Origin of the sequence: Nocardia sp. NPDC004168, from assembly GCF_040610355.1 — a bacterium.
Classification (GTDB): Bacteria; Actinomycetota; Actinomycetes; order Mycobacteriales; family Mycobacteriaceae; genus Nocardia; species Nocardia sichangensis.
Genome location: NZ_JBEXME010000008.1, coordinates 55,254 through 110,295 on the forward strand (window position 1 = coordinate 55,254; position 55,042 = coordinate 110,295).

Here is a 55,042-nt window from a genome sequence, read left to right on the forward strand (position 1 = left end):
GCGAGCGCCGCCGCCGCGTCACCGGACTGCTCCGCGAGGAAGGCCATCGCCAGCCGGTGCAGATTCTCGTCACCGCCGGTGAGCGGCCTGCCCGCCAGGCTGCGCGGCATACGTAGCGCCGCGAAGGGCCGCTCGACCCGCACCGGGGCGCTGAAGAATTCTTCGTAACCGGCGAGCGCGGCCTCGGGCCGATAGGGCAACTCGACCGAGCGCAACCCGTATCGGTCGCCCACCAAGCGCTGAATGGTGCGATGCACGAACGCCAAGCCCAGGTCGGTGCCCTGGACGGGGGTGGGAAGTCCCGGCCGCACGCTGTAGCGCAGCGCGATCACGCCGCGATCCCCGTAGGGGTCCGGTTCCAGCGTCAGGCTCAGCGACCGCGCGTGCAGGAACAGGTACCGCGCCGTGCACTCGAGCACGTCGGCCAGCGACGGCGAATTCCGGATGGCCAGCGCCAGCGGGCCGAGCATGTCCAGATCCTGCCGCTGGGAGATCCGCAGACCCAGGTCGGGGCAGCGCAGCTGGTGCGCGGCCAGTTCCAGGACGGCCGCGACGCGCTCGTCCGGCACGAGCAGATCGTCGGCGTCCAAGGCGGCCACCGGCAGCCCGCACGCCGTGGCCAGCGCCTCCGCGTCGCCACCGAGTTCGGCCACGGTCGCGCGGAAACCGCGCAGCCCTGCGGATCGAATCACCGACATGTCGTCGAGGATCAAATAGTTGTCGCGCAAAGTCAAGATAGCGACCCCGTGAGGCTCGCACACTGGACACATGACGCAGACCGACACAGCACCGGAACACCTCGATGTCGTGATCGTCGGCGCGGGACTATCCGGTATCGGCGCTGCCTACCGCTTGCAGACCGAGTGCCGTGGCAAGACCTACACCATCCTCGAGGCCCGCGACACGCTGGGCGGCACCTGGGACCTGTTCCGCTACCCGGGCATCCGCTCGGACTCCGACATGTTCACCCTCGGCTACCCGTTCAAGCCGTGGCGGGACGCCAAGTCGATCGCGGACGGTCCGTCGATCCTGCGCTACATCACCGAGACCGCGACCGAGAACGGCATCGACCGGCACATCCGCTTCCGCACCAAGGTCCTCGCGGCCGATTGGGACAGCGGCGCCGCGCGCTGGACGCTGACGCTCGAGCAGCGCGACGCGACCGGCTCCACCGAGACGCGCACGCTGACCTGCGGCTTCCTCTACGCCTGCGCCGGGTACTACAACTACGACCAGCCGCACGCACCGGAATTCCCCGGCATCGCGTCGTTCGCCGGCGAGGTGGTGCACCCGCAGTTCTGGCCCGAGGACTTCGACTATCGCGGCAAGCGCGTCGTCGTGATCGGCAGCGGCGCGACCGCGGTCACCCTGGTCCCGGCGATGGCGGAGCAGGCGGAGCTGGTGACGATGCTGCAACGCTCGCCGACCTGGATCAGCGCCGTCCCGGGGCGGGACAAAGTGGCCGACAAGATCCGCGAGCTGCTACCGCCGCGGCCCGCGCATCGGCTGATCCGAACCAAGAACATCCTGTTCGGCATCGGCTTCTACCAGTACTGCCGTCGCAGGCCGGAGGCGGCGCGCAAGCTGCTCACCGGCCTCACCACGCGCATCCTGAAGGACGAACAGGCCGTCGCCGAGCACTTCACGCCCAGCTACAACCCCTGGGACCAGCGTCTGTGCGCGGTCCCGGACGCGGACTTCTTCAAAGCCATGAAGAAGGGCAAGGCCGAGGTCGTCACCGATCACATCGACAGCTTCGTGCCGGAGGGCATCCGGCTGAAGTCCGGCCGGGTGCTGGAGGCGGACGTCGTGATCACCGCGACCGGGCTGCGACTGCTCGCCTTCGGCGGCATCGCGCCCAGTGTCGACGGCGTGCGGGTCGACTTGTCCGAGCAGTTCGTCTGGCAGGGAGCCATGCTCACCGGCGTCCCCAACTTCGCCGTGTGCATCGGGTACACCAACGCGTCGTGGACGTTGCGCGCCGACCTCACCTCTCGGCTGGTCTGCAAGGTGCTCAACCACATGGACCGCAAGGGTTACGCCTCCGTGGTGCCAGAGCCACGGGGCACGCTCGAGGAGCACCCGCTGCTGGATCTGGCCTCCGGTTACGTCCAGCGCTCCATCGGCGACTTTCCCCGGCAAGGCGGCCGTCATCCGTGGAAGGTGCGCCAGAACTACCTGCTCGACTCGGCGACCACGCTGCGCACCGACTTGGACAAGACGCTCACCGCGACGCCGAAATCGGCCGTCCGGCGGCCGGTGCCTGTCGCCTGACCCGTCACGGAGGAGTGGGGTCAGCGCGCCCGGAGTACGACGATGCCCGGTGTCGACCGCACGTACTCGGCGAAGGGCGAGTCCACCACCTTGTCGTTGCCCGCGAGCGAGGACGCGTTGCGGAAGACCGGACCGGCGTCGGTCATGACGAAGATGCCGACGTGGGTGACGTCCAGGCCCGGTTGGTCGGCATAGGCGCCGATGTAGTCGCCGGTGCGCAGCCCGCTCACGACGTCCTGGCCGACGGCGGCGCTGGGAATGTAGGTGATCGCGCGATCGACCACGGGCAGCCCCGGAAGATAGGTGCCGCCGTCGGCTTTCGCGTTGAGGTGTTCGGTGACGGTCACCGCAGCGGTGCTCAACGTCGCCGTGATGTCGGTGGCCGCGACGTCGGGGACGTTCGACCAGTCGGTGAAGAAGTGCTTGCGCTGCTGGAAGTCCACGCGGCCGCCCGCGTAGCGCGTGCGGATCAGGTTCGTCGTGAACCGCTCGCGGTCGGTGGAGCGGGTGAGCGCCTCGACGTAATCGAGGAAGGTGAAGCAGTCCACCCGGCGCAAGTCGATGACCAGCTGTTCGGGCTGGGTCGCCGATCCGACGAGCATGTTCGCGCCGTAGGGCGTGCCGAGGAACCGGCGCGACAGCAGCTCGATCAGTTCCGCCTTGCTCGCCGCCGCGGGCGCCTGAGCGCGCAGCGACAGCAATTCGTCGAGCTTTCTCGCGGTGACGTCGTCGAGGCGCACGGCCTCCGGAGCGCCGAGCGCCACGGTCGGTGTGGACACCGCGGCGCAGACAAGGGCCACGAGGACGAGCAGTACACGAGCGATGGTGCGCAAGACGCCTCCAGCGGAGTGGGCCGGCCGATCCGTACACGACAGCGACACCAACGGTAGGTGATGAGGGTCGGCAAGACCTAGCGCTGTCCAAACACCCCTTCTGGTGGACTGAACGTCGGGTCACGAGGTGGTGGCCCCACGTCCCCACCGAAAGGGTTATCCGACATGACGAGAATCGTTCGAGCCACCTTCGCTCTGGGCGGTCTGCTCGCCGCGGGCGCGCTGCTGGTTCCGGCGACCGCCTCCGCGCAGCCGCAGCCGGGCGGACTGCTGGAGACGACGTGCAACTTCGCCCAGATCGATGCCGCCGTCCATGCCCAGTTCCCCGACGCCGCCGCCCGGCTCGACGCGCACCCGGACCGGAAGGCGAAACTCCAGGAACTCCTGAGTCTCCCGGTCGAGCAGCGCAAGCAGCGCGCCAAGGAATTCCTGGACAAGCACCCGGAGGCCAAGGCCAGGTTCGAGGAACGCCGCAACTCGCCGGAGGCGCAGCAGCACCGCGAGAAGCTGCGCGTCATCGCCGACACCTGCCACAACTACTGAGCACGCTGCGGGCGAGGTGTCGGACTCGCCCGCACCTCGCTACGCCCGCGCGCGGGGGAGGTCGACGGTGACCGCCAGACCGCCCTCCGGGCGGGCCGTCGCGTGAACGACGCCGCCGTGGGCCTGTGCGACCGAGCGCACGATCGACAAGCCGAGCCCGGCGCCGCGGGTATCGGAATCGGCCGAGCGTTCGGCGGTGGCGAGTCTGCGGAACGGTTCGAAGAGACTGTCGACTTCGAACGCGGGCACCGGGGGACCGCTGTTCGCCACGGTGAGCACCGCGCGCTGGCCTGCCGTCCTGGTCCGGATGCTCACCCAGCCGTTCTCGGGCAGGTTGTAGCGCACGGCGTTGTCGAGCAGATTGTGGACGAGGCGTTCCAGCAAGAGCGGATCTCCCTGCACGGGCGCGGTTTCGAGATCGGCGGTGATCTCGGCCCCTGGCCGTTCGGCTCTGGTCCCGACCGCGTCGGCGGCGAGGTCGGCGAGGTCGGCGCTGCGGTGTTCGGTCAGCCGCTGTTCGCTGGTGGCCAGCACCAGGAGGCCGTCGATGAGCCGTTCGTGACGGCGGTTGACCTCGAGGAGCGTGGCGCCGAGCCTGCGGGTGGACTCGGGAACCTCGGGGTCTTCCAACGCCACCTCGATCAGGGTCCGGTTGATGGTCAGCGGTGTGCGCAGTTCGTGGGAGGCGTTCGCCACGAATCGGCGCTGTCCGTCGAAGGCCCGGTCCAGGCGCTCCAGCATCGCGTCGAAGGTGTCGGCCAGATCCTTGATCTCGTCCTGCGGACCGTCGAGGGCGATGCGCTCGTGCAGGCTGGTGTCGGCCACGCGCCGCGCGGTCGCGGTGATCCGCTGCAAGGGATGCAGGGCACGTCCGGCCAGCAACCAGCCGAATCCACCCGCGGCGATCCCCACCGCGCCCAAAGAAACCAGCGACCACACCAGCATGGCGCGCAAAGTATCCCGCCGATTCCGCTGGGCTTGCTCGCCGAGCGCCTTGAACAGTTCCGCGGACACCGGAGCACGGTTGCGCTCCGCCCGCTCGAGGAGATACTCCCGCACCACTTGCTGCGCACCGCCGCCGGGCCGTCGCTCCAGCGACTGATTCAGGTAGAAGTACATCAACGCGATCAGTACCGCGCCGGCCAGGAAGAACGCCGTCGCGTACAGCAGCGTGAGCCGCAGCCGGATCGTGCGCCCGTTCATCGGATCCGGTATCCAACGCCGGGCTCGGTCTCGATCAGCCGCGGGTCGCCCAGCTTCCGCCGCACGTTCATGATCGTGTACCGCACCACGCCGGTGAACGGGTCGATGTGCTCGTCCCATGCCTTCTCCAGCAGCTGCTCGGCCGAGACGACGCCGCCGTCCGCGCGCAGCAGTTCGGCCAGCACCGCGAACTCCTTGCGCGACAGGGTGACCGGTTCACCGTTCCTGGTGACGGCGAACCGGTGCTGGTCGAGCCGGATACCGGACCGCTCCAGCACCGGGGGAGCGGCGCTGCGTGCCCGCCGCCCGAGCGCCTGGATCCGGGCGACCAGCTCGGCGAAGGCGAACGGCTTGGTCAGATAGTCGTCGGCGCCAAGCCCCAGACCGGCTACCCGCTCCGCCACCGCGCTCGCGGCCGTCAGCATCAGGATCCGGGCCGAGCCGCCGGACTCGATCAGCGTGCCGCACACCTCGTCGCCGGAGACGCCGGGCAGATCCCGGTCGAGTACCACCACGTCATAGTCGTGCACGCCGGTACGTTCCAGCGCCGCGGTGCCGTCGTACACCACGTCGACCGCCATGGCATGCCTGCGCAACCCGTCGGCGATCGCGTCGGCCAGCAATCTCTCGTCCTCGACAACAAGCACCCGCACCCCGCCATCGTGCCCTCTACCGCTGTTGGGTGAACGTTAGTCCGGCCCCGGCGGGCAGATCTGGGTAGGCTCGCGGACGAACCGGCGCACCCGACTCCCAGGAGAGACAAGCCATGGCAGGCGACTGGAACACCCAGATCATCGAGGAATTCCGCGCCAACCAAGGCAAGGTCGGCGGCCCCTTCGCCGGTCGCGAATTGCTGTTGCTGACCAGCACCGGCGCGAAGTCGGGTCGCCCGCGCACCAATCCGCTCGCGTTCGTTCGCGACGGCGACGACATCGTGGTGATCGCCTCCAAAGCGGGCGCTCCGACCAATCCCGACTGGTTCCACAACGTCCGGGCGAACCCGGAGGTCACGCTCGAGATCGGCACCGAGACCCTGGCGGCGACCGCGACTCCGGTCACCGAAGGCGCGGAGCGCGACCGTCTCTACGCCGCCATGGTCGAGGTGATGCCCGGCTTCGCCGAATACCAGGAGAAGACCGACCGGGTGATTCCCGTCGTCAAGCTGACGCCGCACTGAGCGGAGCTGGGGCGGCGCCGTTCCCGGTCGTGGCCGAACGGAAGCGTCAGCCTGCCGTGATTCCGGTGATCAGCGTTTGATCCGTGCCCGTACGGGTCGTGATGAACTGCGTGAAGGTGTTCGCCTCCTCGCCGGGGAACTGCTGCGTCAAGCGGACTTCCCACCGTGCCTGGCCGTCGGGTCCGTCCCCGGCCCGGGAAATCTGCACGCAGTATCGGGTGCCCGCAGGCACCTGGTTGATGCCGCGCTGGATCTGATCGGCGGGCGATACCGCCGCGTCGGGGGCGACCACCGCGCGAGCCCGGTACCCGGATCGTTCGGCGTAGTAGGCGTACTCGAAGGCGAAGATGGCGTCGGGGCCGTTGCCGGTGCCGCCCGGATCGGTGCCGGAGACGACGTCGGCGGTGCGTTTCTGCTCGCATCCCGGCGTGGCGATGGCCCACGGCGGCCTGACCCGTGAGGTGGACGTCGAGGTGGTCGGCGCGGGTCCGGCCGCGCGCGGCGGTGATGTCGCCGCCGCTGTGCGCGAATTCGCCTCGGAGCCATAGATCATGGCCAGGCCGATCGAGACGGTGGCGATCACGATGGCGAGCACGATCAAGACCGTCAGCGAGCGGTTGCCGCGTTGCTGTTCGGTGCGCCGCGGGTGGCGCACCGGGGTGCCGGGATGGATGCCGGATCGGTTGACGATGGCGGGCGCCGTGACGTGGCCGTCCTCGGGCTCGGCCCGCACCGGCTCGGTGGGTGCGCCGCGCTGCTGCGGGGCAACGGGTTGCGGCGGTCGCACCGCGGCGGGCGCGGGTTCGAGCCATTGCTCCCACTCGCCGAGGCGCAGCCGGGTGTCTTGCCGCTCCGGCGGGCGCGGTGGCTCCGGCGCCTCGTACTGCGGCTCACGACGACGAACCTGCTTGCGCCGGCCGGGTGAACGACGTCGTTTGGACGGCTTGCCTGCCGGAATGCGCAGCATCGGCAGACCCGTGTCGAACGGATTGGCCTGGCTCGCGCCCTGACTGGGATGCTCCCGGTCAGGGGGCGTCATCGTCGAATTCGCCCAGCACCGGTACGACCGCTGTCACGGCGGACGGTATGGTCACGCCGAGTTGTCCGTCGCGCGGCTTGTGCTCCTGGTCTTCGCCGCCCGGCGGCGGAGCGGGCGGTACCACCATGCCGCCGGTCGGGCCGGGATGAGCGGGATGGTCCGGGCTGCTCGCGGGCGCGGGTGGCGCGGAGTCGACGGCGGGCGGCGCGACCGCGGGCGCGGGCCTGCTCTCCGGTTTCGGCGCATCCGCTCGCGCGGCGGGCGACGAATTGCCGGGCGGGATCAGCGAACCCGGGCCGCTGGTCGACGACTTGTGCTCCGGCGATCCACCGAAGTCGAACAACTTCGAGGAATTCTTCGAGTCGTCGCCGGTCGTGCCGGAGTTGGTGGTGGAGCCCGGGTTGATCAGCTCCGGGATCGCCTTGTCCGCGGCCGCGGCGACGGTGTCGATGCCATGGATGCCGACTTCGGCGATCTTGTCGATGATGTGCGTGCCGATGTCGACGCCCGCGTTGATGGCCGTGGTGCCGAGGTCCACCCCCGCGGAGATGAGCTGCTGCTGCAATTGCAGTTGCGCGACCATGGCCGGGTCCATGGGCTGTGTGGTGGCGGGTGTCGTGGTGCCGGGCACGACTTGCCCGGTGCTACCGGGATAGACAGCTTGCCCCTGGCTGACGCCGGACGGCGTGGTGACCGTGAGCGGTCCCATCTCGTCGAGTTTCCTGGTGTGGTCATCCATTTCGGTGCGCGCGGCCGTCACGGTGGTGAGCGCGTCGCGCAGCGCCTGGGTGGCGCGGGTGATGACGGCGTCGGTCTCCGGTGCGGAGGTCGCGTTGTCCAGGATCTCCCGCGCGTCGCGCCGGAAGTCGGCGATGATCTGGTCGACGCGCCGCGCCGCGCGCCCGGAGGTGGCGTGCGCGTCGGCGAGAACGGACAGGTAGGCCGGACCTCGGTCGGAGATGTCGCCGATCTGGGTCTGCGTGGTGCGCATCGCGGGCACCGCGCTGTCGGCGGCCTGGGAGGCCCAGGTCGATTCCAGGGCGTGCAGCCCTTCGCGGTGCGGGCCTTCGGTGTCGGCCGCCTGGGCGGATGCGGCCGAGAGCGCCCCGGTCGCGGCCGCGCTCGGCACGCCGACACCGGTGCCGAGTGCGGAGCGCAGCGTCAGCAGTGGCTTGACCAGCGCGGCGACGATCGGCGGATCGACGCCAGGTTCGGTGCTCACCGGCCTGGTGGTCTCGGCGGCGGGCTGGGTGGTGTGGGTGCGTTTGCGCAGTCCCATCAGGCTTCTCATGCCGGTGCCTCTCCGGACCGCGTGATCGCGCTCGCCGTCGCGGCGTCGACATCCTGCGCGTTCTCGCTGTAACCGCGCAGCACTCGGCCGTATGCGCTGACCAGCTGTCCGGCCGTCGACAACGCTTCGGCGTGTTCGGACACGGCCGCGGAGAAGCGCGCCGCGAATTCCGCGCCGACGACGCCGAGATCGGCGGCCAGTCGTTCCGGATCCACCGCGCCGGAGGCGACCGTGGCCGCCGACGCCAATTGTTCGGACACCGCGTCCGCGATCGCGGTGTAGGCGGCCACCGCCGCCGGGTCGAGCCTGAGCGTATCCACTGTTCCCCTCCCGGATCCCAGTCTGTCGCTACCGCGCCATGATTCACCGCCAAGGGTACTGTGCCGAAGCCCCGCCATGCGCCTGTTCCTCGGTGGTCGGTTTCGCGCGTAGGCCACGCTTTCGCGTGTCCGACCGTCCGCGCGGCGTGGGCGGCATCTCGAAGCATCCGCGGGCGCGTCCTGGCGCGACGGCCGACCTCCCTGTTCACGAGCCCTCCTGTGTCCCTTGCCGATCCGGCCGGAGTGGCGTCCACCCGAGCGAACGCGTGCGTGTCGAGATTGTTATTCGGAACAACAAATTAGCTGTTGTGCGCTGCGTCACAGTCCAATATGTTGCTGTGAACAACATTTGTTCCACTCCGACCGGCCGGGGCATCGTCCCGGCCGGTGATGAAAGGCCCACTTATGCGTAAGGGCATCCTCAGCGCCGCCGCGCTGTCGTTCGCGCTCCTGGCCGCCACGCTCACCGCGTGCGGCGACTCCGGGGACTCCGGCGGCAAAACCCAGATCGGCGTGATCCTTCCGGACAGCAAGACCTCCGCCCGCTGGGAGACGGCGGACCGCAAGTACCTGCAACAGGCGTTCGAAGCCGCTGGCGTCAAGGCCGATATCCAGAACGCCCAGGGCGACAAGAACGCCTTCCAGACCATCGCCGACCAGATGATCACCAACGGCGTCTCGGTCCTGGTGATGACCAACCTGGACAGCGGCACCGGCAAAGCGGTGATCCAGAAGGCGAAGTCGCAGGGCGTCACCGTGATCGACTACGACCGGCTCACCTTGGGCGGCGGCGCGCAGTATTACGTCTCCTTCGACAATGTGAAGGTCGGCAGCTTGCTCGGTGCGGGAGTCGCGCAGTGCCTGACCGATCGCAACGCGGTGCGCCCGGTGGTCGCGTACCTGAACGGCGGACCGACCGACAACAACGCCGCCCTGCTGAAGACCGGCTACGACGGTGTGTTGAAGCCACGATTCGACGCGGGCCAGTACGTCAAGGGCCCCGATCAGGCTGTCCCGGAGTGGGACAACACGACAGCGGGCACCATCTTCGAGCAGATGCTCACCGGCAGGCCGGATATCGGAGGCGTCGTCGCGGCCAACGACGGATTGGCCAACGCCGCGATCGCGGTGCTGAAGAAGCAGAAGCTCAACGGTCAGGTGCCGGTCAGCGGGCAGGACGCCACGGTGCAGGGACTGCAGAACGTGCTGGCGGGCGACCAGTGTATGACCGTCTACAAGGCGATCCAGAAAGAGGCCGAAGCGACCGCGAAACTGGCGGTGGGCCTGGTGAAGGGGGAACCCGGCACGACCAACGGCACCGTGCGCGATCCGGAGTCGAACGCCGACGTGCCGTCGGTGCTGCTGGAACCGAAGGCCATCTACCCGCGCAACGTCAAGGACGTGGTGGCCGACGGTTATGTCACCAAGACCGAGTTGTGCACCGGCGAGTTCGCGAAACTCTGCGCGGACAACGGGATCTGATATCGCACGCCCCTTCCGCGGTTCGATGAGGGGATTGCGGAAGGGGCTCCATTCTTCGGAGGAGCCACCCCATGTCCGAACTGCCGGTCATCGAATTACGCGGATTAGAGAAAAGTTTCGGTCCGGTCCACGTCCTGCACGAGGTCACCTTCAGCGCCTTCCCCGGCGAAGTGACCGCACTTGTCGGCGACAACGGCGCGGGCAAGTCCACGCTGGTCAAATGCATCGGCGGTACCCATCCGATCGATGCGGGCGAGTTCCTCTTCGAGGGCGCGCCGGTGCAGGTGCACAGCCCGCGCGACGCGGCGGCGCTGGGCATCGAGATCGTCTACCAGGACCTCGCGCTCTGCGACAACCTCGACATCGTCCAGAACATGTTCCTCGGCCGGGAGCGCAAGCGCGGTCTCGTGCTCGACGAGTACGCGATGGAGGAACTGGCCGAGAAGACGTTGGCGAGCCTGTCGGTGCGCACCGTCAAGTCGGTCCGGCAGCAGGTCGCCAGCCTGTCCGGCGGCCAGCGCCAGACGGTGGCCATCGCGAAAGCCGTGCTGTGGAACAGCAAAGTGGTGATCCTGGACGAGCCGACGGCCGCGCTGGGCGTCGCGCAGACCCAGCAGGTGCTCGAACTGGTCCGCAAGCTCGCCGACCAGGGCCTGGCGGTGGTGCTGATCTCGCACAACATGAACGACGTCTTCGCGGTGTCCGACCGGATCGCCGCGCTCTATCTCGGCCGGATGGCCGCCCAGGTACGAACCTCCGACGTGACGCACGCGCAGGTCGTCGAATTGATCACGGCAGGCCGTAGCGGCGCGCTCGGCCTCGAGGCGAGCGGAGCGACCCGATGACCGCGGTGACCACCGAGCGGCGACCGGTGGGGGCGCCGGTGACCGACCTGATGAGCGACTACGTCGGCCGCGTGCGCGGCGGCGACATGGGGGCGTTGCCCTCGGTGATCGCGCTCGTCGTCCTGTCGGCCGTCTTCTGGGCGGCGCGCCCGGTCTTCATGTCCGAGGCCAATTTCGCCAATCTGTTCACCCAGGGCGCGGCGATCGCGGTGATCGCGATGGGGTTGATCTTCGTGCTGCTGCTGGGGGAGATCGACCTGTCGGCCGGGTTCACCAGCGGGGTCTGCGCCGCCGTGCTCGCGGTGCTGCTCACCGACGAAGGGTGGCCGTGGTATTCGGCGGTGCTGGTCTCGTTGCTCACCGGGATGGTGATCGGACTGGTGATCGGCACGGTCGTGGTGAAGATCGGGATCCCGTCGTTCGTGGTGACGCTGGCGGCATTCCTCGCGTTGCAAGGTGTGGCGCTGAAGATCATGGACAACGGCCGCAACATCTCCATCCGCGACGAGACGATCGTCGCCATCGCGAACAAGAACGTGCCGCCCTTGCTCGGCTGGGCGCTGTACGCGGCACTGGTCACGGGTTTCGCCCTCGTGCAATACCGGAAGTGGCGGGCGCGCACGAAACTCGGGCTCACCGGCACGACGGCGCGGGTGGTCGTGGTGCGAGTCGTGCTGCTGGCGCTCGTGGCCGGCGCGGCGGTGCTGGTGCTCAACGGCGAGCGCAGTCGCAATCCCGCGGTGCACTCGCTGACGGGGATGCCCATCGTGGTGCCGATGATCGCCGCGCTGTTGCTGCTGTGGACGTTCGTGCTGGACCGCACCGCGTTCGGGCGGCACGTCTACGCCGTCGGCGGCAACGCGGAGGCCGCCCGGCGCGCGGGCATCGCGGTGGATCGAGTGAAGATCACCGCCTTCGTGCTGTGTTCGACGATGGCGGCGGTGGGCGGACTGATCGCGGCCTCGCGCGCCAACTCCGTCGACCCGAACACCGGCGGCAGCGACGTGCTGCTCACCGCGGTCGGCGCGGCGGTGATCGGCGGCACCAGCCTCTTCGGCGGCCGCGGGCGGATGCTGGACGCGGTGCTCGGCGCCGCGGTGGTCGCCGTGATCAACAACGGCATGGGGCTGATGGGCTACAGCGCGGGCACGAAATTCGTTGTGACAGGATTTGTGCTGCTCTTGGCGGCCGGAGTGGACGCCCTCTCCCGTAAGCGTGCGCTCCCGCGGCGATGAATCCCAGCCCTGTGACGAAAGCCCGGTGAATGCGAGCAGCACCTTCGCCCGATGAGATCCGCACGCGCAACCTCGCCGCGCTGCTGCGGCACGTCCACCGTGACGGGGCGGTGTCGCGTGCCGCGCTCGCCGAGCGAATGGGATTGAATCGCAGCACGATTCTCGCGCTCACCACGGATCTGGCGGCGGCAGGCCTGGTCAGCGAGGAATTGCCGGGCCAGACCGGACGGGCGGGCAGGCCGTCGCTGGTGGTGCGTCCGCAGGCCGAGCGGGTCTACGTCGTCGCGCTGGACGTCGGCGCGGACCGGCTCGCCGCCGCACGCGTCGGGCTGGGCGGATCGGTGCTCGAGCGCACCGCGACCGCCCGTCCCGGCGGCGCGTTCGACCCGGACGACGTGATCGCCGCGCTCGCGGCGATGGCGCGGGAGATGATCGCGGCGGCCGCGCCGGACGCTCGGTGCGTCGGCGTCGGAGTCGCGTTCTGCGGCATGGTCCGCGAGGCGGACGGCGTCGTGCGGTACGGGCCGAATCTCGGCTGGGTGGACGTCGCGTTCGGCGCCGAGCTGACGCGAGAACTCGCACTCGGCCTCCGCGTCGCGGTCGGCAACAACGCCAACCTCGGCGCGCTGGCCGAACGCGAACGCGGTGTGGGCGAGGGCTTGGCGAACCTGATCTACCTGCACGGTGATGTCGGCATCGGCGGCGGCATCATCGTGAACGGCGAATTGCTCGGCGGGGAAGGCGGTTACGGCGGGGAAGTCGGGCACATGATCGTGAATCCCGGTGGGCGGCCGTGCGCCTGCGGTTCCCGCGGCTGCCTCGAGGCCGAAGCGGGTGAACTCGGGTTGATCGCGGCGGCGGGACGGACCGATCCGGCGGGACAGGCGGCGGTCGACGCGATCGTCGAGTCCGCCGCCCGTGGCGACGCGGTGGCCCGCGACGCGCTGCACCAGGTCGGTGAATGGCTCGGCTACGGCGTCGCCAATCTGGTGAACATCTTCAATCCGTCGATGGTGGTGTTCGGTGGCGTGCTGCGGGAGATCTATCTGGCCTCGGCGGCCCAGGTGCGCAGCCGCGTCGCGGTGAACGGCCTGCAAGCCGTCCGCGAGCGGGTCAGGTTGCGCACCAGCGCGCTGGCGGGCGACGCGACCTTGATCGGAGCCGCGGAACTGGCCTTCACCGACGTGCTCACCGATCCGTTGCAGACCTTGTCCCGCAAGCAGGCCGCGCGCGCTTGACGGGTTCAGGCGGCGCCCGCCGCGCTGAACTCCGACAGGTGGGCGGTGAGCAGTCGTACCCGCACCCGCTGTTCCTCGGTGGTTTCCTCGGGGTGGTGGATCTCTATGCTCAGCCGGTCGTCGAAGGTGCTGATGATGATGGTGCCGCTCGGTTGCTGGAGCCGGTGCCCGGTCTTGTCGGGCTTGCCGAGCATGATCGAGCGGAAGTCGGTGATCCGCAACTCGTCCGGCACCCTAGGCCTGCGCACTCGTCCCCAATTGGTGGCCAGCACGATTCCCGGTGCGCGCGGCGGGGGACCGGCGGCGATCTCGGGTATGTGCAGTGGGGTCTGCTGCACGATGCCGGTGTCCAGGCCGGCGCGCAGCGTGTCGCTGATGCCGCGGGCCAGTTCGACCAGTGTCGTGCCGGTCCGCGGCGCGGGGATGAAATTCGCGAAGCCGAGCACGTTGGTGCCTTCGGTCATCCCGATCGGCGGGGACACCCGGGTACGCAGGTCGACCGAGTAGGTGTAGGCCAGCTCGGTCAGCGGCAATCCGCGCAGCTCGGCCTCGGTGAGCAGGATCGCGGCCGAGGCGAGGCCGTTGATCGTGGTGTGCTCCCGGTGCCCGAGTTCGATCAGCGCGGTGGTCTGCTGTCGGGTCAGTCTGCAGCGCGCGGTGCGCGGGACGAGGTAATCGGGATCGTCCGGGCCGGAGTAGCTCCGAGCGACGCCCACCGGGCGGTGCGGCATGACCGGTGTGTCGATCTTCCGCACGCCGCGCTCGCGCAGCAGGTCCTCCACCGACCGCGGGAAGCTGTGCGGCGGCAGTTCGGCGGATCGCCTCTCGGTGCGGTCGGTGTAGCACGACCACAGCTCGCCGAACACGGCCAGCGAATGATAGGCATCCGCGACGCTGTGGTGGGTCACCAACGTGATTCCGGCGGTATCGCCGTCCCGCACCACGCACAGCGAGGAGAGCGCTCTGCGCTGGTCCAGCCTGGCTCCGGTGAGCAACCGCTCGGGATCGCCCGCGGCGACCGTCAGCTCCGGTGTGGCGCCGTGGGATTCGAGCAGCAGGTGGCCGCCGCGGCCGTCCGGCTCGAGGTGGGCGCCGAGGATGGGGCGGGAGCGAACCACGGCTTCGAACGCCGCCGACAGCGCGGCGAGATCCAACCGACCCGCGACCCGAATCGAGTAGCCGACGAGTACTTCGCTGTTGGCGAAGATCGCCTCGCTCGGCGCCAGCGGGCGGATGACGGTTGCTGCGGTCATGTCGCTTCCTTCACCTGAGCCTGTCCAGAGGCTAGCCCGAAGCCCGGACGCGCCAGGCTTTTTCGACAGCATCGTGTGTTTCCTGTATCGGGCGACCGTTGGCCGCTGTTTCGCGTCGTTGTCACAACGACACCTTGTTCGGGTCCGGTCGTCCGACCCCGCAGCTCGCGGTTAGCCAGCGGCCACTAGAGTGATACTCTAGAGTTCTGCTCTAGAGGAGGCTGCCATGACCGAACTCGTCACCTACCGGCTGGACGGCGGCGTCGCCACGATCACGCTGGACGACGGCAAGGCGAATGTGATGTCCGAGAACATGCTCGGCGCCATCGGCGCCGCCCTGGACCGGGCCGAGGCGGACCGGGCGGTCGTCCTGTTGACCGGCCGCGCGCGCGTTTTCTCCGCCGGCTACGACCTGGCGACGTTCTCCCGATCCGCCGACGACATCCGCCGCACCTTGCGTGCCGGCGGCAACCTGGTGCACCGGCTGCTCGGCTTCCCGTATCCCGTCGTGGCGGCATGCCCTGGGCATGCCATCGCCCAAGGCGCGTTCACGCTGCTGGCCACGGACGTACGGTTCGGCGTAGCGGGGGATTTCAAGCTGGGTCTCAACGAGGTCGCGATCGGGCTGACCATTCCGCACTACGGTGTGGAGCTGGCGCGGCACCGGCTCACCGCGCCTGGCTTCGACCGGGCGGCGAACACCGGGATCCTGGTCGCGCCCGAAGAAGCCAGAGAACTGGGCTTTCTCGACGTGCTCACCACCGATGCCGACGACCTGCGCACGCGCGCGACGGCCGAAGCGCACCGGTTGACCGGAATCGACTTCGCGGCGCACACGGGTACGAAGCTGCGTGTGCGCGCTCAGGTGCTCGCCGCGGTCCGTTCCGGCATCGATGCCGAGTTCGGCGGGTAGCTCGCCGTGCGCACCCGCGAGCGCATTCTGGCCGAAGCCACGGAACAGCTCCTGGCCAAGGGGTATGCGTCGTTCACGGTGGCCGGGGTGCGGGATCGGCTCGGTTTGTCCAGCGGCAGCATGTTCCACGCGTTCGGTTCGAAAGCCGAATTGGCCGCCGCGGTCTATATCTCCGGGATGCTCGACTACCAGCGGACCATGCTGGCGTGCCTCGATGCGCCGGATGTCGGCGCCGAGCAAGCGATCCGCGCGATGCTCGCGGCCCACCTCGGCTGGGTGGAAGACCATCGCGACCTGGCCCGGTTCCTGTTCGCCACCTTGCCGGACGAGGTGACCGGATTCGCGGAACCCGAACTCGCCCAGCACAATCGGGTCTTCTTCGATGCGCTGGCACGCCGGTATCGAGAGTTGCTCGGAACCGCGGAACCGGGTGGCGGCGGCTATCCGGTGGCCCATGCGATCTGCGCCGGACCGGCGCAGGAGTACTGCAGGCAATGGGTGCGCGGACGTGTCACGGCGCGACCGCGCACGCTGACGGCGATCTTTCAAGAGGCCGCCATCGCCGCCCTCGCCACGCTGACTCGCTAGGCGGCGGCCGCCGTAGGCCAACCGGCGCAGCGGGTTCGGGTGGCGATGCGGCGAACACCGCGATTCCCACGGCTTCGGCCGAGTGGCGCGTCCCGCCTCGGCGAGCCCGAGATGTCAGCCGTCGATGACACCGAACCGCCGGTCGGTCTCGCGTGCAGTCGGACCGCGCCGGGCGGCGGGGAGTCGGGCGCGTCGGGGCCCGGTCGATGAGCGGCGAATCGGTTGCGGAACGGCGACAGGTGATCAACAGTGGTTGTCGAGTTTCGGTGCTGCGACGGGAGGCCACCATGGACCGTACGGACGTCGTTGTCGTCGGTGCGGGATATGCCGGGCTGTGCGCGGCGCGGGCATTGCGAGCGGTAGGCCGGGATGTCGTCGTCCTGGAGGCGAGCGATCGCGTCGGCGGTCGCACCCGGACCGCGCGGGTCGGCGCCGGATGGGCCGTCGACCTCGGCGGCCAGTGGATCTCGGGCGCGCACACGCGATTCGCCGCGCTGGCCGAAGAGTACGGGGCCGCGACGTACCCACCGCCGGAAGGAGTCGACCTGCTGGTCGAGGGCGTGGTCCGGCGGCGCTTCACCGGAGCCCGCCCACCGCTTCCGACGTTCGTCCTCGTCGTGCTCGCCCAGGCGATGTGGCGGCTGGAACGGATGGCCGCACGGGTGGATCTCACGCGGCCATGGGCCGCGCCGGGCGCCGATCGGCTGGACGCGATGACGGCGGCCACCTGGTTGCGCCGGAATCTGCCGGAGCGGCGGGCGCGGAACCTGGCCGAGGTGATGATCGGCGAGGAGTTGTGCGTTGACGTCGGCAGCATCTCGATGCTCGGTCTGCTCACCACGATCCGTTCGGCGGGCGGCGTCGAGGCCGGGGTCGCCGCCGAGACGGTGAACCGCCTGTTCGTCGACGGCGCCGACGGGCCCGCGCTGGCCGTCGCCGCCGAACTGGGGGACGCGGTGCGTCTCGGTGTGCCGGTGACGCGTATCCGCAGGCGAGCGGATGGCGTTGTGGTGAGTGCCGACTCCGGTGACGTGCACGCCGAGCACGTGATCGTGGCGGTGCCGCCCACCCTCGCCGGACGTATCGCCTACGATCCGCCGCTGCCCGCCGCGCGCGACCAATTGACCCAGCGCATGCCGATGGGCTCGGTGCTGAAAGCGTTCGCGGTCTACGAGCGGCCGTTCTGGCGGGACGACCTGCTCACCGGCCAATCGCTGAACCTGCACGATCCGGTGCCGGTCACCTTCGACGCGACCCGGCCCGGCGGTCCTGGCGTACTCGGCGCGCTGGTGCCCGGCCGGGCCGCTCAGCGGCTCGCCGCCCTGCCCCCGGCCGAGCGTCGCGCCATGATCATCGGTTCGCTCGTCCGAGCCTTCGGGCACGCCGCCCGCGAGCCGATCGAGTGGCACGAGAAGGTATGGGCGGACGATCCGTACACGCGCGGCGGCTACGGGGCCTTCTTCCCCCCGGGCGTCCTGACCACCGCGGGCTCCGCGCTGCGCGACCCGGTCGGTGCGATCCACTGGGCCGGAAGCGAAACCGCGACGGAGTGGTCGGGCTACATCGAGGGAGCGATCCGCTCGGGCGAGCGCGCGGCCGCCGAAGTGCTCGCGTCCGATCGCTCCACGGCCACGGCGTGATTGCCGCGGTGTTGCTGGAACGCTGGCTCTGACCCAGCCGAGGGCTCACAATGGAGAGGTGTTCCAGCGGATCGTGGTGGGTTACGACGATTCACCCGGCGCCAGGGCCGCCTTGACGATGGCGCTCGAGTTGGCGACGGTGCACCACGCCACGCTCACGGTCGTCGCGGTCGAGGAGTACCTGCCGCACTACGGACCGGTGGTCGGCGAGATCGAGGACGAACGCTCGATCGGCGAGGTCACCTGCCGCCGCTGGCTCACCACGGCGGCCGAGACCGCCGAACAGCACGGCATAGCGGTGCGGGCCGAGGTGCGGGCGGGTCAGGCCGCGCGCGAACTGGCCACGGCCGCCGCCGATCACGATGCCGACCTGCTGGTGCTGGGGCGCACCGGGCACTCGGGCATCTGGGGACGGTTCATGGGCAGCACCGCGGAGAAGGCCGCCCGGCACGTCGGTTGCTCGGTTCTCGTCGCGCACGACGGCGACGCAGGGGCCGAGCGCCGGTGAGTGCGGCGGCAGTGGTGCCCGGCGGTGGCGCAGCCGCGGACGGTCGGGTAGAAGATCTGCGTGGCGGGTGAACTGACCGAGGAACCGACCGGCATCGCCGATCGCGCGGCCGGCCGCGCTCGCCGGTGGGAATTCTGGCGTACCCACGGCCCGGTATCGGTCGTCGTCGCCTTCGGCGGGGCGCTCGGCGCGCTCGCCCGCTACGGCCTGGCGCAGGGGTTGCCCGCTCGCCCCGGGCACTTTCCGCTGGCCACCTTCATCACGAATGTCGCGGGCTGTTTCGCGATCGGAGTGCTCATGGTCGCGGTAACCGAGATCTGGGCTGCTCATCGGTTGCTGCGTCCCTTTCTCGGAGTGGGTGTGCTGGGCGGGTTCACCACCTTCTCCACCTATGTCAACGAGATCCGCGCCCTACTGCGGCCCGGCACGATCGTCGTCGCGGCCGGTTACCTCGCGGGCACGCTGATCTGCGCCCTGTCGGCGACCCTCGCCGCCATGTGGCTCACCAGGGCGGGATACGAACGTCTGCGACGCGCGCGAAAGGCGGCTCGATGACGGTGTTGCTGGTCCTGGTGGGCGGCGCGATCGGCGCACCGCTGCGGTATCTCATCGATCGCGTGGTGCAGGATCGCCGCGACAGCCTGTTCCCGTGGGGCACCTTCGTGGTCAACCTGATCGGGTGTCTCGTCCTCGGCGCCCTCAGCGGAGCGGGATCGGCGCTGTCCTCGCCGCTTTTCCTGCTGCTCGGCACCGGGTTCTGCGGAGCGCTGACCACGTACAGCACGTTCAGCTACGAAACCGTGCGACTGGCCGAGCGGGCCGCGTATTTCTACGCGGCGATGAACGTGGTCGTCAGTGTCTCCGCGGGGTTGATCGCCACTGTGTCGACTTATGCGTTGGTGCACGCCCTGGTCGGGTGAGGCGTTCCGTCGATTACCTCCGCGACGTGATCCAGCTCACTCGGCTGCCCTGTCGCCCGCCGCTGGTGGTGGGTTAAGCTGACGGAACAGATGCAGATATGCGCATACATCAGATGTGGGAAGGGCTGGGTCGATGGGACACGAACACGGTCACGCGCACGGGCACGCGCTCTCCGGTCAGGCCGATCGCCGGTGGCTGACCATCGCGCTCGCCCTCATCGTCGGCTTCATGTCGATCGAGGTCGTGATCGGTCTGCTGGCCAACTCGCTGGCCCTGCTGTCCGACGCGGCGCACATGCTCACCGACGCCGCGTCCATTGTCCTCGCGCTCGTCGCGATCCGGCTCGCGGCGCGTCCGGCGAACGGCAAGTACACCTATGGCTACAAACGCGCCGAGATCCTCTCGGCGCAGGCCAACGGCGTCACGCTGCTCGTGCTGGCGGGCTGGCTCACCTACGAGGCCGTGCGCCGCCTGCTGGAGCCGCCCGAGGTAACCGGCGGGCTCGTGCTGGCGACCGCGCTGGCCGGTGTGGTGGTCAACATCGCGGCCACCTGGGCGATCAGCAAGGCCAACCGCGCCAGCCTCAACGTGGAAGGCGCCTTCCAGCATGTGCTCAACGACCTGTACGGGTTCATCGCCACCGCCGTGGCCGGCCTCGTCGTGCTGACCACCGGCTTCGCCAGGGCGGACGCTATCGCCACGCTCATCGTCGTCGCGCTGATGGTCAAGGCGGGGCTCGGGCTGGTACGCGAATCCGGCCGGATCTTCCTGGAGGCCGCTCCCGCGGGCGTCGATCCGGACGCGTTGGGGCGCGGGCTGGTGGGCATCGACGGCGTCGACGAGGTGCACGATCTGCACGTCTGGCAGATCACCTCCGGTGACATCGCGCTGTCGGCGCATGTGCTGGTCCGGCCGGGCGCCGACTGCCACGGCCTGCGCCAGCGGATCGAGCACCTGCTCGACCACGACTACGGCATCACCCACACCACGTTGCAGGTCGACCACTCCCATGCCGTCGCCTCCTCGCCCGCGGTGGACGCGCAGCGCCTGCTGCCGGTGCTGGAGGACCACTGCGACGACGCCCACGGCCCGGTGCACCGCGACCGTCCGTCGTCCGCGGCGAATGTCGTCTGACCCACCGACCGCCACGCGCACGGACGACGCGAACATCGGATGGCTCAGCGATCCAGGCGGGGGAACGGTCGTTCGGCCTCGATCAGGTAGGCCAGCTCCAGCAGGGTGCGCTCGTTGCCGCGGGTGGCGGCGAACTGTACGCCGATCGGCAGTCCCGCGTCGGTCAGGCCCGCCGGAACCGTGATCGCCGGCGTTCCCGTGATGTTGTTGATCGGCGTGAAGCAGACGTAGGCGCGCAACCGCTCGATGAGTTCGTCGAATGGCACGGTCGGGCTGAGATAGCCGAGCTCCGGCGTGGTGTGACCGAGCGTGGGGAGCAGCACCGCGTCGTAGGGTCCGAGCGCCCGCTCGTAGGTGGCCGCCGCCGCGCGGAGCCGGTAGAGCGTGAGCGGGGCGTGCAGTGCCCGGCGCAGGAACAAGGCGCGCAGGCCCACGGTCAGGTCGTCCACGCGGCGCGCGTCGAACCGGCGGTCGAGGAACCGGCCCGTCGTGGTGATCGCGGCCGCGAGCAGGCCCCAATAGTGCAGGAAGGCGCTCTCGATCGCGGCGTCGAACGGCAGCGGCACCGGCTCGACCGAATGGCCGGCTGATTCGAGTGTGCGCGCGACATTTTCGACGGCCGCCCGGGTGGGCCCGGCGGCCAGCGGCCCCGCGAGATTGTCGAGCACCAGCGCTACCCGCATGCGCCGGGTCGGGGGACCGTCGACGCGGCCGATCGGCCGGAGCGCGGGATTGCGCCAATACTGTTCGGCCGCAGCGGCGTACGCGGCCGTATCGCGCACCGTCCTGGTCAGCACACCTTCGCTGACGATGTCGACCGGCAGCGTGCGGGCCAGCCCGGACACCACGTGCCGCCCCCGCGTCGGCTTCAAGCCGACCAGCCCCGCGCACGCCGCCGGAATCCGGATCGAACCGCCGCCGTCGTTGCCGTGCGCGATCGGGACGACACCCGCCGCCACCAGCGCGGCCGCCCCGCCCGACGAGCCGCCCACGGAATGGCCGGTGTGCCACGGGTTGCGCGTGGGCGCGAGATGCGGGGTCTCGCTGCTGGCGTTGAAGCCGAATTCGGGCATGGCGCTCTTGCCGAGCACGGTGAGGCCGGTGCTGAGGAACTGCCGGGTGTAGCCGCTGTGCGCGCGGGCGGGCCGCGCGCGGAACGCGGCTGTGCCCTGATTGGTCGGCATGCCCGCGACGTCCGTGTTGTCCTTGACGAAACTGGGCACGCCGTAGAAGGCGCCGGTCCGCTCGGCGGGCAGCAGCGGCTCCGCGTAGCTCCGGTAGGCGACGGCCGCCAGCTGTTCCACCCGCTCGGCGCGCGCCACCGCGGCGGCGGCGAGTTCGCGCGGCGACACCGTACCGTCGCGCACCAGCGTGGCCAGGGCGACGGCGTCGTGATCACCGAGTGCGTCGTCGGCGAAGGCGTGGACGCGCGAGGGTAGCGGAAGATGAGCGTCGGCGGTCATGACCCGAATCTAATGTGTCCAGCAGGTAGATCGTCCAGAACAGAAAGGACAGCAGGTGGCCGCGACATACCCGGATCCGGTGCCACCGAAGGGCCGAGTCGGCTCGCTGTTGTTCGCTTTGCCGCCCGCGGGCCGACGGTGGAGCGTGGCGTTGCGTGCCGCGCTCGCGTTCGCCGCTCCCGCCACGATCATCACCGGTCTCGGCCATCCGGATGCGGCGGTGTTCGTCATGTTCGGCGCCTTCGCCGTGCTCTACGGCGAAGGGCGGCCGTTCCGGGTGCGCGGCCGGGTGGTCCTCGCCGCGGGCTCGGCGCTGCTGGCCGCCTGCGGTGTCGGTGCGGTGGTCGGCAGTCTGCTGGACACCGGGTTCGGGTCATCGCTGCTCATGGTCGTCGTGGTGTCGGCGATCGCGGTCGTGGCCGTGTTCGTCATCGATGCGCTGCGGCTCGGTCCGCCCGGTGCGCTGTTCTTCGCGCTCGTCTGCGCGGGCGCGATGAGAGCCGCCGAGGTCGGGACCTCCGTGCTGACATTGTTGTTCTGCACGGCCTGCGGTGTCGTCGCGTCGATCGTCGTCTCGATGGCCGGGGTGCTGCGAGATCGCCGCAAGCCCGAACGGGTGGCGGTCGGCGCGGCGGTCCGGGCGGTCGACGCCTATGTCGCGGCGCGGGAGGCCGGAACGCCCGCTATCGACCTGCGCCACCGGGCGGGAGCCGCGATGGCGGACGCGTGGGCCGCGGTCTACGACGCCGGCCTGCCCTCGGACCCAGGGGAAGCCGAGCTGCTGGCGACCTTGCAGGAGGCGCGGCGCAACCTCGCCGGGCACGCCCCCGACGACGACACCGACGATCTGCTGGTCGATCCGTTGGTCTCGTTCGCCCGCCCGGGCATCGGTTTCCGGCTGGAGCGTTCCCTGTCGTTCTCCTCGCACGCGGCGATCAGCGCGATGCGCGTCGCCGTGGGCTGCCTTGGCGCGGGTGCGCTGAGCGCGCTGCTCGGTCTGGAGCGGCCGCACTGGGCGGTGCTCAGCGCCCTGATCGTCTTGCAGACCGGACCGGATCGAGTGCGCGGACAGGTGCGGGCCATCCACAGGTTCGTCGGCACCATCGCGGGCCTCGGTCTGTTCGCGCTCATCTACCAGCTGGGGCCGACCGGTTACGCGCTGATCGCGCTGGTCGCCGCGCTGCAGTTCTGCATCGAACTGTTCGTGCCGCGCAATTACGCGCTGGCCGTCGTCTTCATCACGCCGGTCGCTCTGATCGCGGGTGGAGTCGCCACGACGGGCGGGCCGATCGCACCCGTGATCCGTGATCGGTTGTGGGAGACACTGCTCGGTGTCGCCGTCGCCGTGCTCGCGCTGCACGGCGTCGCACCCCACGGCCACCGGCGCACCTTTCGCCGGCTGGAACACCGGGTGCGCACCACCGCGCGCGCCCTGCTCGACCGGCTGCGCCGTAAGCCGATGGACGCCGAAGCGTGGGTGCTGGTCCAGCATCTGCAATTCGAGTTGGTCGGTGTGGTGCGCAGCGGCATCGACTCGGCGACCGACGATCCGGAGTGGACCCGCGAATACTGGCCGGAGCACACGGCACTGGCGCACTTCGGTCATGACCTGCTCGCCGCCTGCTGGGTGCTGCGGCCGGGCCAGCGGCTGGCGGACGTGGACGGCTGGGCGGCCCGCTTGGCCGCGGCCCGGTCGGAGCCGGGAGCGGCGTCCGGACCGCCTGCTAGCGTTCGGCGCATGCACGACAGCGTCACGGTCCGGATGGCCGCCCCGGCCGACAAGATCTGGGAACTGGTCAGCGACATCGAGAACACCGGGCGATTCAGTCCGGAGACGTTCGCCGCCGAATGGCTCGGCGGCGCGACAGGGCCCGCGGTCGGCGTGAAGTTCCGCGGCCATGTCAACCGCAACGGCTGGGGACTGAAATACGCGACGGTGTGCCGCATCGTCGCCTGCGAGCCGGGTCGCGAGTTCGCCTTCACCGTGCTGGGACCACAGGGCATGCCGATCAACACGTGGCGCTATGTTTTCCGGCCGGTGGACGGCGGCACCGAGGTCACCGAGTCGTTTCAGCTGCACAGCAATCCGGTGCTGCGGCTGTATTGGTTGCTGGCCGGGTGGGCGCGCGGCAAGACGAACGTCGAGGGAATGCGCGAGACCCTCAACCGGATCAAGGCCGTCGTCGAATGATCGGGACGCACGAGACCCGAGGCGGGAAAGCATGACCGCTCCCGTGCTCCTCGTGCTCGGCGCCGGTCCCGGCGTCGGGCTGTCGGTCGCCCGCCTGTTCGCAGCCGACGGCTTCACCGCCGTGCTGGCCTGCCGGTTGCCCGAAGACGCCGAGCCTCTGGCCCAACAGTTGCGGGAGCAGGGGTTCGACGCGGAGGGCATCGGCGTGGATCTGCGTGATCCCGCCGACGTGGCCCGAGTCGTCGCGGGGGTGGGTGAGCGGCACGGCCGCATCGACGTGCTGCACTTCAATCCCAGCGTCTTCCGTGAGGCCGATCCGTTGCGGCTGTCGGTCGCCGAGTTGCTCGAGGACCTCACCGTGGGCGCCGGGGCGCTGCTGCCCGCCGTGCAAGCGGCGCGTCCCTTCCTGTCCGAGGGCGCCCGCGTGCTGGTCACCGGCAGCGCGGCAGCGGACAAGCCCTGGCATCGGGCCGCTTCGCTCGGTGTCCAGAAGGCGGCGGTGCGCAACCTGGTGACCAGTGTGGACGCCACCCTCGCGCCCGAGGGCATCCGAGCGGTCGCGGTGCAGATCAACGGCGTTCTCGGCGAGGGAGCGTTCACCAGGGACCGGGTCGCCGGGGCGCTGTACGCGGCGGCCACCCGCCCCGCCGAGGGATGGACGCCACACGTCTCCTACGACGGCTGACCTACCTGGGCCGGATCGCCGTGAACTCGATGGGCAGGTGCGCGGGCCCGCGCAGATTGACGTGCTCCCGATACGGTGGCGGGTCGACCGTCAGCCTCGGTGACTCGACTCGTTGCGCGAACCGGGTCAACGCCACCCGCGCCTCCAGGCGGGCCAGGGGAGCGCCGACGCAGAAATGAGCCCCGAGGCCGAAGGCCAGATGGCGGTTTTCGCGCGCCGGGTCGTATCCGTCGGGGTCGCCGAACATCGCGGGGTCGCGGTGCGCGGCGGCGATCAGCAGCACAACCAGATCGCCGCGCTGAATGTCGGTGCCTCCGATGGTCAGATCGTCGGCGGCGATGCGCGGGATCAACTGGACCGGCGGGTCGAAGCGCAGCGTCTCCTCGACGACGCCGGCCGCGCGGTCCGGTTCCGCGCGGAGGGCGGCGAGTTCGTCCGGCCTGCGCAGCAGGGCGAGGGTCGCGTTGGCGATCAGGTTGACCGTCGTCTCGTGTCCGGCGACCAGCAGCAGCGCGCAGGTCGAGATCAGTTCCGCATGGGTGAGCACGTCTCCGGCGTCTTCGGCGGCGATGAGTTCGGACAGCAGATCGGGGCCGGGAGTGTGGCGGCGGCGGTCGGTGAGTTCTTCGAAGTAGGCGTACAACTCGGTTCCGGCGCGCTGGATCTCCGCCGGGTCGGCGCGGAATTGGGCGGCCGCGCGAGAAGTCGGGTCGAGCGTGCGGGACAGCAGGGCGGACCAGGCGCTGAGCTTGGCTTCGTCCGCCAGCGGGACGCCGAGTAGTTCGCAGATCACGGTCACCGGCAGGGGATAGGCGAAGTGATCGACGGCGTCGAAGCTCCCCGCGCGGGCGCGCTGGTCGAGCAGGTCGTCGACGATCTCGATGATCCGAGGCTCCAGTTGCCGCACGACGCGCGGGGTGAACGCCTTGGACACCAGGCGGCGCAGGCGAGTGTGATCGGGCGGATCCAGGAACAAGAACGAGGGTTTCGCTTGGGCCGCACCGTCTTCCCGCGTGCCGTCGTGGATCGGCATCGAGCCCAGCTGCAACCGGGCCAGCGACCGGTCGACGCTCGCGCGCGGATCGCGCAGCACGGCGGCGCAGTCGGCGTAGCGGGTGAGCACGACGACCGGAGCCGTGCCGATCCGGAACGCGCCGGAGTCACGCAGCCGCGCGAAGACGGGGTACGGGTCCGGCCGCACGGCGGGGTCGAGCAGGCGCACGTAGTCGTCGGTCGGGTGGTTCGTGGTCGTCATCGACACTCCCAGCTGTCCGGCCCGGAGCGGGCACCGGTCTTGCTCGGTATTATTCCGATACCATCGGTAGGAAAGCAATACCGATGCGGGATGCGAAAATGTCGCCATGACACTGCGGCGCCCGGTCGACGATTCGGTCACCCGCGTCGTCGAACTACTCGGCGACCGGTGGACCATCCTGCTCATCGCCGAGGCGTTCTTCGGGGTGCACCGCTTCAGCGATTTCGCGCGCAATATCGGCATCACCAACCGCAACCTGCTCACCAGCCGCCTGCGCATGCTGATCGACGCGGGCATCTTCACCCGCACCGACCACGGCGGCGGCCGGGTCGACTATCACCTCACCGCAGCGGGCCGCGAACTGTATCCGATCGTCACCGCGATGATGGTGTGGGGCGACAACCACCTGACCGGGCCGGAGGGCAGGCCGATCGTCCTGGAACATCGCACCTGCGGACACGAGACCTCGCCCATGCTGGTCTGCGACCACTGCCGCGAACCGATCGATCCGCGCGAGGTGGAACCCAAGGCCGGGCCCGGCTTCCACCAGCCACCCGGGGCCGAACAAGCAGGTTGAGGGATGTGTGAACCCGGACTGGCCCGCGCTCAATCCAGCTGGTTGACGAACGCCTCGGCCAAGTACAGCGGTAGGAGTAGGTAGTACAGCAGCATCGCCATCGAGCCGGCTCCGATCGTCAACGCGGGTCCCACGCGGTGCCGTCGCGGGAACGTCGCGCAGGGATGGGAGACCGGGTGGTCTCGCGAGTGCAGGAATGTAGTGCAGCTTCCCACCATCGGCAACACCGGGCAGCGTGTCGGCTCTAGTGGAGCGCGCTGCCCTGCACCCACTGCTCCCAGGGCACACCCCAGTCACCGTTCTGCCAGACCTCCAGCGGGGCGCCGCCCGTGTTGCGGATCTCCACCACGTCACCGGGGACGGCGAAATTGAAGAACCACTGGGCGTTCTCGCCGCTGAGGTTGAGGCAGCCGTGCGAGACGTCGGTGTTGCCCTGAGCCCAGACGGTGGAGTCGAGCTGGTGCAGATAGATGCCGTCGGTGCTGATCCGGGTGGCCCAGCCGATGGCCTCCTTGTAGCCGAGCCGGGAGTTGATCGGCAGTCCGTAGGTGGAGGAGTCCATGATCACCGGATTGGCCTTGTCCATCACCGTGTAGATCCCGGGCTGGGTCCAGAACGTGATCGTCTTGCCTCCGACGACCTCGCTGCCGCCCCTGCCCATCGAGGTCGGCATGGTGCGGATCAGCCTGCCGTTCTCGAAGACCTGGACCTGTTTGGTGTTGTCATCGGCGATCGATACGTGCGCCGCGCCGATGGTGAACGTGGTCTTGGTGTCCTCCTGGCCGTAGAGCCCGCGGCCGAGTTCCTGGCCGTAGACGTTCGCCGCCACGCTGACCTTGGTGCCCGGCGCGTAGTACTCCCTCGGACGCCAGTGCGCGTTGCGGTCGTCCAGCCAGTACCAGGAGCCCTCCACCGGCGGATCGGTGGTGACCGCAAGGTGCTTCTCCGCCGCGGCGTGGTCGGGAATGTTCTCGTCGAAGTGCGCCACCACCACGGTGCCCACGCCGAACGTGCCGCCGTCGGACAGTGGCGTGCCGCCCGTGGTGGTCAGTGACACCTTTGTCTGGTTGTTGGGGGTCAGCGTGGAGAAGGTCGAGGTGGTCGGGCCGGTTCTGCCGGTGATGCTCAAACCCTCCGCGGTCACCGTGTAGGTGCGGCCGTAGCCGAGCGGCTCGGTGGGTTTCCACGCCGTCTTGTCCGGCGTCATGATCCCGTCGACCGTCTTGCCCTGCTCGTTGGTCATCATGACCCGGGCCAGCTGGCCGTCGGCCGTGCTCACCTGCACCGGCGCCAGCGGATCGACATTGCCCGCGCCCGAGGAGGGCGTGATCGTGATCGGCGCGGGCGCTGGGCCCGCCGCACCCGGTGTCTTCCCCGGCCCCGACGAGGACGAGCACGCCGCCACGAGCACCGCCATGATCAGGGCGAACCCCGCGACGATTCCGGATCGGACGCGACTGGTCGCCATGAAATCTCCTGTATCCGCCCAGCGCAACGAATGGCGCACCCGCGCCTGTCTATCCCCCTCGCAGTTTACCGACCCGTTTCGCGCGCGAACCCGTGCGGAGCGGGCCCACGGCAGACTCCCAGCCACTACACAGGAAGGGCCTCGGCGGAAAACCGCTGGCTCCCGGGCGGCCGACCTTTCTACCGTCGCGGCGTATGGAGATCGACTACCGATGGCGAGGCGCTCTGACCGACAGCGAACTGGCCGACTTGACGAGATCGCGCGGCGGCGACGCGGACCCGGGATGGTGGGACCGCGCGGCGCGGCACAGCCTCGGCTGGGTCACCGCCCGGACCGGCGATAACGCGCTTGCCGGTTTCGTCAACGTGGCGTGGGACGGCGGCGACCACGCGTTCCTGGTCGACCCGAAAGTGCGGTCCGAATGGCAGCATCGAGGCATCGGCACCGGACTCGTCGCCAGGGCCGCGTATGGCGCCAGGACGGCGGGCTGCACCTGGTTGCACGTCGATTTCGAGGATCGCCTCGCGCCCTTCTACTTCGATGCCTGCGGTTTCCGCGCCACGACAGCCGGACTTCTGCGACTGCGCGGCCACGGCTGACGGCCGAAAGTACCGATCGGGACCGCGCCGGCGCGTGCCATGCTGAGGGCCGGAGTCGACCGAGGGGAACGAATGCAGAATCGCCCATCGGCAGCGGAGTTGCTGGACTCGCTCGCCGAGCTGCTCGAGGAGACGCTGCTACCCGCCCTGCCCGCGGAGTTGCGGCACAGGGCGCGGGTGGGGGCCAACCTCGCCAGGATCGTGCGCAGGGAGATCGAATCGGGCCCCGGCGCCGCCGAGCGGGAGCGCGAGCTGCTCGCCGCGGTGGCCGAGGGCGATGACGAGCGACTCTGGGCGGCCCTGGTCTCCGTCGTGCGGGCGGATCTGGCGATCGCCAAGCCGGGCTACGACGCCTGGGCGGCCGAGTGAGCGCCGATCCGGCGCGCGGCTTGGCCGAATTCCTCGGGTCGGGAACCCGCGAGGTGACGGTGTCGAACCTCGAATACCTCTCCGCGGGCGCCCGCCGCCGCAACGTCGCCTTCGAGGCCGATCTGGGCGGCGGGACGCGTCGCCTGGTCGCGACCATCGTGCCGAGCGCGATCGAGCTGGTTCCGGTGGACGTGGAGGCCGCCGTCCGGGAACTGGCGCGCACGCACGGTGTTCCGGCGCCGCCCGTGGTGGCGATCTGCACCGACGCCGCCTTTGTCGGGGGCCCGTTCGTGATCTCCGAGCGCGTCGATGGAGAAACCGTGCCGCGCAAGGTGTTACGGCTGGTCGAGGCGTCGGGCATCGGCGAACGGGTCGCCGAGCAATTGGGCGAGGCCATGGGGCGCCTGCACGCGATCGACCCGGCGGACGCGCCCGCACGGCTGCCCGTCGCGGCGGCCGATCCCGAGCGCCAGCTGATCGAGGCCGACGCGCAGGTGCGCGCGCTCCTGCCGGACCGTCCGGTGTTCGCCCTCGCGCTGCGCTGGCTGGAACGCCACTGCCCGCCCGCGCCGCCCCGCACCGCGCTGCTGCACACCGACCTGCGCAACGGCAACATCGTCGTCGGTCCCGACGGCCTGCGCGCCGTGCTCGACTGGGAAGGCGCGCAGCGTCAGGGTGATCCGATGCGCGACGTGGCTTGGCCCGCGCTGCGCATGTGGCGCTTCCGCGCGGACGACCGCGAATTCGGCGGCCTGGCGGGCCGCGAGGCGTTCGTGCGCGGCTACCACCGCGGTGGCGGGAGCTTCGACGAAGACCGGTTCCGCTGGTGGAAGGTGCTGTGCACGCTCGGCTGGGGCGTCGGACTGGCGGGGCAGGCCGCGGCCCATCTGGACGGCAGCGTGCGCGACATCGTGATGGCGGCCAGCGGACGCCGCGTGTCGGAAATCGAATGGGACCTGCTGATGCAGATCCGACCCACTGCGAAAGGCTGAATGCCCGATGGATTTCGAGCTACCTGCGGAACTGGTCGATTACCTCGCCGAACTCGACGCGTTCATCGATCGGGAGATCACCCCGCTCGAGCAGGCCGACGACAACATCCGCTTCTTCGACCACCGCCGTGAGGACGCCCGCACCGACTGGGAGCGCGGCGGCCTGCCGAACGGGGAGTGGGAGGAACTGCTGGCCGAGGTCCGCAGGCGCGCCGACGCCGCCGGTCACCTGCGCTACGCGTTCCCAGCGCACTACGGCGGGCGGGACGGCACGAACCTCGGCATGGCGGTGATCCGCGAGCACCTGGCCCGGCGTGGCCTCGGATTGCACTGCGATCTGCAGAACGAGCACGCCATCGTGGCCAACAATGTCGGCCTGTTGCTCATGCTCGAGTACGGCACGCCCGAGCAGCAGGCGGAGTGGGTGGACGGACTGGCCTCGGGAACGAAGTTCTTCGCCTTCGGCATCACCGAGCCCGAGCACGGCTCGGACGCGACGCACATGGAGACCTCGGCGGTCCGCGACGGCGACGGCTGGGTGATCACCGGGCGCAAGACCTGGAACACCGGTGTGCACATCGCCGACGCCGACCTGATCTTCGCGCGCACCTCGGGCGGCCCCGGCGACGCGACGGGCATCACGGCGTTCCTGGTGCCCACCGACGCACCCGGGTTCATCGTCGAGGAGTACCTCTGGACCTTCAACATGCCCACCGACCACGCCCGGGTCGCGCTGGACGGCGTCCGGCTCCCGGGCTCCGCCGTCTTCGGCGGCGAGGGACGCGGCTTGGCGGTGGTCCAGCACTTCTTCAACGAGAACCGTATCCGCCAGGCCGCGTCCAGTCTGGGCGCGGCGCAGTACTGCATCGACCAGTCGGTGGCCTACGCCAAACAGCGCAAGCCCTTCGGCAAGCCGCTGGCCACCAACCAGGCGATCCAGTTCCCCTTGGTGGAACTGCACACCCAGTGCGAGATGTTGCGCGCCCTCATTCACAAGACCGCGTGGTCGATGGACACCTACGGCACGTTCGCCGTCTCCGAGCAGGTCTCGATGTGCAACTACTGGGCCAACCGGTTGTGCTGCGAGGCCGCCGACCGCGCGATGCAGGTGCACGGCGGCCTCGGCTACTCCCGGCACAAGCCGTTCGAGCACATCTACCGCCACCACCGGCGCTACCGGATCACCGAGGGCGCCGAGGAGATCCAGATGCGCCGCGTCGCGGGCTACCTGTTCGGCTTCATGGGCAGCAAAGCGCCGAAGGGCGTATGAGCCGGGTCAGAGGCGGCGGATCCGGGCCAGCCACGCGGCGGCGTCGACCTGGCCGGACTCGGAGATCTCCAGGTCCGTCGCTTCTTGCGCGACCAAATCGGTGACCCGTCCGCGGTACTGGGTCGCTCGTAGGTCCTCCACCGACCAGCCGTCGCGGAACGACTCCCGGATCAACGTGTCGCTGATCCGCGGCCCGAACCCCGGCTCGACATCCGAGAGCGCGAGAACGTAGAGCGTTCCGCCCGGCTTGCAGACGGCGTGCAGGCTGTGGACGTACGCGGCGCGCGCCTCGTCCTCGGTCCCGAAGACGTGGAACAGCGCGCTGTCGACGACGGTGTCGAACGCGGGCGCGGAGCCGGGCGGGTCACCGGAGAAGTCCGGCCGGTCGCCGAGGGCCAGCGCGTCGGCCACCTCGAACACGGCCGACGGCACACCCTGTTCGGCCGCGTTGGCGCGCGCGTACGCCACCGCGCTCGGCGACATGTCGATGCCCCGCACGTCGTATCCCAGGCGGGTCAGCAGGATCGTGTGCTCACCCGCGCCGGAGCCCGGGTCGAGCACGCGTCCGGTGATGCCGCCGTCCCGCTCGAGCGCGACGATTGCCGGTTGCGGCTCGCCGATCACCCAGGGTGCGGTGTCGTTGTCATAGACGGTGTTCCAGAAATCAGCTGGACGAGTCATGCCACCATGCTTCATCCTCAACCGCCGTTGAGGTCAACCCGACGCGGCCGGGATTGTGCGAGGTCCGGACCACGTACGCTGCGTCGACGCGACGGTCGCGGGTACGCGCCGGGTATGAGCACACCGAATATCGATCCCGAAACGGCGGAGTCGATGCAGCAGGACGCGGATTTCGCCGAGGAGCACACCAAACCGACGCACGCCGACGAGCACCCGGCCGGTGAGCAGCTCGAGACCGACGAATCGACCCCGCGCGGCCACGGCGGAATGGATCGGTGAGCACGGCGTGGCACGGTTCCACGCGGAAACCGTGCCACGCGACCGCGCTCAGGCGACGGCGACCATCCGAGCCGCGTTGGCGGACTCGTCGTCGGCCGCCTGGTTGGCGGCCAGTTCGGCGCGCACCCGCTCGCGGTACCGGGTGATCTCCCGCTCGGTGGCGGCGGCGTCCCAGCCGAGGTGCGCGCCGATCAGCCAGGCCACCTCGGGCGCGGCGGCCAGACCGCGGTCGGCGGCCTCGATGGAGACGCGGGTGCGGCGGGTGAGCACGTCGTCCAGGTGCAGCGCGCCTTCGTGCGTCACCGCGTACACCGCCTCCGCGCCGAGGTAGTCCGGCGCGCCGGTGAGCGGACGGCCCAGGTCCGGTTCGCGGGCGATCAGGTCGAACAGGTCGGTGATCGCCGAGCCGTAGCGGCCGAGCAGGCGCTCGACCGTCGCCCGCGGCAGGCCCGCGCGTTGCGCCAGGCTGTCGAGGTCGGCCGCGAGTTCCTGGTAACCCACCGCGCCGAGGATCGGCAGGTGCTCGGTCACCGACGGCGCGACCGCGCGGCCGAGTCCCGCCACCGCCGCGTCCACGACGTCGGCGGCCATCACCCGGTAGGTGGTGTACTTGCCGCCCGCGATCACGAACAGACCGGGAGCCGGTTCGGCGACCGCGTGCTCCCGCGAGAGCGTCGCGGTGTCGGCCGACGCGCCGGACAGCAACGGACGCAGCCCCGCGTACGTGCCGACGATGTCGTCGCGGGTGAGCGGCTCGCGCAGCACCTGGTTGACGTGGTCGAGCAGGTATTGCACGTCGGCGTCGCTGGCGGCCGGATGGTCCTTGCTCAGCGACCAGTCCGTGTCGGTGGTGCCGATGATCCAGTGGCCGTGCCACGGGATGACGAACAGCACGCTCTTCTCGGTGCGCATGATCAGGCCGGTGTCCAGATGCAGGCGATGACGCGGCACCAGGATGTGCACGCCTTTCGACATGCGGACGTGGAACGGGAACTCGACGCCGGTCATCCGGTTCATCTCGTCGGTCCACACGCCGGTGGCGCTGATCACCCGGCGCGCGCGCACCGTGTGCACCCGGCCGGTTTCCAGGTCGGTGACCTCCGCGCCGACGACGCGCTCACCGTCGCGCAGCAGCCCCGTCACCTTGGTGCGGGTGAGCACGGTCGCGCCGTGCTGGGCGGCGGTGCGCGCGATCATCATCGTGTGCCTGGCGTCGTCGACCTGCGTGTCGAAGTACCGGATCGCTCCGGTCAGCGCGTCCTCGCGCAGCGCGGGCGCCAGCTCCAGCGCGCGGGTGTGCGACAGGTGCCGATGCATCGGCAAGGCGCGAGCACCGCCGATCGTGTCGTACAGGGCGACGCCCGCGCCGATGTAGGCGCGCTCCCAGACGCGATGGCGTAGCGGCAGCAAAAACGACACCGGCCGCACCAGGTGCGGGGCCAGCCGGCGCAGCAGCAGGCCGCGTTCCTTCAGCGCCTCCCGCACCAGCCAGAAGTCCAGCTGCTCCAGGTAGCGCAGCCCGCCGTGGATGAGCTTGCTGGAGCGGCTCGAGGTGCCTGCCGCGAAGTCCCTGGCCTCCACCAGGGTCACGGTGAGGCCGCGGGCGGCGGCGTCGAGGGCGGCGCCCGCGCCGACCACGCCGCCGCCGATGACGAGTACATCGATCTCGGTGTCGCCGAGTGCGTTCACCGCGCGGGCGCGGTACTGGGCGTCCAATCGTGCGGACACAGCGGTATCTCTCCTTGTTTCGGGGTTATTCGGGTAGGACGGCGTCGCCCCTCATTCGTCGACGTCGATCCAGTCGAGGGTGCGGGCGACGGCCTTCTTCCAGCGCGCGTAGCCACGCTCGCGCTGTTCCTCCGACCAGGTCGGATGCCAGCGCTTGGCTTCGTTCCAGTTCCGTTCCAGCTCGTCGGTGTCGTTCCAGAAGCCGACCGCGAGCCCCGCCGCGTAGGCCGCGCCGAGCGCGGTGGTCTCGGCGACCACCGGACGCGACACCGGCACACCGAGGAAGTCGGCCTGCAGTTGCATGCACAGCTCGTTGGCGGTGACGCCGCCGTCCACCCGCAGCACGTCCAGCCGTACGCCGGAGTCGGCCTGCATCGCCTCGACCACGTCGCGGGTCTGGTAGCAGATCGATTCCAGCGTCGCCCGCGCGAGATGGGCGTTGGTGCTGTAGCGGGACAGACCGACGATCGCGCCGCGCGCGTCCGAGCGCCAGTACGGCGCGAACAGTCCGGAGAACGCGGGCACGAAATACACCCCGCCGTTGTCCTCGGCCTGCCGGGCGAGCGATTCGCTTTGCGCCGCGCCGGAGATGATGCCCAGCTGGTCGCGCAGCCACTGCACCGCCGAGCCGGTCACCGCGATGGAACCTTCCAGCGCGTACACCGGCTTCTCCCCGCCCAACTGGTAGGCCACCGTGGTCAGCAGGCCGTGCTGCGAGCGCACGATCTCGGTTCCGGTGTTGAGCAGCAGGAAGTTGCCGGTGCCGTAGGTGTTCTTCGCCTCGCCGGGACGGAAGCAGACCTGTCCGACGGTGGCGGCCTGCTGATCGCCGAGCACGCCCGCCAGCGGCACCGCGCCGCCGAACGGTCCGTCGGCGCGGGTGGTGCCGAACAGTTCCGGGTTGGCCGAGGGAGCGATCCGGGGCAGCATCGCGCGCGGCACTCCGAACAGGGACAGCAGTTCGTCGTCCCAGTCCAGGGTCTCCAGATTCATCAGCATGGTGCGGCTGGCGTTGGTCGGGTCGGTGACGTGCACGCCGCCGTCGACACCGCCGGTCAGCTGCCACAGCAGCCAGGTGTCGGTGGTGCCGAACAGCGCGTCGCCGCGTTCGGCGTCCTCCGCCACCCCGGGGACGTTGTCCAGGATCCAGCGCAGCTTGCCGCCGGAGAAGTAGGTGGCGGGCGGCAGGCCCGCCTTGCGCCGGATGATGTCGCCGTGCCCGGCTCGTTCCAGTTCGGCGGCGATCCGGTCGGTGCGGGTGTCCTGCCAGACGATCGCGTTGCAGTACGGCCGCCCGGTCTTGCGGTTCCACACCACCGTGGTCTCGCGCTGGTTGGTGACGCCGACCGCGGCCAGGTCGCTCGCGACCAGATCGGCCTTGGTCAAGGTGGTCTGGATGACCGCGCGGGTGCGCTCCCAGATCTCGGTCGGATTGTGCTCCACCCAGCCCGGGCGCGGCAGGATCTGCTCGTGCTCGAGCTGGTGGCGGGCGACCTCGTTGCCACCGTGATCGAACACCATGAAGCGGGTGCTCGTGGTGCCCTGGTCGATGGCGCCGACGTACTGGCTCATCGCGGTCCTTTCGGGAAATTACTGGGAAAGAGCAGGATTCAGAACAGGAACTGCGCGGCGAGTCCGGCCAGCGCGCCGCCGAGCAGCGGGCCGAACACCGGCACCCAGGCGTAACCCCAGTCGGAGTCCTTGCCGTGCGGTGCGGCGTCGGGCGATTCGGCCGGAGCGGGCGCACCCGCGCCCACGGGGACCAGGACCGCGTCGGCGGGGGCGGGCTTGCTCACCGGCAGCAGCGCGTGCGCGATGCGCGGACCGAGATCGCGAGCGGGGTTGATGGCGTATCCGGTCGGCCCGCCCAGAGAGGCGCCGATGCCGACGACCAGGAGCGCGGCGGCGGCCGGGCCGAGCCCGCTCGGGGTGTGGCCGAAGGTGAGGATCACCAGGACGAGGATGAAGGTGCCGATCACTTCGGTGACGAAGTTCCAGCGCAGGGCGCGAATCGCGGGGCCGGTGGCGAACACCGCGAGCTTCTTCTCCTCGTCGATCTCGGCGTCGAAGTGGCGCTTGTAGGCGACGTAGGCCACGGTCGCGCCGAGGAAGGCGCCGGCGAATTGGCCGCTCAGGTACGCGAGTGTCGTCGAGCCGGAGATCGCGATGCCGGGGGCGAACTCGTCGGCCCCGCTGAACAGGATGCCGACGGTGACCGCGGGGTTGAGATGGCCGCCGGTCTTGTAGGCGACGTAGACGCCCGCCAGGACCGCGAACCCCCATCCCATGTTGATCAGCAGCCAGCCGCCGTCCAATCCTTTGGACTTCGCCAGCAGTACGTTCGCGACCACACCGACCCCGAGCAGCACCAGCACGCCTGTGCCGAGTGCTTCACTGAGGAAGATCGAGCCGAAGTTCATCGTTGAGCCTCCGTTCGCCCCGCAGGTCGCGGGCGCGACCGTGCGTGAAACGGAAACTACGGCGGGATACGGAACCCGGATACAGCTGCCGTTCGACAATGTCGAACGCCTCGACTGGTTGCCGGAAGGCGGCGACGCTACCGTCCGACGCGCGAGGAGGATGTATGGCGCAGCTCACACTGGGTTTCAATGATGTTGCTCAGGTATCACCAGCCGTTCGACATTGTCGAATCACGACACGGGTAGGTTCCCCGATATGCCAGGTGCGATCCAATCGATCGAGCGGGCGGCGGCCGTTCTGCGGCTGCTGGCCCGCGGCTCAGGGCGGCTCGGCGTCGGCGACATCGCGAGCGCGCTCGACCTGCCCAAGCCGACCGCGCACGGCATCCTGCGCACGCTGCAAGGCGTCGGCTTCGTCGAACAGGATCCGGCCACCGGCAAGTACCAACTCGGCGCGGCGCTGCTGCACCTGGGCACCAGCTACCTCGACGCGAACGAGTTGCGCTCCCGCGCGATCAACTGGGCCGACGCGCTGGCGGCGCGTACCGGCGAATCGGTGCGGATCGGCGCGCCGATGGACGGCGCGGTGGTCGTGGTACATCACGTGTTCCGGCCGGACAATACCCAGCAGGCGCTCGAACTCGGCGAACTGCTGCCGCCGCACGCCACCGCGCTGGGCAAGGTCCTGCTCGCCTACGACGCCGAGCTGGCCGCCACGACGCGCCGCGCCGAGCTGGCCCCGCTCACACACCGCACCCTGGTCGACCGCACCGCGCTCGCCAGGGCGCTGGGCGGCGTCCGGCAGGCCGGATGGGCGGGCGACACCGAGGAATTCCGGACGGGCGAGGCGGGTATCGCGGCGCCGATCCGGGCGCCCGGTGGCCTCGTGGTCGGCGCCATCGGCATCACCGGCGCGGTGGACCGGCTCTGTGACGCCCAGTTGCGGCACCGGCCCGCGCTGGTCGGTCAGGTGCTCGACGCCGCACGGGCGGTGTCGCGCGATCTCGGTACGAGTCACTGACTTTCGTCCCCGCGGTGACCGTCCGATGTCGATCAGGAGCAGCCGAGCATGAAGCAGCGTTACGTGCTGGCCATCGACCAGGGCACCACCTCCACGCGGTGCATCCTGTTCGACCAGCGTGCCCGGCTCGTCGGCGTCGCGCAGCGCCCGCACCGGCAGCACTATCCGCGGCCGGGCTGGGCGGAGCAGGACGCGCTGGAGATCTGGCGCAATGTCGAGCGGATCGTGCCGCAGGCCCTGCGGGATTCCGGTGTGACGGCCGACCGGATCGCCGCGCTGGGCATCGCCAACCAGCGCGAGACCACCGTGGTGTGGGACCGCCGCACCGGCACGCCGATCGGACGCGCCATCGTCTGGCAGGACGTGCGCACCGAGGAACTGGTCCGCGAGCTCGGGGACAAGCCGGGCGCCGACCGGATCCGCGAGCTGTGCGGCCTGCCACTGGCCAGCTACTTCGCCGCGCCGCGGCTGCGCTGGATGCTGGACTCGGTGCCAGGTCTGCGCGAGCGCGCGGAACGGGGCGAGGTGCTGTTCGGCACCATGGAGACCTGGCTGATCTGGAACCTCACCGGAGGCCCCGACGGCGGGCTGCATCGCACCGACGTCACCAACGCCAGCCGCACCCTTCTGATGAACCTGCGCACCCTCGCCTGGGACGACGAACTGCTGGAGTTCTTCGGCATCCCCGCCCGCATGCTGCCGCGCATCCAGCCCTCGATCGCGTCCTACGGCAACACGCGCCGGGTCGTGCCCGGCATCCCGATCGCCGCCGCCCTCGGCGACCAGCATGCCGCGTTGTTCGGCCAAACCTGTTTCGCGCGTGGGGAGACCAAGTGCACCTACGGCACCGGTGGCTTCCTTATGATGAACACCGGACGCGACCTGGTGCGTTCCGAGCACGGCCTGCTCACCACGATCGGCTACCAGATCGGCCCCGAGCCGGTCTACGCGCTGGAGGGGCCGATCGCGGTCACGGGATCGCTCGTGCAATGGGTGCGCGACAACATCGGACTGGTCACCAGTGCGCCGGAGATCGAAACCCTCGCGCGCACCGTCGAAGACAACGGCGGCTGCTACGTCGTGCCCGCGTTCTCCGGGCTGTACGCGCCGCATTGGCGCAGCGACGCGCGCGGTCTCATCGCCGGGCTGACCTCCTACATCACCAAGGGCCACATCGCGCGCGCCGTGCTGGAGGCGACCGCTTGGCAGACCCGGGACGTGGTGGAGGCGATGAACGCCGACTCCGGCCTGCAAGCCGCGGCACTGCGCGTGGACGGCGGGATGACCTCGAACAACCTGCTCATGCAGATCGTGTCCGATGTGCTGGATGTTCCGGTGCTGCGTCCGTTCGTCGCCGAGACGGTCTCACTGGGCGCGGCGTACGCCGCGGGTCTCGCCGTGGGGTATTGGCCCGACCTCGAGGGATTGCGCAACAATTGGCGCCTTGCCGCCCAATGGGTTCCGCGCATGGACGCGGAGCTGCGGGAGGACGAGTACGAGAACTGGAAACGCGCGGTCGAGTTGACCTTCGGCTGGGTGCGGTCGAAGAAGCGGGCGCGGCGGTGAGTCCGGGGCCCGGCGCTCGTGTCGGGAGCGTGGGTTAGCGTCGAGAGCATGCGGCTTCACGTGGGATGTGCGATGTGGACGCACGCGGCCTGGCAGGAACGTCAGCTCTCCCCGGGGGAGCGGTTGCGCTGGTACGCCACGTGGTGCAACGCGGTCGAAGGCAATACGACGTTCTACGCAACGCCGTCGCTGCGCACAGTCGAATCATGGGCGGCGCAATGCGATCCCGCGTTCCGCTTCGTGCTCAAGTTGCCGAAGCCGATCACCCACGAACGCAGACTGACCGGCGTCGAGCAGGAGCTGCGGTCCTTCCTCGCCGCGATGGAGCCGCTCGGCGAACGCATCCACGCCCTGTGGATCCAGCTGCCGGGTTCGTTCGGACCCACCGATCTCGGTGTGCTGGCCGGTTTCCTGCGCGACTTCCCGCGCTCGTACCGGGTCGCCGTCGAGGTGCGTCACCCCGCGTTCTTCGAGGACGAGCAGGCGGCGCGCAGGCTGGAATACGTACTGTCCAGGGTCGGCGCCGAATGGGTGCCGTTCGACACCACCGTGCTTTTCGACGGTCCGCCCGCCAGCGCGGCGGAACAGGAGGCGGCCGCGAAGAAGCCGCGGGTGCGGCGCAGGATGCGCGCGCTGACCGAATACCCGATCGTGCGCTATCACGGCCGCGACGACGTCCAGCGCACCGTCGACGGCTGGCGGCCGTGGGTCGGGACGGTCGCCGAATGGCTGCGTGAAGGCCGCTCGCCCACCGTGTTCCTGCACACGCCGGACAATGCGGGCTCGCTGGAGCTGGCCCGCCGTTTCCATGACGCGGTCAGGGCCCGGCTGCCCGAGCTCGAGCCGCTGCCCGAGCCCGCCGCCGCCGAGCCCATGACGCTGTTCTGACGGAAAACGCCTCCCGCGGCATCGAGCCGCGGGACCGCGCGGATCAGGCCTGCAGGCCGACCTCGACCTCGAGGGTGAGCGTGATCTTGTCGCTGATCACCGCGCCGCCGTCGGGCAGCGGCATGTCGATGGTGATGCCGAAGTCGCGGCGGTTGATCACGGTCTTGGCCTCGAAGCCCGCGACCGGCCCCTGGCCCATGCCGGGGTTGACGCCGAGGAACTCCACCTCGAGCGATACCGGCTTGGTGACACCGCGAATGGTGAATTCGCCGTCCACCACGAAATCGTCACCCTTCACCCGGAAACCGGTGGACTTGAATGTGGCCACCGGGAACTGCTCGGCCTGGAAGAAGTCCGCGGTGCGCAGGTGGGCGTCGCGCTGTTCGTTGTCGGTGGTGACCGAGTCGACCCGGATCTCGGCCTCGGCCGAGGCGCTGCCGTCCTCGCCGATCACCAGCTTGCCGGAGAAGTCGGTGAAGCGGCCGCGCACCTTGCTGACCATCAGGTGGCGCACCGAGAAGCCGAGCGTGGAGTGGGCGGGGTCGATGGCCCAGGTGCCCGCGGTGAGAGCGTTGGTGGTTCCGGTCGACATGACGTTTCTCCTTGATAGTTGAGACTTGAACTAGTTGGGTGTGAATGGGGGTGGGATCGGTCGGGGGAAGATCAGTGAGTGCCGAGCAGCTGTGCGAACGGTACTGGGTCGTCGTACGGATCGGCGCCACGCGCTCGCGGCGTGTTGGTCAGCGCGGCGGTGAATTCCGCTGCGGCGCGGTCGATCCGAGCGCTCAACCCCTCGGTCGCCGCGGATGCCCAGTCTTCCGACGCCGCGTACACCGCGGTGGGCGCGACCACCGCGTGCAGGTAGCTGAACATCGGTCGCAGCGCGTGTTCCAACGCGAGGGAGTGGCGCGCCGAGCCGCCGGTCGCGCCGAGCAGCACCGGCATCCCTGCCAGCGCGTCCGGTTCCAGTACGTCGAAGAACGTCTTGAACAGGCCGCTGTAGGAGGCGTTGAAGATCGGCGTGACGGCGATCAGGCCGTCGGCGCCTGCCACGGTGTCGAGCGTCGCGCGCAACCCGGTCGGCGCGAATCCGGTCAGCAGGTTGTCGGCCAGATCCCGCGCGTGCTCGCGCACCTCGACCACGTCGACGGTCGCGTCCGCGCCGGACGCGGACAGCGCCGCCGCGGTGGCCGCGGTGAGCCGGTCGGCGAGCAGCCGGGTCGACGAGGGCTGCGACAGGCCCGCGGAGACGACGGCGATGCGGGTCATCGGGTCGCCTCAACGGCAGCGTCGCGGGCGGCGACCAGGCTCGCGTGCGTCGGGGCGTCCGGCACGTGCGCCGGGCGCAGGGCCGCGAACTCTTTGCGCAGCACCGGCACCGCTTCCTCGCCGAGCAGGTCCAGCTGCTCCAGCACGGTCTTCAGCGGAAGGCCCGCGTGGTCCATCAGGAACAGTTGGCGCTGGTAGTCGCCGAACGTTTCGCGGAAGGTGAGCGTCTTGTCGATGACCTGCTGCGGGCTGCCCACGGTGAGCGGGGTCTGCTCGGTGAATTCCTCCAGCGACGGGCCGTGTCCGTACACCGGCGCGTTGTCGAAGTAGGGGCGGAACTCGCGCACCGCGTCCTGGGAGTTCTTGCGCATGAACACCTGTCCGCCCAGGCCGACGATCGCCTGGTCGGCGGAGCCGTGGCCGTAGTGCTCGTAGCGCTGCCGGTACAGCCGGATCAGTCGCTGGAAGTGCTCTTTCGGCCAGAAGATGTTGTTGGCGAAGAAGCCGTCGCCGTAGTAGGCCGCCTGCTCGGCGATCTCGGGGCTGCGGATCGAGCCGTGCCAGACGAACGGCGGAACGTCGTCCAGCGGGCGCGGCGTGGCGGTGAACGACTGCAACGGCGTCCGGAATTTGCCTTCCCAGTCGACCACGTCTTCGCGCCAGAGCCGGTGCAGCAGGTGGTAGTTCTCGATGGCCAGCGGGATGCCGTCGCGGATGTCCTTGCCGAACCACGGGTAGACCGGGCCGGTGTTGCCGCGGCCGAGCATGAGGTCGACGCGCCCCTCGGCCAAGTGCTGCAACATCGCGAAGTCCTCGGCGATCTTCACCGGATCGTTCGTGGTGATCAGGGTCGTCGCGGTGGAGAGCTGGAGCCGCTCGGTCCGCGCCGCGATGTAGCCGAGCATCGTCGTCGGCGACGACGGCACGAACGGCCGGTTGTGGTGCTCGCCGGTGGCGAACACGTCCAGACCGACCTCCTCGGCCTTGCGCGCGATCGTCACCATGGCGGTGATGCGTTCGTGCTCACTCGGCGTCCGGCCGGTCGTGGGGTCGGTCGTCACATCACCGACCGTGAAGATTCCGAACTGCACGACGCCTCCTTCGTTCTCAGTCTGACTCAATTTGGTGGATATGGCAACCAAAGGAACCGGGTGGGGTGCCCGAGTATTCCCCGCGCGGCGGTGTGACGCCGGTTACGGCAGGTATTCCGCCAGCCAGGTCCTGGTGAGTTCGCGGGTGACCCGCGCGCCCGTGTCGAGTTCGGTGGTGCCGAAGGCGTGTTCCATGTAGGGCAGCTCGATGTAGCGCTGCGGGACGCCCGCGGTCTCGAGCGCGGCGGCGTAGGCCGCGGTGTGCTCGGCGCGCACCAGATGATCGCTGGACCCCTGGATCAACAGGGTGGGTGGGGAGGCTGCGCTGACGTGCGGAGCGGAGCTCGTCGCGGTGTAGCGTTCGGGATACTGTTCGGGCGTACCGCCGAGATACTGCCGGGCCGCGTCGACGCCGAGCGCGGTCTCGGTGCCGGAAGCGGTGAGATCGACCGCCGGGTACAGCGCGACCGCGGCGCGCACCTCGGGCAGCTCCTCCGCGCTGCCACAGCTGGGCCGCAAGGCGCTCGCGTTGATCTTGTTCGCGACGTTGACGGCCAGATTGCCGCCCGCCGACTCGCCGAACGTGGCGATCCGCCGCAGGTCCCAGTTGTACCGCTGCGCGTTCGCGGCGGCCCAGGTCAGCGCGCAGGCGACGTCGGCGTCCGCGGTGTCCCAGCGGTGCTCGGTCGCACCGGAGAGGCGGTAGTCGACGTCGAGGACGGCGTATCCGTTGTCGGCCAGCCAGGTCGTGTAGGCGTCGGTGCCGCGGCTGCCCGCGACGAACGCGCCGCCGTGGATGCTCACCACCAGTGGGGCCGGGGCCGGTCCCGGGGCGGGCAGATACAGATCCGCCTGGATCGGCTGCCCGTCGACGGTCGCGTAGGTGACGGTCTCGTCCGGCGCGTCACCGACGGTGCTGAACGGGACGGCCGGGGCGAACGGAACCCAGACGCCCGCCGCGTCGTGCGCCGCGAACACCAGCGTCGCGCTCGTGACTACGGACAGCACCAGGCCGACGACGGCCACGCCGGTCACCGCGGCCGCCGGGCGCCGTCCCCGCTCGCCGGAGCGAAGCGCGGTGAGAGCGAGCCCGGTCGCGGCCACCGCCAGCACCATGTTCCACGAGCCGAGCGCGTCACGGACCGAGCCGAGCAAGAGCACCGCCGACTGCACGATCGCGTTGCCCAGCAGCGGCATCATCCAGGAAACCGGCAGGATCGCGATCAATTGGCCGAGCGCGAGATACCCGGCGAGGACTCCGGCGGATACCAGCAGCGCGAGGCGGGCCAGGCGACGCGGGGTCGCGGATTCTCCGGGCACGGTCACATCCGCTCCTGGCTCGTCGGCCATCCAAGGTCTCCGTTTCCGGTCGGGGCTGCCCTCCAACCTAGGTCGGTCTTCGTGCGTGCCGGATGCGGGTGCTGGTGAGTCGGGGCGGAATCGGGTAGCCGACTACGCGCGTTTTCCCGTGTCTCGTCCGCAGAATCGGTCGTCACAGGGTTTCGACATCGGGGTTTCGAAGGGATTTGCATGGCTGGTTATCACGATTGGTTGGCGCCTGCTCCGAATCCGGAGCCGCCCTTGGACAGCCGCGGGCGCGCCGAAGTTCGCGATCCCGCGCCGGCACGGGCGCTACCTTGCCGCACGCGGACGCGCGCCGTGTCCGGCCGGTCGAGTGCCGGGATCCGTAGCGCGGTGCGGCGTAGTCATGCGTCCGCCGCGCAGGCGGGGGACGAAACCCGCTCGGCGGCACGCCGGTTCGCCGAGTCGGCGGTGCGCATCGTCCTCGAGGTACTCGACCGTAGGAGACCCGTACCGCAACTGGCCGCGGTCGCCGACGCCACGGTCGTCGCCGCGGTGCGCACATTGCTCGACGCCGGTCTGGTGCCCGGTCACGCACTCGGCGTCGCGGTGCCGATCCGGGTGAGCGTGGCGCTCGTGGATGCCAGGACCGCCGAGGTCTTCGCCGCATATGCCCGTGGCGGTCGCCGTTTCGCCGTGGCGGCGAGGATCGTCCGGACGCGCTCGGCGGGCTGGCGGCTGACGGCGCTGCGCATCCGATGACGTGGTGCGTCAGCCGAGCTGGACGGATCGGCGCGCCATGCCGAACCAGTAGCCGTCGATGACGGTGCGCAGCGCGCCGAGGTCGTCTTCGCCCGCGCCGAGTGCGACGAACAGCGGTGCGAAGTGCTCGGCGCGGGGGTGGGCCAGGCGCGCGGCGGGAGCTTTCCGCTCGAAATCGAGCAGTGCGTCCAGGTCGTGTGCGGCCAGCGCGTCGCGGCCCCACTCGTCGAATTCGGCGGTGAAGGAGTGCACGTGTTCGTCGTCGGCCGTCAGGGCGCGCAAGTTGTGGGTGAAGAAACCGCTGCCGACGATCAGCACGCCCTCGTCGCGCAGGGGCGCCAGCTTCCGTCCGATATCCAGCAGCGCCCCAGGGTCCAGCGTCGGCATGGACAGTTGCAACACCGGGACGTCGGCGTCCGGGTACATCTCCTTCAGCGGCACGTAGGCGCCGTGGTCGAGCCCGCGCTCCGGGACGTCGGCCACGGCGACGCCGGGTCCGCGCAACAGGTTTCGCACCTTCTCGGCCAGCTCCGGCGCGCCCGGCGCGGGATAGCGCACCTGGTAGTACCGCTCGGGGAAGCCCCAGAAGTCGTAGACCAGCGGCACCGTCTCGGTGGCGCCGAGCGCGATCGGCGCGGCCTCCCAGTGCGCGGAGACGATCAGGATCGCCCGGGGGCGCGGCAATGCGCCCGACCACGCCGCCAGTTCGGTGGGCCAGCTCGCGTGATCGGCCAGTGGCGGAGCGCCGTGGGAGAGATAGAGCACCGGCATTCTTCCGGTGTTCACGCTGGTCATGGCGCTCCTCCTTGTTCGGCCGCAGGTAGTTCGAATTCGAACTAAATTGTAGCTGATTGTTCAAATTTGAACAATATGGTTAGGGTGGAGCTGTGGAGACCAGGTGGCTGAACGCGCGCGAGATGCAGGTGTGGCACAGCTTCCTCGCGGCGGGCGCGCTGGTGGGCCGTGAGGTGGAACGGCAGCTCAAGCGGGAAGGGCTGTCGCACACGCAGTACGAGGTGCTGGTGCGGCTCGCGGACGCGCCGGAGGGCCGCCTGCGGATGACCGAACTCGCCGACGCGCTCTACACCTCCAAAAGCGGGCTGACCTACCAGGTGACGCAATTGGAGAAGGCCGGGCTGCTGGTGCGCGAGGCCTGCCCGACCGACGTGCGCGGGGTCATCGCCGTGCTCACCGGCGCGGGCCGGGAACGGCTGGCGCAGATCGCGCCGGACCATGTCGCGACCGTCCGCCGCGTCCTCGTCGACGTGCTCAGCGCCGCTCAGCAGAGCGCCGTCGCGGAGGGCCTGGGCGAGGTCGCGCGGCGGCTCGCGCCCTGACTCAGGCCAGCGACGCCAGCCAGTCGTGCATCCACGACAGCGCGGTCGCGCCGCCGCCGACGCGGTAGCTGCCGTAGGCGGTGTGCGCCTCGGAGCGGTAGAACTGGTCCAGCAACCGGGCCCGTTCCTGGTTCGCCGACTCCGACAACTGGCTTTGCAGCAACGGGATTCCGCCGTTGGACATCAGATCGCCGACGATGGCGCCCATTTCCATCTGGTAGCGCCAGAGATCGGCCGGGTCGGGATGGGAGGTCTGGGCCAGGAAGCCGGCGAACCGGGTCACGAAATCGTCCGACGCCGTGGTGCAGTACAGATCGCCGACCGCGCAGATGGTGCGGGTCTGCGGGCTGACGAAGCCGAAGCCGCCGATGCGGGGACCGCCCGCGCCCGCGCCGCCCACCGGCGGACCGACCAGCGCGTCGGTGGGGGAGCGGCGCGGATCGGAGATGAGTCCGACCGCCGCGATCCGGTACGGCGGCACGACGCCGATCCCGGTGCCGATCTCGGCGGCCAGATCGCCCGCGGCGTCCGCGCCCTGGCTGTAGCCGAGCAATGCGATCTTGGTCGCGCCGCACGCCCTGGCCATCGCTCCGATCATGCCGCGCGCGTTGTCGACGGCCTCGCGTTTGGACGCGCCGTAAACCTCGGTCTCCCAAGGGAAGGCGGTCGCGGCGTAGCTGACGTAGTCGACCCGCACCGAGGACGGCAGGCCGTTGGTGACTCCGGCCAGCATCCCGGGGCCGGGGCGCTCGCCATCGGTGGTGGTTTCCCAGGTGCCCGGGATGGCCACCACGTACATGCTCGGGCACTCGGGCTCGGCGACGGCGGGCCCGCTGCCCGGCCCTACGCACGACAGCGCCATCGCCGTGAAACCGATGGCCGCCGAGATCCACTTCGATCGCATGGCGTTTGCTCCTGGTAAGTACAGGCGCCGCAGGCGCTCCCCGGCAGGAAAGGCCTTCGCCGGCGCCGCGCGGTGGTCGAACCCGGCCCCGTCGAAGGCTGCATTGAGACTCGGTGGTCTCAAAGTGCAGCCAGGATAGCGAGAGTGTGTGAGACGGCACAATCCGGGGCGCAAGTGACGCGTATCACAGCGAGTTCGGTCGCCTCGACGCTCCCTGATTGCTAAATGCCTGGTGCGAGCAGAACTGCGATGGCCTGTGCCCATCGGTCGATGGTTGCCGTGGCGGCGCGCTCCGAAGTGCGCAGCGGACGGGACATCGCGGTGCCGCGCAGGATCGCGACGGTGAGATCGCGGACGGCCGGATAGCCGGGGTGGGCGACGAGGCTCGGGCCGAACAGCGCGTCCACCACGCGCCGCAAGTCGCGCCCGGCTTCTCGTTCGGCCACGCGCAACGCCTCGGCAAGCGCCGGATCGGTCCGCGCGGCCGTCCACAGTTCGAACTCGGCTTGCGCCGCCGGTCGCGCCATCGATTCGTAGAGGGCGGTCAAGGCGCGCGGCACGGGATCGGCTCCGTCGCCGAGTCCGGCCGCGATCTCTCGTACCGCCGCTTCGTTGCGCGCGACCAGATGGCCGACCAGGTCGGTGATCAACGCGCCGAGGGTCGGGAAGTGATGCAGCAGCGCTCCGCGGCTGACCCGCGCGGCACGCTGAACGGAGAGGGTGGACAGTGCCCGGTAGCCCTGTTGGGCCAGCAGGTCGGCGGCGGCGTCGAGGATGCGGGCGCGGGTCGCCCGTTTCTGTTCCTCGCGTAGTCCGGCCATTCCGGCTCCCTCCGTCGGCGCGACATTTTCACAGTCAATGTTGACTGTCAATCGGCGTTTGCGCCAGACTGCGGAGACGGGTTCGGGACCAGCGTCGAAGGGAAAGCGATGACCGACAGTGACATCAGGGCCGATGGCGACGCGGGCGCGTGGTATCGCGGGTGGACCGAGCAGCCGGACTCACCGTGGGCCGGACGCCCGGACCCGGACGACGCACGCGAGTACCGGACGCTGACTTACGAGCGGGACGGCCGCATCGCGCGCATCACCTTCAACCGGCCGGAGAAGGGCAACGCGATCACGCCCGACACACCGAACGACCTGGCGCACGCGGTGGAACGCGCGGATCTGGACCCGCGGGTGCACGTGATCCTGTTGTCCGGGCGCGGCAAGGGATTCTGCGGCGGATACGACCTGAGCATGTTCGCCGAGCAGAGTTTCGCGGTGGCAGGCGGTCCCGGCGACGCGGCGGGGACGGTCGTCGACCCGGTGGTGCAGGGCCGCAATCACGATCCGGCGCGGACCTGGGACCCGATGATCGACTACGCGATGATGAGTCGGTTCAACCGCGGTTTCGCCAGCCTGATGCACGCGAACAAGCCGACCGTGGCCAAACTGCACGGCTTCGCCGTGGCGGGCGGCAGCGACATCGCCCTGTTCGCCGATCAGATCATCTGCGCCGACGACACCAAGATCGGCTACCCGCCCACCCGGGTCTGGGGTGTCCCGGCGGCGGGCATGTGGGCGCATCGCCTCGGCGACCAGCGCGCCAAGCGTCTGCTGTTCACCGGCGACTGCCTTACGGGCAGGCAAGCGGTGGAATGGGGCCTGGCGATCGAATCCTGGCCGGCCGACGAACTCGACGCGCGCACCGAGGAATTCGTCGCGCGGATCGCGCGCATGCCGATCAACCAGCTGATGATGGCCAAACTGGCGCTGAACTCGGCGCTGTACGCCCAGGGTGTGGCGAACTCCGGCATGATCAGCACCGTCTTCGACGGGATCTCCCGGCACACCACGGAGGGTTACGCCTTCCAAACCCGCGCTGCTACCGCCGGTTTCCGCACGGCGGTCCGGGAACGCGACGAACCATTCGGCGACCACAAACGCGGCCGGCCGGAGGGATGATTCGCTTCTGAGCCGAGTGAGAATCGGCCGAATCCACCGGCGCGAACGGCGAGGGGCGGTGGTCCGGTGACCACCGCCCCTCCTCCGTACGCCGGAAAATCCGTCAGCGGACGGGCGGGACCTTCCCGGTCGCCTCGTCCTCGAGGTCGTAGCCCAGCCGCACGTCGTGGGCCACCTCGCCGCCGCTCACCGTGATCCGGCTGGTCACCGCGGGATAGCCCCGGGCGACGACCGTGTAGTCGCCTTCGGCGAGATCCGCGACGACATAGCGGCCGTTCTCGTCGGTGCGCGTCGTCGCGGTCAGCACGCCCGCCGCGTCGAGCACGCTGATCTGCACGTCCGCGACCGCCCGGCCGCCGTCCGCCCACGCCGACCCGGCCAGCACCGCCATCGGCGTGAGAACGATGTCGTGGTGCAGCAATCCGCTGTCCGGCACGGTCAGCGCGGTCGCGCTGGGACGCATGTGCTCGGCGACCGCCACGACGGTGTACGTGCCTGGCACCACGCCGTGGCAAACGTAGCCGCCGTCGCCCTCGGCGGTCGCGGATCCGACGACCTCGCCGTCCAGATCGGTCAGCGTGATGGTCGCGCCCGGCAGCGGCTCGCCCAGGGTGCTGGACCGGACCACGCCGGACACCTCGCCGGAGCCGAGCAAGGTGATGTCGAATTGCTGCGGCCGGTCTGCGACGGTCACGTTGACCGCGGCGGGCTGATGTCCCGCGGCCGACACGATCAGCACGTAGTTGCCCGCGTCGGGCACGCCGACGAGGTAACTGCCGTCCGCGCCGCCGTTCGTCCGCGCGGCCTGCCGCCCCTGATGGTCGATCAGCGTGAGTGCGGCGGCGGGCACCGGCCTGCCGTCCTCGCGATGGACGTAGCCGTTGAGCGAACGGCCTTCGTGCTCGGCGCCGTCGAAATTCGCCCGCGGCTCGCGCAGGTACGCGCCGTTGGCCGCCGGTTCGCCCGAGGCGTAGCCGCCCGCGGCCGCGGCGAGCACCGGCTCCGACAGCGCCTGCGCGGCGCCCTCCCAGACCTGATCCGCGTCCCAGTGCGACGCGGCGGCCTCGGTCTGCTCGACCGGCGTCTGCGCGGCGGGCGCCGGAGTGTCCTGGAGCGGGATCTCTTTCATGAACATCAGCACCACGCAGGCCAGCAGCGCGACCGCGCCCGCGGCGTAGAACACCCCGTGCATGGAGTTGGTGAAGCCGGTGAGGATCGGCACCTTCAGCGCGTCGGGCAGCGCCGCGATGCCGCTGGTGTTGGACTGCATGCCGCTGAGCTGCTCGGTCCCGAACCCGGGTGGCAGCGCGCCGCCGAACGCGTCGGTGATCCGGTGCGGCAGCAGATTGAACAGAATGGTCAGGAACACCGCGACGCCGAGCGTGCCGCCCATCTGCCGGAAGAAGGTGGCCGACGCGGTGGAAACACCCATGTCGGAGCGCGGACCGGCGTTCTGCGCGGCGATGATCAGCGTCTGCATACAACAGCCGAGCCCGAGCCCGATCAGTCCGCCGATGGCCAGCGGCTGCCACAGCGGGCTGTCGTAGTGCACCTGCGCGTACAGGACCGCGCCGACCGCGACGATGAACGTGCCCGTCACCGGCAGGATCTTGTAGCGGCCCGTGCTCTTGGTGATCCGCCCCGCGGCCTGCGAGCCGATCATGATGCCGAGCACCAAGGGCAGCATCAGCAGACCGGCCTTGGTCGGCGAGTAGCCGCGCACGACCTGGAAGTACTGCGGAACCATGGTGATCGCGCCGAACATCGCGACGCCGACGATGAATCCGCCCGCGATGGTGACGCTGAAGGTCGAATTCTTGAACAGCCGCAACGGGATCAGCGCGGAGTCCTTCATGAAGAACTCGACCAGGAGGAACAGCACCAGACCCGCCGCGCCGATGCCGTAGCAGAGCAGCGAGCGATGCGAGGACCATCCCCAGTGCCTGCCTTGTTCGGCGACGATCAGCAGCGGCACCACGCAGATGGTCAGCGTCAGCGCGCCGAACCAGTCGATCCGGTGATGCTGGCGCTGGTGCGGCACGTTGAGGACCTTGGCGACCACGAGCAGCGCGAGCACGCCGACCGGGACGTTCACCAGGAACACCCACCGCCAGCCCTCGATGCCGCCGAGCTGTTCGTAGTCGGAGAAGAAGCCGCCGAGCACCGGACCCAGCACCGTGGCCGTGCCGAAGACCATCATGAAATAGCCCTGGTAGCGCACTCGTTCGCGCGCCGGGACGATGTCGCCGATGATGGTGAACGCCAGCGACATCAGGCCGCCCGCGCCCAGGCCCTGGAACGCGCGGAACGCGGCGAGCTGGTACATCGAGGTGGCGAAGGTGCACGCCACCGAACCGATCACGAACAGGCTGATCGCCGTGAGGTAGAACGGCTTACGGCCGTAGATGTCGGCCAATTTGCCGTACAGCGGCGTGGTGATCGTGGCGGTGATCAGGTAAGCGGTGGTCGCCCAGGCCTGTTCGTCGAAACCGTGCAGGCTGTTGGCGATCTTGACGATCGCGACGCTGACGATGTTCTGGTCGAGCGCGGCCAGGAACATGCCGAGCAGCAGCCCGGACAGGATGGTCAGGATCTGCCGGTGCGACAGTGACGTGTCCGCGCCTGCGGCCGGGTTCCGCGGAGCCCGGGTGGTGGAAGTCGTCATGAATGAGCCCTATTTCGGATCGGCTGGGTGTCGGGTGGTGGTCTCTATTCCTGCGGTGAGCCGGTCGAGCAGCGCGGTCAAGGTGTCGCGGTCCGATGCGGGCCAGTCGGCCAGGATGTCGGCCAGCCACCGGTTGCGCTGGGCGCGATTCTCCTCGAAGACGCGAACGCCTTCCGCGGTGGCCGCCAGCACGCACGCCCGGCCGTCGACCGGGTCGGCCCGGCGCTCGACCAGGCCGTGTGCCACGAGTTGTCTGCTCTGTCTGCTGATGGTGGATGCCTCGGCGTGCAGCAGTTCGGCGAGCCTGCCCGCGCGCTGCGGTCCCTCGTGCACGAGGGAGAACAGCACGGCGTAGGCGAGTCGCTCCAGTCCGTCCGGACCCGGCCGGACGGGCTGCCATTTCGCCCGGTTGACCGCGCGCATGAACCGGACCAGCCGCTGACCGAGTTCGTCGGCGGCCGCGAGTTCGGCCGCCGTGATCCGGCGCTCGCGAGCGGTTGCGGACATGACACTCACCTCGATGTTCCCCACCAGCACATTGATTGGCAACCACAACTAGTTGCTTTAAGCAACTATACATCCGGGTTGCCGGGGGTCTGCGAGGTGGGTCACGCGCCGGTTCCGTTGCTACCGTCGATGGCGTGTCCGAGTCGCTTGTCCGCTTCCGTGCCGCCTTGCCGTCCGATTGCCGATGGGCGCCGGTCGGCAGCGGGGAGTCCGGCGCCGAGGTGTTCCGGTCCGCCGACGGCTCCCGCTACGCCAAGTGTGCCGATCCCGGTGGGGTCGCGGACCTCGCGCTGGAGCGGGACAAGATCGTCTGGCTCGACAGCCACGATATGCCCGGCCCCCGGGTGCTGGACTGGCGGGACGGCGACGATGGCGCCTGCCTGGTGACCAGCGCGGTCCCGGGCGTGCCCGCGGACGCGGTATCCGGCGAGACACTGGGCCGCGCTTGGGAATCCATCGCGGACACGGTGCGGCGCCTGCACGAGGTGCCCACCGAGCAGTGCCCGTTCGATCGTGGCCTGGCGCGGATGTTCGCGATGGCCCAGGATGTGGTGGTCCGGGGTGCGGTGCACACCGAGTTCCTCCCCGAGGAACAGCAGGGCACTCCGCCCACCGTCCTGCTCACCAGGCTGGCCGGTGAGCTGGAGCCGAGGATGACCCAGGAGTTCGCCGAAGCCGTGGTGTGCCACGGCGATCTGTGCCTGCCCAACATCATCCTCGATCCGGAAACGCACACGGTGGCCGGTTTCGTCGACCTCGGGCGTCTCGGCATCGCCGACCCCTACGCCGATATCGCCTTGCTGCTCGCCAATTCCCGGGAGTCATGGCAAGACGAGCGGCGCGCCGAACAGGCCGACCGGACATTCGCCGCCCGCTACGGCATCGAGCTGGATGCCGATCGTCAGCGCTTCTTCCTCCATCTGGACCCGCTGACCTGGGGTTAGCTCGATCAGGCAGAGGGTTTGAGCAGAACGGCGGTGCCGTACGCCGCCACCTCGCTCATCGTCCCGGCGATCTCGTTGCAGTCGAAGCGCATCGCGATGACCGCGTTCGCGCCGAACGACATGGCGTGCTGACACATCCGCATGATCGCCTCGTGCCGCGACTGGTAGAGCAGCTGGGTGTACTCGGGGATCTCCCCGCCGCCCAGCGAACGGAAACCGGCGCTGAAGTTCGAGCCGAAGCTGCGGCTGCGCACGGTCAGCCCGGCGACCTCGCCGAAGACCCGGGCGATCTCCTGTCCGGGAACGTCGTTCATGGTCGAGACCAGGATGGGGAACTGCGGTCCCGGCGGCGGGGGCGGAGGATACGGCTGCGGCGGCTGGTGCGCGGGATGTTGCGGATAGGGCGGCGGCATCGGCTGGCTCATGTGCGGGATGCTACGGCGGCAGGGCGGCCGCGTCGCTTCCGTCCGCGGCGAGATCGCCCGGAGGCCCGGAATCGCACCGACCGCCCGGTCCCGATCGGCCGGTTTCGCGTGTTCCGGGACTGTCGTGGCGGAGTTCGTCCTTGCCTGTTGAGCATTCGACCGACAGAATCCGAAGAGATATGCAATGTTGTTATTGCGCAACGGCATTGAGAGGGAACCCACGGTGGCCGAATAGGCACCGGTAAAAGGGGGTGCGGCGAGATCATGTCGTCGAACACGTCCGAGCCCGGCGGCCGACGCGCCCGCCCGGGCCAGGTCGGGGCCGAACGCGTGCCCACGTGGCCCGGGATGATCTCCGCCGACGAGCCGCCGCCGCGCCGGGAACGCGACCGGCATCGGACCCACCGCGATCGACGCCGTGCCCGGCGCGGCGCTCGGCGCGCGTGGCTGGTCGGCGGTGCCGGGCTGGCCGCCTCGCTCGCCGCGGCCGCGCTGGTCCTGGTCTACACCGACGCGGCGTCGGCTCCTCGGCAATCGGCCACGGTAGCGGACCCGGTGCTCGGCGGCGGTCCCGGCTGTGAGCCGACCCGGGGCGCACAGTTGGTGCGCGGCAACGGGACCGGCTCCACGGCCTCGGGGCCGGACGTGATCCTGGCCTTCCAGCACGCCTACTACGCGACCCGGTCCGGAGCGGTAGCGCGATCGTTGACGGCGCCCGACGCCGTGGTGCCGCCGGTCGCCGTGATCGATGCGGGCATCGCCTCCGTCCCCACCGGAACGCAGCACTGCGTCATGATCACCCCCATGCTCGACGGACGCTACGACGTGGTCATCACCGAGTTGCGCCCCGACGCCACGAGCCGCACCTACCGGCAGTTCGTCACCGTGGTCACCGCCGACGGCGGATCCACCATCGCCAAGATCACCGCACCGAACTGAGTCCGATCTCCCTTTCGAGCGCGGGGACTTTCGTTACGATGCCACTGCCGGGGCGGTCGATCGGCGCGAAATGCGGTGCATAAGCGATCGATTCCAAGGGGAGGTCGTCGGTGGTGTTCGCACGGTGGTGCGCGGTTGTCGGAACCGCTCTTTCGGTGCTGCTGGCGATACCGGGCCCGCCGTCACAGGCGGAGCCGCGACTCCCGGCGGTGGCGGATCCGGCGCCGCCGGAGCAGGACCCCTTCTATCGGCCGCCCGCCGAGCTGATCGGCGCCCAGCGGCCCGGCGGAATCCTCGCCGCGCGGCCGGTCACCATCGCGAACCAGGCGCCTGGGGCGCTGGATGCCGAGGCATGGCAGATCTCCTACCGGTCGAACAACAGCGCCGACCAGCCCATCGCCGCCGTCGCGACGCTGCTGAAACCGCCCGCGGCGAACGGGAAGCTGGTGTCGCTGCACGCCGCCGAGGATTCCACCGGACTGTTCTGCGCGCCGTCCTATACCGTGCGCCGGTCGATGGGGGCCGGTCTGCTGGACGGGCAGATCGACCCGTTGCGCAGCGCTGCGGCGCTGTTGGCGCAGGGGTGGACGGTCGTGGTGCCGGATCATCAAGGGCCGAACTCGGCGTTCGCCCACGGCCCGCTGGCCGCGCGGATCGCCCTGGACGGCATCCGCGCCGCAAAGCGGTTCGGTCCGCTGGGACTGCCTGGACCGGATACCGAGGTGGCGATGTGGGGCTATTCCGGAGGTTCGGTCCCCACGTTGCACGGCGCCGAGTCGCGCAGCTCCTACGCGCCGGAGGTGAACCTGGTCGGCGTCGTCTCCGGCGGTACCGACGTCGACCTCGAGGCGCTGTCGCTGGCGGCGAACAAGGGGCCGGGCGCGGGTCTGGTCGCGGCCGCCATCATCGGTCTGGCCCGCGAGGAGCCGGAATTGGACGCCTACCTGCGGGCGAACGCGACGCCGACGGGACGGCGGTTGCTCGACGCGAAGGACAGCGGCTGCGTGCTGTATCAGGCCGCGACGGAACCGTTCCTCGACATCGACAGCCTGGTCCAGG

Annotated in this window: 56 protein-coding genes and 1 pseudogene (2 of these 57 only partly in view); 32 read left to right on the top strand and 25 right to left on the bottom strand. The window is 69.8% G+C overall.

Features of this window, described 5'->3' with window-relative positions:
* Nucleotides 1-734, bottom strand: partial view of an AraC family transcriptional regulator gene (locus ABZW96_RS17300; RefSeq protein ID WP_355075658.1) — the 5' portion only. It extends 340 nt beyond the left edge of the window; 734 of the gene's 1,074 nt are visible here — the first part of the coding sequence; its start codon is at nt 732-734; its stop codon lies beyond the left edge, outside the window.
* 34 nt (nt 735-768) lie between these two features.
* Between ABZW96_RS17300 and ABZW96_RS17305 the strand changes: the two genes are divergently transcribed.
* Nucleotides 769-2,274, top strand: a complete 1,506-nt coding sequence (locus tag ABZW96_RS17305; protein ID WP_355075660.1) for an NAD(P)/FAD-dependent oxidoreductase — start codon at nt 769-771, stop codon at nt 2,272-2,274.
* A 20-nt stretch (nt 2,275-2,294) separates the two neighbouring features.
* On the opposite strand, the gene ABZW96_RS17310 is transcribed toward ABZW96_RS17305, so the two are convergent.
* Nucleotides 2,295-3,107, bottom strand: a complete 813-nt coding sequence (locus ABZW96_RS17310; protein ID WP_355075662.1) for a DUF1460 domain-containing protein — start codon at nt 3,105-3,107, stop codon at nt 2,295-2,297.
* A gap of 165 nt (nt 3,108-3,272) precedes the next feature.
* Between ABZW96_RS17310 and ABZW96_RS17315 the strand changes: the two genes are divergently transcribed.
* Complete coding sequence (locus tag ABZW96_RS17315; protein WP_355075664.1) at nt 3,273-3,650, top strand: hemophore-related protein; 378 nt, start codon at nt 3,273-3,275, stop codon at nt 3,648-3,650.
* 39 nt (nt 3,651-3,689) lie between these two features.
* Here ABZW96_RS17315 and ABZW96_RS17320 read toward each other — a convergent pair whose 3' ends face one another.
* Together ABZW96_RS17320 and ABZW96_RS17325 are read right to left on the bottom strand one after the other, a co-directional pair.
* Entirely contained in the window at nt 3,690-4,853 is a 1,164-nt protein-coding gene (locus ABZW96_RS17320) for a HAMP domain-containing sensor histidine kinase (protein WP_355075666.1), read from the bottom strand.
* The gene (locus ABZW96_RS17325) at nt 4,850-5,506 is read right to left on the bottom strand and encodes a response regulator transcription factor (protein ID WP_355075668.1); all 657 of its coding nucleotides are present in this window, start codon (nt 5,504-5,506) and stop codon (nt 4,850-4,852) included. Before ABZW96_RS17325 ends, ABZW96_RS17320 begins: the two co-directional genes overlap by 4 nt.
* 113 nt (nt 5,507-5,619) lie before the next feature.
* On the opposite strand from ABZW96_RS17325, the gene ABZW96_RS17330 reads away from it, so the two are divergent.
* Nucleotides 5,620-6,030, top strand: a complete 411-nt coding sequence (locus ABZW96_RS17330; protein ID WP_355075669.1) for a nitroreductase family deazaflavin-dependent oxidoreductase — start codon at nt 5,620-5,622, stop codon at nt 6,028-6,030.
* 46 nt (nt 6,031-6,076) lie between these two features.
* On the opposite strand, the gene ABZW96_RS17335 is transcribed toward ABZW96_RS17330, so the two are convergent.
* Genes ABZW96_RS17335 through ABZW96_RS17345 form a run of 3 tightly spaced genes read right to left on the bottom strand, consistent with a single transcriptional unit; the run spans nt 6,077 to nt 8,680 of the window.
* The gene (locus ABZW96_RS17335; protein ID WP_355075671.1) at nt 6,077-7,069 is read right to left on the bottom strand and encodes a hypothetical protein; all 993 of its coding nucleotides are present in this window, start codon (nt 7,067-7,069) and stop codon (nt 6,077-6,079) included.
* The gene (locus tag ABZW96_RS17340; protein WP_355075673.1) at nt 7,056-8,360 is read right to left on the bottom strand and encodes a hypothetical protein; all 1,305 of its coding nucleotides are present in this window, start codon (nt 8,358-8,360) and stop codon (nt 7,056-7,058) included. The genes ABZW96_RS17335 and ABZW96_RS17340 overlap by 14 nt, the downstream gene beginning before the upstream one ends.
* On the bottom strand, nt 8,357-8,680 hold the full coding sequence (locus tag ABZW96_RS17345; protein WP_355075675.1) for a hypothetical protein: 324 nt from the start codon (nt 8,678-8,680) through the stop codon (nt 8,357-8,359). The genes ABZW96_RS17340 and ABZW96_RS17345 overlap by 4 nt, the downstream gene beginning before the upstream one ends.
* A 405-nt stretch (nt 8,681-9,085) precedes the next feature.
* Here ABZW96_RS17345 and ABZW96_RS17350 point away from each other — a divergent pair, with 405 nt between their 5' ends.
* The 4 genes from ABZW96_RS17350 (at nt 9,086) to ABZW96_RS17365 (ending at nt 13,480) form a co-directional block, all read left to right on the top strand.
* Nucleotides 9,086-10,162: a substrate-binding domain-containing protein gene (locus tag ABZW96_RS17350; protein WP_355075677.1), complete on the top strand. Its 1,077-nt coding sequence runs from the start codon at nt 9,086-9,088 to the stop codon at nt 10,160-10,162.
* Nucleotides 10,163-10,233: 71 nt separating this feature from the next.
* On the top strand, nt 10,234-11,007 hold the full coding sequence (locus ABZW96_RS17355; protein ID WP_355075679.1) for an ATP-binding cassette domain-containing protein: 774 nt from the start codon (nt 10,234-10,236) through the stop codon (nt 11,005-11,007).
* A complete protein-coding gene (locus ABZW96_RS17360; protein WP_355075681.1) occupies nt 11,004-12,242 on the top strand; it encodes an ABC transporter permease in 1,239 nt (412 codons plus the stop codon). Before ABZW96_RS17355 ends, ABZW96_RS17360 begins: the two co-directional genes overlap by 4 nt.
* Before the next feature lie 29 nt (nt 12,243-12,271).
* Nucleotides 12,272-13,480 (top strand): ROK family transcriptional regulator, encoded by a 1,209-nt coding sequence (locus tag ABZW96_RS17365; RefSeq protein WP_355075683.1) that lies wholly within the window; start codon nt 12,272-12,274, stop codon nt 13,478-13,480.
* A 5-nt stretch (nt 13,481-13,485) separates the two neighbouring features.
* Here ABZW96_RS17365 and ABZW96_RS17370 read toward each other — a convergent pair whose 3' ends face one another.
* On the bottom strand, nt 13,486-14,733 hold the full coding sequence (locus tag ABZW96_RS17370) for a hypothetical protein (protein ID WP_355075685.1): 1,248 nt from the start codon (nt 14,731-14,733) through the stop codon (nt 13,486-13,488).
* A 226-nt stretch (nt 14,734-14,959) separates the two neighbouring features.
* Here ABZW96_RS17370 and ABZW96_RS17375 point away from each other — a divergent pair, with 226 nt between their 5' ends.
* From ABZW96_RS17375 to ABZW96_RS17405, 7 genes are all read left to right on the top strand, one after another.
* Nucleotides 14,960-15,646 carry a crotonase/enoyl-CoA hydratase family protein gene (locus ABZW96_RS17375; protein WP_355075687.1) on the top strand — a complete coding sequence of 229 codons (687 nt, stop codon included), beginning with the start codon at nt 14,960-14,962 and terminating at the stop codon, nt 15,644-15,646.
* Nucleotides 15,647-15,652: 6 nt separating this feature from the next.
* Nucleotides 15,653-16,234: a TetR/AcrR family transcriptional regulator gene (locus ABZW96_RS17380; RefSeq protein WP_355075689.1), complete on the top strand. Its 582-nt coding sequence runs from the start codon at nt 15,653-15,655 to the stop codon at nt 16,232-16,234.
* 287 nt (nt 16,235-16,521) lie between these two features.
* Nucleotides 16,522-17,874, top strand: a complete 1,353-nt coding sequence (locus ABZW96_RS17385; protein ID WP_355075691.1) for a flavin monoamine oxidase family protein — start codon at nt 16,522-16,524, stop codon at nt 17,872-17,874.
* A gap of 58 nt (nt 17,875-17,932) precedes the next feature.
* Nucleotides 17,933-18,382: a universal stress protein gene (locus ABZW96_RS17390; protein WP_355075693.1), complete on the top strand. Its 450-nt coding sequence runs from the start codon at nt 17,933-17,935 to the stop codon at nt 18,380-18,382.
* Nucleotides 18,383-18,442: 60 nt separating this feature from the next.
* Entirely contained in the window at nt 18,443-18,937 is a 495-nt protein-coding gene (locus tag ABZW96_RS17395) for a CrcB family protein (RefSeq protein WP_355075695.1), read from the top strand.
* Entirely contained in the window at nt 18,934-19,302 is a 369-nt protein-coding gene (gene crcB, locus ABZW96_RS17400) for a fluoride efflux transporter CrcB (RefSeq protein ID WP_355075697.1), read from the top strand. The genes ABZW96_RS17395 and crcB overlap by 4 nt, the downstream gene beginning before the upstream one ends.
* 133 nt (nt 19,303-19,435) lie before the next feature.
* Nucleotides 19,436-20,437 (top strand): cation diffusion facilitator family transporter, encoded by a 1,002-nt coding sequence (locus ABZW96_RS17405; RefSeq protein WP_355075699.1) that lies wholly within the window; start codon nt 19,436-19,438, stop codon nt 20,435-20,437.
* Nucleotides 20,438-20,481: 44 nt separating this feature from the next.
* Here ABZW96_RS17405 and ABZW96_RS17410 read toward each other — a convergent pair whose 3' ends face one another.
* A complete protein-coding gene (locus ABZW96_RS17410; protein WP_355075701.1) occupies nt 20,482-21,900 on the bottom strand; it encodes an amidase in 1,419 nt (472 codons plus the stop codon).
* 943 nt (nt 21,901-22,843) lie between these two features.
* On the opposite strand from ABZW96_RS17410, the pseudogene ABZW96_RS17415 reads away from it, so the two are divergent.
* From ABZW96_RS17415 to ABZW96_RS17425, 3 genes and pseudogenes are all read left to right on the top strand, one after another.
* Nucleotides 22,844-23,359: pseudogene (locus ABZW96_RS17415) on the top strand (FUSC family protein); the annotation flags it as partial.
* 279 nt (nt 23,360-23,638) lie between these two features.
* A complete protein-coding gene (locus tag ABZW96_RS17420) occupies nt 23,639-24,091 on the top strand; it encodes an SRPBCC family protein (RefSeq protein WP_355075977.1) in 453 nt (150 codons plus the stop codon).
* Nucleotides 24,092-24,122: 31 nt separating this feature from the next.
* The gene (locus ABZW96_RS17425) at nt 24,123-24,776 is read left to right on the top strand and encodes an SDR family oxidoreductase (protein WP_355075703.1); all 654 of its coding nucleotides are present in this window, start codon (nt 24,123-24,125) and stop codon (nt 24,774-24,776) included.
* Nucleotide 24,777: 1 nt separating this feature from the next.
* Here the strand turns inward: ABZW96_RS17425 and ABZW96_RS17430 are convergent, their stop codons facing one another.
* Entirely contained in the window at nt 24,778-26,031 is a 1,254-nt protein-coding gene (locus ABZW96_RS17430; RefSeq protein WP_355075705.1) for a cytochrome P450, read from the bottom strand.
* Nucleotides 26,032-26,137: 106 nt separating this feature from the next.
* On the opposite strand from ABZW96_RS17430, the gene ABZW96_RS17435 reads away from it, so the two are divergent.
* Nucleotides 26,138-26,608, top strand: a complete 471-nt coding sequence (locus ABZW96_RS17435; RefSeq protein ID WP_355075707.1) for a helix-turn-helix domain-containing protein — start codon at nt 26,138-26,140, stop codon at nt 26,606-26,608.
* Nucleotides 26,609-26,852: 244 nt separating this feature from the next.
* Here ABZW96_RS17435 and ABZW96_RS17440 read toward each other — a convergent pair whose 3' ends face one another.
* The gene (locus ABZW96_RS17440; RefSeq protein WP_355075709.1) at nt 26,853-28,076 is read right to left on the bottom strand and encodes an Ig-like domain-containing protein; all 1,224 of its coding nucleotides are present in this window, start codon (nt 28,074-28,076) and stop codon (nt 26,853-26,855) included.
* Nucleotides 28,077-28,270: 194 nt separating this feature from the next.
* On the opposite strand from ABZW96_RS17440, the gene ABZW96_RS17445 reads away from it, so the two are divergent.
* The 4 genes from ABZW96_RS17445 to ABZW96_RS17460 all read left to right on the top strand — a co-directional run bounded on the left by ABZW96_RS17445 (nt 28,271) and on the right by ABZW96_RS17460 (nt 31,306).
* A complete protein-coding gene (locus ABZW96_RS17445; RefSeq protein WP_355075711.1) occupies nt 28,271-28,675 on the top strand; it encodes a GNAT family N-acetyltransferase in 405 nt (134 codons plus the stop codon).
* 72 nt (nt 28,676-28,747) lie between these two features.
* The gene (locus tag ABZW96_RS17450) at nt 28,748-29,044 is read left to right on the top strand and encodes a DUF6285 domain-containing protein (RefSeq protein ID WP_355075713.1); all 297 of its coding nucleotides are present in this window, start codon (nt 28,748-28,750) and stop codon (nt 29,042-29,044) included.
* Nucleotides 29,041-30,036, top strand: a complete 996-nt coding sequence (locus tag ABZW96_RS17455) for a phosphotransferase family protein (protein WP_355075715.1) — start codon at nt 29,041-29,043, stop codon at nt 30,034-30,036. The genes ABZW96_RS17450 and ABZW96_RS17455 overlap by 4 nt, the downstream gene beginning before the upstream one ends.
* Nucleotides 30,037-30,043: 7 nt before the next feature.
* Nucleotides 30,044-31,306: an acyl-CoA dehydrogenase family protein gene (locus ABZW96_RS17460; protein ID WP_355075717.1), complete on the top strand. Its 1,263-nt coding sequence runs from the start codon at nt 30,044-30,046 to the stop codon at nt 31,304-31,306.
* 6 nt (nt 31,307-31,312) lie between these two features.
* Here ABZW96_RS17460 and ABZW96_RS17465 read toward each other — a convergent pair whose 3' ends face one another.
* The gene (locus ABZW96_RS17465; RefSeq protein WP_355075719.1) at nt 31,313-31,987 is read right to left on the bottom strand and encodes a class I SAM-dependent methyltransferase; all 675 of its coding nucleotides are present in this window, start codon (nt 31,985-31,987) and stop codon (nt 31,313-31,315) included.
* Nucleotides 31,988-32,101: 114 nt separating this feature from the next.
* On the opposite strand from ABZW96_RS17465, the gene ABZW96_RS17470 reads away from it, so the two are divergent.
* On the top strand, nt 32,102-32,266 hold the full coding sequence (locus tag ABZW96_RS17470) for a hypothetical protein (protein ID WP_355075720.1): 165 nt from the start codon (nt 32,102-32,104) through the stop codon (nt 32,264-32,266).
* Nucleotides 32,267-32,314: 48 nt separating this feature from the next.
* Here ABZW96_RS17470 and glpD read toward each other — a convergent pair whose 3' ends face one another.
* From glpD to ABZW96_RS17485, 3 genes are read right to left on the bottom strand one after another with little or no spacing between them, the layout of a single operon-like run.
* Complete coding sequence (gene glpD, locus ABZW96_RS17475; RefSeq protein ID WP_355075722.1) at nt 32,315-33,994, bottom strand: glycerol-3-phosphate dehydrogenase; 1,680 nt, start codon at nt 33,992-33,994, stop codon at nt 32,315-32,317.
* Nucleotides 33,995-34,045: 51 nt separating this feature from the next.
* Nucleotides 34,046-35,566, bottom strand: coding sequence for a glycerol kinase GlpK (gene glpK / locus ABZW96_RS17480; RefSeq protein WP_355075724.1), 1,521 nt, complete (start codon nt 35,564-35,566; stop codon nt 34,046-34,048).
* A 38-nt stretch (nt 35,567-35,604) separates the two neighbouring features.
* Nucleotides 35,605-36,414, bottom strand: a complete 810-nt coding sequence (locus tag ABZW96_RS17485; protein ID WP_355075726.1) for an MIP/aquaporin family protein — start codon at nt 36,412-36,414, stop codon at nt 35,605-35,607.
* A gap of 256 nt (nt 36,415-36,670) precedes the next feature.
* Here ABZW96_RS17485 and ABZW96_RS17490 point away from each other — a divergent pair, with 256 nt between their 5' ends.
* From ABZW96_RS17490 to ABZW96_RS17500, 3 genes are read left to right on the top strand one after another with little or no spacing between them, the layout of a single operon-like run.
* Nucleotides 36,671-37,435, top strand: a complete 765-nt coding sequence (locus ABZW96_RS17490; RefSeq protein WP_355075728.1) for an IclR family transcriptional regulator — start codon at nt 36,671-36,673, stop codon at nt 37,433-37,435.
* Between the two features lie 48 nt (nt 37,436-37,483).
* Nucleotides 37,484-39,001: a glycerol kinase GlpK gene (glpK, locus tag ABZW96_RS17495; RefSeq protein ID WP_355075730.1), complete on the top strand. Its 1,518-nt coding sequence runs from the start codon at nt 37,484-37,486 to the stop codon at nt 38,999-39,001.
* A 48-nt stretch (nt 39,002-39,049) separates the two neighbouring features.
* Nucleotides 39,050-39,889 carry a DUF72 domain-containing protein gene (locus ABZW96_RS17500; RefSeq protein WP_355075732.1) on the top strand — a complete coding sequence of 280 codons (840 nt, stop codon included), beginning with the start codon at nt 39,050-39,052 and terminating at the stop codon, nt 39,887-39,889.
* 43 nt (nt 39,890-39,932) lie between these two features.
* On the opposite strand, the gene ABZW96_RS17505 is transcribed toward ABZW96_RS17500, so the two are convergent.
* From ABZW96_RS17505 to ABZW96_RS17520, 4 genes are all read right to left on the bottom strand, one after another.
* Nucleotides 39,933-40,481: a YceI family protein gene (locus tag ABZW96_RS17505; RefSeq protein WP_355075734.1), complete on the bottom strand. Its 549-nt coding sequence runs from the start codon at nt 40,479-40,481 to the stop codon at nt 39,933-39,935.
* Nucleotides 40,482-40,552: 71 nt separating this feature from the next.
* Nucleotides 40,553-41,158, bottom strand: coding sequence for an FMN reductase (locus tag ABZW96_RS17510; protein ID WP_355075736.1), 606 nt, complete (start codon nt 41,156-41,158; stop codon nt 40,553-40,555).
* On the bottom strand, nt 41,155-42,249 hold the full coding sequence (locus tag ABZW96_RS17515) for an LLM class flavin-dependent oxidoreductase (protein ID WP_355075738.1): 1,095 nt from the start codon (nt 42,247-42,249) through the stop codon (nt 41,155-41,157). Before ABZW96_RS17515 ends, ABZW96_RS17510 begins: the two co-directional genes overlap by 4 nt.
* Before the next feature lie 102 nt (nt 42,250-42,351).
* Nucleotides 42,352-43,599 carry an alpha/beta hydrolase gene (locus tag ABZW96_RS17520; protein ID WP_355075740.1) on the bottom strand — a complete coding sequence of 416 codons (1,248 nt, stop codon included), beginning with the start codon at nt 43,597-43,599 and terminating at the stop codon, nt 42,352-42,354.
* Between the two features lie 345 nt (nt 43,600-43,944).
* On the opposite strand from ABZW96_RS17520, the gene ABZW96_RS17525 reads away from it, so the two are divergent.
* Nucleotides 43,945-44,313: an Rv3235 family protein gene (locus ABZW96_RS17525; RefSeq protein ID WP_355075741.1), complete on the top strand. Its 369-nt coding sequence runs from the start codon at nt 43,945-43,947 to the stop codon at nt 44,311-44,313.
* Between the two features lie 9 nt (nt 44,314-44,322).
* On the opposite strand, the gene ABZW96_RS17530 is transcribed toward ABZW96_RS17525, so the two are convergent.
* The gene (locus ABZW96_RS17530) at nt 44,323-45,108 is read right to left on the bottom strand and encodes a class III extradiol ring-cleavage dioxygenase (RefSeq protein ID WP_355075743.1); all 786 of its coding nucleotides are present in this window, start codon (nt 45,106-45,108) and stop codon (nt 44,323-44,325) included.
* Nucleotides 45,109-45,200: 92 nt separating this feature from the next.
* Here ABZW96_RS17530 and ABZW96_RS17535 point away from each other — a divergent pair, with 92 nt between their 5' ends.
* The gene (locus ABZW96_RS17535; protein WP_355075745.1) at nt 45,201-45,650 is read left to right on the top strand and encodes a MarR family transcriptional regulator; all 450 of its coding nucleotides are present in this window, start codon (nt 45,201-45,203) and stop codon (nt 45,648-45,650) included.
* Nucleotide 45,651: 1 nt separating this feature from the next.
* Here ABZW96_RS17535 and ABZW96_RS17540 read toward each other — a convergent pair whose 3' ends face one another.
* Nucleotides 45,652-46,554 (bottom strand): cutinase family protein, encoded by a 903-nt coding sequence (locus ABZW96_RS17540; RefSeq protein ID WP_355075746.1) that lies wholly within the window; start codon nt 46,552-46,554, stop codon nt 45,652-45,654.
* A gap of 221 nt (nt 46,555-46,775) precedes the next feature.
* Nucleotides 46,776-47,375, bottom strand: a complete 600-nt coding sequence (locus ABZW96_RS17545) for a helix-turn-helix domain-containing protein (RefSeq protein WP_355075748.1) — start codon at nt 47,373-47,375, stop codon at nt 46,776-46,778.
* 108 nt (nt 47,376-47,483) lie between these two features.
* On the opposite strand from ABZW96_RS17545, the gene ABZW96_RS17550 reads away from it, so the two are divergent.
* Entirely contained in the window at nt 47,484-48,503 is a 1,020-nt protein-coding gene (locus tag ABZW96_RS17550) for a crotonase/enoyl-CoA hydratase family protein (RefSeq protein WP_355075750.1), read from the top strand.
* Between the two features lie 103 nt (nt 48,504-48,606).
* Here ABZW96_RS17550 and ABZW96_RS17555 read toward each other — a convergent pair whose 3' ends face one another.
* Entirely contained in the window at nt 48,607-51,168 is a 2,562-nt protein-coding gene (locus ABZW96_RS17555) for an MFS transporter (RefSeq protein WP_355075752.1), read from the bottom strand.
* 9 nt (nt 51,169-51,177) lie between these two features.
* Nucleotides 51,178-51,675, bottom strand: a complete 498-nt coding sequence (locus ABZW96_RS17560) for a MarR family winged helix-turn-helix transcriptional regulator (protein ID WP_355075754.1) — start codon at nt 51,673-51,675, stop codon at nt 51,178-51,180.
* A gap of 134 nt (nt 51,676-51,809) precedes the next feature.
* On the opposite strand from ABZW96_RS17560, the gene ABZW96_RS17565 reads away from it, so the two are divergent.
* Complete coding sequence (locus ABZW96_RS17565; RefSeq protein WP_355075756.1) at nt 51,810-52,619, top strand: APH(3'') family aminoglycoside O-phosphotransferase; 810 nt, start codon at nt 51,810-51,812, stop codon at nt 52,617-52,619.
* A 5-nt stretch (nt 52,620-52,624) separates the two neighbouring features.
* On the opposite strand, the gene ABZW96_RS17570 is transcribed toward ABZW96_RS17565, so the two are convergent.
* Complete coding sequence (locus tag ABZW96_RS17570; protein ID WP_355075979.1) at nt 52,625-52,948, bottom strand: YbjQ family protein; 324 nt, start codon at nt 52,946-52,948, stop codon at nt 52,625-52,627.
* Nucleotides 52,949-53,308: 360 nt separating this feature from the next.
* Between ABZW96_RS17570 and ABZW96_RS17575 the strand changes: the two genes are divergently transcribed.
* Complete coding sequence (locus ABZW96_RS17575; protein WP_355075758.1) at nt 53,309-53,983, top strand: hypothetical protein; 675 nt, start codon at nt 53,309-53,311, stop codon at nt 53,981-53,983.
* Between the two features lie 110 nt (nt 53,984-54,093).
* Nucleotides 54,094-55,042, top strand: partial view of a lipase family protein gene (locus ABZW96_RS17580; protein ID WP_355075759.1) — the 5' portion only. The gene runs 326 nt beyond the window's last position; only the first 949 of its 1,275 coding nucleotides appear in the window; it begins with the start codon at nt 54,094-54,096; its stop codon lies off the right edge, out of view.

Bases quoted from the DNA above. Each gene is read 5' to 3' on its own strand.
- ABZW96_RS17350 (WP_355075677.1), top strand. From the start codon at position 9,086: ATGCGTAAGGGCATCCTCAGCGCCGCCGCGCTGTCGTTCGCGCTCCTG.
- ABZW96_RS17430 (WP_355075705.1), bottom strand. From the start codon at position 26,031: ATGACGACCACGAACCACCCGACCGACGACTACGTGCGCCTGCTCGAC.
- ABZW96_RS17445 (WP_355075711.1), top strand. From the start codon at position 28,271: ATGGAGATCGACTACCGATGGCGAGGCGCTCTGACCGACAGCGAACTG.
- ABZW96_RS17305 (WP_355075660.1), top strand. From the start codon at position 769: ATGACGCAGACCGACACAGCACCGGAACACCTCGATGTCGTGATCGTC.
- ABZW96_RS17375 (WP_355075687.1), top strand. From the start codon at position 14,960: ATGACCGAACTCGTCACCTACCGGCTGGACGGCGGCGTCGCCACGATC.
- ABZW96_RS17460 (WP_355075717.1), top strand. From the start codon at position 30,044: ATGGATTTCGAGCTACCTGCGGAACTGGTCGATTACCTCGCCGAACTC.
- ABZW96_RS17505 (WP_355075734.1), bottom strand. From the start codon at position 40,481: ATGTCGACCGGAACCACCAACGCTCTCACCGCGGGCACCTGGGCCATC.
- ABZW96_RS17435 (WP_355075707.1), top strand. From the start codon at position 26,138: ATGACACTGCGGCGCCCGGTCGACGATTCGGTCACCCGCGTCGTCGAA.
- ABZW96_RS17450 (WP_355075713.1), top strand. From the start codon at position 28,748: ATGCAGAATCGCCCATCGGCAGCGGAGTTGCTGGACTCGCTCGCCGAG.
- ABZW96_RS17520 (WP_355075740.1), bottom strand. From the start codon at position 43,599: ATGGCCGACGAGCCAGGAGCGGATGTGACCGTGCCCGGAGAATCCGCG.
- ABZW96_RS17410 (WP_355075701.1), bottom strand. From the start codon at position 21,900: ATGACCGCCGACGCTCATCTTCCGCTACCCTCGCGCGTCCACGCCTTC.
- glpK (WP_355075730.1), top strand. From the start codon at position 37,484: ATGAAGCAGCGTTACGTGCTGGCCATCGACCAGGGCACCACCTCCACG.
- ABZW96_RS17440 (WP_355075709.1), bottom strand. From the start codon at position 28,076: ATGGCGACCAGTCGCGTCCGATCCGGAATCGTCGCGGGGTTCGCCCTG.
- ABZW96_RS17575 (WP_355075758.1), top strand. From the start codon at position 53,309: ATGTCGTCGAACACGTCCGAGCCCGGCGGCCGACGCGCCCGCCCGGGC.
- ABZW96_RS17545 (WP_355075748.1), bottom strand. From the start codon at position 47,375: ATGGCCGGACTACGCGAGGAACAGAAACGGGCGACCCGCGCCCGCATC.
- ABZW96_RS17540 (WP_355075746.1), bottom strand. From the start codon at position 46,554: ATGCGATCGAAGTGGATCTCGGCGGCCATCGGTTTCACGGCGATGGCG.
- crcB (WP_355075697.1), top strand. From the start codon at position 18,934: ATGACGGTGTTGCTGGTCCTGGTGGGCGGCGCGATCGGCGCACCGCTG.
- ABZW96_RS17465 (WP_355075719.1), bottom strand. From the start codon at position 31,987: ATGACTCGTCCAGCTGATTTCTGGAACACCGTCTATGACAACGACACC.
- glpK (WP_355075724.1), bottom strand. From the start codon at position 35,566: ATGAGCCAGTACGTCGGCGCCATCGACCAGGGCACCACGAGCACCCGC.
- ABZW96_RS17500 (WP_355075732.1), top strand. From the start codon at position 39,050: ATGCGGCTTCACGTGGGATGTGCGATGTGGACGCACGCGGCCTGGCAG.
- ABZW96_RS17315 (WP_355075664.1), top strand. From the start codon at position 3,273: ATGACGAGAATCGTTCGAGCCACCTTCGCTCTGGGCGGTCTGCTCGCC.
- ABZW96_RS17340 (WP_355075673.1), bottom strand. From the start codon at position 8,360: ATGAGAAGCCTGATGGGACTGCGCAAACGCACCCACACCACCCAGCCC.
- ABZW96_RS17385 (WP_355075691.1), top strand. From the start codon at position 16,522: ATGGACCGTACGGACGTCGTTGTCGTCGGTGCGGGATATGCCGGGCTG.
- ABZW96_RS17320 (WP_355075666.1), bottom strand. From the start codon at position 4,853: ATGAACGGGCGCACGATCCGGCTGCGGCTCACGCTGCTGTACGCGACG.
- ABZW96_RS17425 (WP_355075703.1), top strand. From the start codon at position 24,123: ATGACCGCTCCCGTGCTCCTCGTGCTCGGCGCCGGTCCCGGCGTCGGG.
- ABZW96_RS17355 (WP_355075679.1), top strand. From the start codon at position 10,234: ATGTCCGAACTGCCGGTCATCGAATTACGCGGATTAGAGAAAAGTTTC.
- ABZW96_RS17510 (WP_355075736.1), bottom strand. From the start codon at position 41,158: ATGACCCGCATCGCCGTCGTCTCCGCGGGCCTGTCGCAGCCCTCGTCG.
- ABZW96_RS17335 (WP_355075671.1), bottom strand. From the start codon at position 7,069: ATGACGCCCCCTGACCGGGAGCATCCCAGTCAGGGCGCGAGCCAGGCC.
- ABZW96_RS17370 (WP_355075685.1), bottom strand. From the start codon at position 14,733: ATGACCGCAGCAACCGTCATCCGCCCGCTGGCGCCGAGCGAGGCGATC.
- ABZW96_RS17530 (WP_355075743.1), bottom strand. From the start codon at position 45,108: ATGACCAGCGTGAACACCGGAAGAATGCCGGTGCTCTATCTCTCCCAC.
- ABZW96_RS17490 (WP_355075728.1), top strand. From the start codon at position 36,671: ATGCCAGGTGCGATCCAATCGATCGAGCGGGCGGCGGCCGTTCTGCGG.
- ABZW96_RS17550 (WP_355075750.1), top strand. From the start codon at position 47,484: ATGACCGACAGTGACATCAGGGCCGATGGCGACGCGGGCGCGTGGTAT.
- ABZW96_RS17420 (WP_355075977.1), top strand. From the start codon at position 23,639: ATGCACGACAGCGTCACGGTCCGGATGGCCGCCCCGGCCGACAAGATC.
- ABZW96_RS17560 (WP_355075754.1), bottom strand. From the start codon at position 51,675: ATGTCCGCAACCGCTCGCGAGCGCCGGATCACGGCGGCCGAACTCGCG.
- ABZW96_RS17555 (WP_355075752.1), bottom strand. From the start codon at position 51,168: ATGACGACTTCCACCACCCGGGCTCCGCGGAACCCGGCCGCAGGCGCG.
- ABZW96_RS17330 (WP_355075669.1), top strand. From the start codon at position 5,620: ATGGCAGGCGACTGGAACACCCAGATCATCGAGGAATTCCGCGCCAAC.
- ABZW96_RS17485 (WP_355075726.1), bottom strand. From the start codon at position 36,414: ATGAACTTCGGCTCGATCTTCCTCAGTGAAGCACTCGGCACAGGCGTG.
- ABZW96_RS17405 (WP_355075699.1), top strand. From the start codon at position 19,436: ATGGGACACGAACACGGTCACGCGCACGGGCACGCGCTCTCCGGTCAG.
- ABZW96_RS17360 (WP_355075681.1), top strand. From the start codon at position 11,004: ATGACCGCGGTGACCACCGAGCGGCGACCGGTGGGGGCGCCGGTGACC.
- ABZW96_RS17470 (WP_355075720.1), top strand. From the start codon at position 32,102: ATGAGCACACCGAATATCGATCCCGAAACGGCGGAGTCGATGCAGCAG.
- ABZW96_RS17365 (WP_355075683.1), top strand. From the start codon at position 12,272: ATGCGAGCAGCACCTTCGCCCGATGAGATCCGCACGCGCAACCTCGCC.